The following is a 56,905-nucleotide window of genomic DNA, read 5'->3' as shown; positions in this document are numbered from 1 at the left end:
CGGTCGCCCGGTCGCCGCCATCGTCTTCTACCGTGCGCTGGTCCATGCGGCGAACCTGGCGGCGCTCGACGCCTTGATCGCGGCGCTCGATAAAGACGGTCTGAACGCCCTGCCGATCTTCAGCCAGAGTTTGAAGGAACCCCTGGCCGCCGAAGCGGTCGCGTCCTTCCTCGATGAGGCCGGACCATCGGTCATCCTGAACGGCACCGGATTTGCGCTTTCGAGCCCCGGGGCGGCGCGCACGCCGACGCCGTTCGACGGGGCCGACTGTCCGGTACTGCAGGTCGTTTTCTCTGGCGGCACCGAGGCGGCTTGGCGCGACGGCATGCGTGGGCTTGCGCCGCGCGACATCGCCATGAACGTCGCGCTGCCGGAGGTCGACGGCCGGCTGATGACCCGCGCGGTGTCGTTCAAGGAAGCCGCGCGCTTCGACGAGAGGACCCAGACCAATATCGTCGCCTACCAGCCGCTGCCCGACCGCGCGCGCTGGGTCGCGCGGCTGGCGGCAAGCTGGGCGCGGCTGCGCGCCGCCGCCGCCGGCGAACGTAAGGTCGCCTTGGTGCTCGCCAACTATCCAAACCGTGACGCGCGGATCGGTAACGGCGTCGGGCTCGACACACCCGCCAGCGCGGCCGCCGTGCTGACGGCCCTGCGCGGTGCTGGTTACGACGCGACCGGCGCGCCCGACGACGGCGCCGACCTGATCGAACAGCTTCTGGCCGGGCCGACCAACGACCTGACGGCGCGCGCCTGGAAGCGATCCGATGTCGTGCTTCCGCTCGAGGCTTATCGCGATGTCTTCGACGGTCTGCCACGGGACGTCCGCGACCAGGTCACCAAACGGTGGGGCGCGCCGGAGACGGATCCCTTTGTCGCTGAGGGCGGCTTTCACCTGAGCGTCCTGATGTTCGGCAACATCGCCGTCGGCGTGCAGCCGGCGCGCGGCTACAACATCGACCCGAAAGCGACCTATCACGATCCCGATCTGGTCCCGCCGCACGGCTATCTCGCCTTCTATGCCTGGATCGCCGTGACGTTCGGGGCGCATGCGGTCGTCCACATGGGCAAGCACGGCAATCTCGAATGGCTGCCGGGCAAGGCGCTGGCGCTGTCGGAGACGTGTTTCCCCGAGGCTGCCTTCGCGCCCTTGCCGCATCTCTACCCCTTCATCGTCAACGATCCAGGCGAGGGCACCCAGGCCAAGCGGCGCACCGCCGCCGTCATCATTGACCATCTGACGCCACCCCTGGCGCGCGCGGAGTCCTATGGTCCCCTGCGCGAGCTGGAGGCCCTGGTTGATGAGTATTTTGAGGCCAGCCAAACCGATCCGCGCCGTCTTACCGTACTCGCCCGCGACATCCTGGAGCTGTGCGCGACGACGGGCCTGGACGCTGACTGCGGCATCGGCGCCGGCGACACGGAAGCCGACAAGTTGCAAAAGCTCGACGGCTATCTCTGTGAGCTCAAGGAGATGCAGATCCGCGATGGCCTGCATATCTTCGGCAGCGCGCCGGTCGATGGTCTGCGCGATGCACTGCTGGTGGCGCTTGCCCGCGTGCCGCGTCGTGCCGGTGAAGGCGGCGATGCCTCGCTGACCCGCGCCATCGCCACCGACTTGAATCTGGACGTCGATCCCCTAAACGCCGACATGGCGGCGCCATGGTCCGGTTTGCGTCCAGACGTCCTGGTCGGACAGACTGATGATCCCTGGCGCACGACGGGCGACACGGTCGAACGCATCGAACTGTTGGCCCTCGGTCTTGTTGCCGGGGCCAAAGAATGCCCCGCTGGTTGGCCGGCGACGCGTGCTGTTCTCGACGAAATCGAGAGCCGTTTGGCGCCCGCCATCGCGGGGTCGGGCGCTGCCGAAATCGACGGGCTTCTGACCGGGCTCGACGGGCGTTTCGTGGCGCCTGGACCGTCCGGCGCGCCATCGCGCGGACGCCCTGATGTGCTGCCCACCGGCCGCAATTTCTATTCGGTCGATACCCGCGCGGTGCCGACGCCGGCGGCGTGGACGCTGGGCTGGAAGTCGGCGACGCTGTTGCTGGAACGCCATGTTCAGGACCACGGCGATTGGCCACGCGCCGTCGCGTTGAGCTGTTGGGGCACCGCCAATATGCGTACCGGTGGCGACGACATCGCCCAGGCGCTGGCGTTGATGGGCGTGCAGCCGCAATGGGAACCCCGAAGCGGACGGGTCACCGGCTTCGAGGTCATGCCCGCCGGCGTGCTGGGTCGGCCGCGCGTCGATGTCACGCTGCGCGTCTCCGGTTTCTTCCGTGATGCCTTTCCCAATCTGATTGATCTGGTCGACAGCGCCGCGCGCGCCGTCGCCGCACTCGACGAACCTGCCGACGTCAACCCGCTGGCGGCCAGCGCCGCGCAAGAGGTGTCGCGACTTGTGTCGGATGGTGTCGATCCCGAAAGGGCGCGCCAGATGGCGGGGCATCGCGTCTTCGGATCCAAGCCGGGCGCCTATGGCGCCGGTCTGCAGGCGCTGATCGACGAGGGCATCTGGGAGAGCGAAGGCGATCTGGCCGATGCCTATCTCGCCTGGTCCGGCTATGCCTATGGTGACGGCGCCGAGGGTGAGGCCCAGCACAACCTGTTCCGCGACCGGCTCAAACAGGTCGAAGCGGTGTTGCACAACCAGGACAACCGCGAGCACGACCTGCTCGACAGCGATGACTACTACCAGTTCGAGGGCGGTATCACCGCCGCCGTAAGGCAGCTTTCCGGCCGTCAGCCCGTCGTCTACCACAACGACACCAGCCGTCCGGAAAACCCCGCGATCCGGCGCCTGGAAGAGGAAATCGCCCGCGTCGTCCGGGCGCGTGTGGTCAACCCCAAGTGGATCGCCGGCGTCATGCGCCACGGCTACAAGGGCGCGTTCGAAATGGCGGCGACGGTCGACTATCTGTTCGGCTTCGCCGCGTCGGCGCGCTGCGTCGCCCATCACCACTTTGATGCCGTTTTCGAGGCCTATCTTCTGGATCCCGATGTCCGAAGTTTCCTCGAGCGCGCCAATCCGGCCGCGCTGGGTGACATCGCACGCCGGTTGGCGGAGGCCGAGGCGCGTGGCCTGTGGCGACCGCGCCGCAATTCCACCATGCCGCTGTTGAACACGCTGGCAGGCAATGCCGAGGAGGATGTCGCATGAGCGAAGACACCACCGCCGCAACCGAAGAGGTCAACGAGCGTCATCGCGAAAAGATGAAGAAGCGCAAGGCTGCGCGCGACAAGATGATGGCGTCGAAGACCGAGGAGCGGGGCCTGATCATCGTCCACACTGGCAAGGGCAAGGGCAAATCGTCGGCCGCCTGGGGCATGGCGCTTCGATGCCTGGGCCACGGCTACAAGATCGGTGTTGTCCAGTACATCAAGGGCAGACGCGAGACCGGCGAACACATGCTGTTCGCGCAGTTTCCCGACCTCGTGAGCCACAAGATCATGGGCGAGGGCTTCACCTGGGAAACCCAGGACCGCGAGCGCGATATAGCCGCGGCGACCGCCGCCTGGGAGGCATCGAAGGTGATGATGGCCGATCCGGAGATCCGCATGGTGATCCTGGACGAGCTGAATGTCGCGCTGCGCTACGAATACGTCGATCTGGACGAGATCCTGGACACGCTTGCCACAAAGCGGCCCGATCTGCATGTCGTGATCACCGGGCGCAATGCTAAACCCGAGCTCATTGACATGGCGGACCTGGTGACCGAAATGACGCTTGTCAAACACCCCTTCCGCGACGGTGTTCGCGGCCAGCCCGGGGTGGAGTTCTAAGCGAAGAAACCAATAGGACCATGAGGCGCACCGAACTCCTTCCACCCGTTCAGGAATGCCTGGAAAGGAACTTGCAGCCATGAAACATCTGATCGCAGCCGTATTCGTGTTCGCTCTGGCGATCCCGGCGGCATCGCCGAAAGCCGCGGACTCACCGCAAAACATCGTCGATTCCGCGCTCGTCACCTTCAACAACATGAGCGCCGATCCCAACTTCAGGAACCTCAACACCCTGGTCGACCGCGCCAAGGCGATCATCATCGTGCCCGACATGTTCAAGGCCGGCTTCATCATCGGCGGCCAGTTCGGTAACGCGGTCATGCTGGTGCGCGGCGAGGACGGCACCTGGAGCCCGGTCGGGTTCTTGCAGATGGGTGCCGGCAGCGTCGGCCTGCAGATTGGCGCCCAGGTTTCCAAGGTCGTGCTGATGGTCATGACCGATGGCGGTCTGGAGGCAATCCTCTCCAACAAGGTCACCCTGGGTGGCGATGCGTCCGTCGCCGCCGGCCCGGTTGGCGCGGGTGTTGCCGCGCAGACCACGACGGATATTGGCGCCGATGTCTATTCCTACACCAAGGCGCAAGGCCTCTTTGTCGGCGCCTCGCTGGAAGGCGCGGTCATCGAGCCGGACAGCAAGCGCAATGCCGAGTATTACGGCCGTTCGGTCTCGCTGCGCGACATCATGATCAACCGCGTTGTCGACAATGCCGGCGCGAACCCCCTGCGGGCGCGCCTCTCCGGCTTCTGATCGGGGTTGATCGACGATGTCGATTCTGCGGCAATGGTTCATGGGTTGGGTTGTGGCGGCGGCATTGTTCGCCGCCACGCCGGCCCATGCGGACTCGCCGCAGGATCTGGTCGGCGACGCCCAGGCCACGGTCGAACAGCTGATCACCGATCCGGACTTCGAGAATCTGCGCGGCCTCTTGACCCGCGCCCGCGGCGTGGTCGTCGTGCCGGCGCTGTACAAGGCCGGCCTGATCATCGGGGGCGAGGTGGGCGAGGCGGTTCTGCTGGCCCACGATCTGAACACCGGCGCGTGGAGCTACCCGGCGTTCATGACCATGGCGTCGGGCAGCGTCGGCCTGCAGATCGGCGCCTCGGTGAACCAGGTCGTCCTGGTCATCATGACCGATGACGGCATGGAGGCGATGCTGGCCGACAAGATTGAGATCGGCGGCGATGCGTCCGTCGCCGCTGGGCCGGTCGGCGTCAACGCCAAGGCGGCGACCACCAGTACCGAGTTCGATCAAGACATCTATGCTTACGGCACCGGACAGGGCCTGTTCGCCGGCGTTGCCGTCGAAGGCGCGATCCTGATCCCCGACGAGGACACCAACCAGCTCTACTATGGTGAGGCCGCGACGACCCGCGAGATCGTGCAGGCTGGCACCGTGTCGAACGATGATGCCGATGGCCTGCGCGCCGCGCTGACCGGCATTGACCCGGAGTAGGGCGGTTGTGACGCGCCCACCCGCCCTCATGCTGCAGGGCACCGGATCGGATGTCGGCAAGTCGCTGCTGGTCGCCGGTCTGGCGCGCGCCTATACCCGCCGCGGCCTCAAGGTGCGGCCGTTCAAGCCGCAGAACATGTCGAACAATGCGGGCGTGACCCCCGATGGCGGTGAAATCGGCCGCGCCCAGATGTTGCAGGCTCGTGCCGCTGGCATCGCGCCCTCGGTCGACATGAACCCGGTCTTGCTGAAGCCGCAGTCGGAGCGAGGCGCCCAGGTTGTCGTGCAGGGCCGCGTGTTCGGCGAGGCGCAGGCGCGCGACTATCACACGCTCAAACCGCAGCTGTTGCCGCGGGTCATCGAGAGTTTCGATCGGCTGGGCGCGGATGCCGATCTGGTGCTGATCGAAGGCGCTGGCAGTCCGGCGGAGGTCAACCTGCGCCAGGGTGACATCGCGAACATGGGATTTGCCGAGGCCGCCGATGTACCGGTGGTGCTGGTCGGCGATATCGACCGGGGCGGTGTCATCGCGAGCCTTGTCGGCACCATGGCACTCTTGGAGCCGGACGAGAAGGCGCGCATCCGGGCCTACATCATCAACAAGTTTCGCGGCGATCCCGCGCTGTTTGACGATGCGCTCGCCATCATCGCCGCGCGCACCGGGTGGGAATGTCTGGGGATCGTGCCGCACTTGGCCGAAGCCAAACGACTGCCGGCCGAGGATGCGGTCGCGCTCGACAGTTTCGCCTCGGAAGATGGGACCGGCGGTACCATCCGCATCGCGGTGCCCCGGCTTGCACGCATCGCCAATTTCGATGACCTCGACCCATTGCTCGCCGAGCCCGATGTCGCGGTCACCGTGGTCGAACCAGGACAGCCGCTGCCGGGCGATGCGGATCTCATTATCCTGCCGGGCTCCAAGGCGACCGTCGGGGACCTGCGTGATCTGAAGAACCAGGGTTGGGATATCGACCTTGCCGCCCATATCCGACGTGGCGGCTGGGTGCTCGGCATCTGCGCGGGTTACCAGATGCTGGGTCAGCGGGTCTCAGACCCCGACGGCATCGAAGGTGCCGCCGGCATGGAGCCGGGCCTCGGTCTGCTCGACGTTGAGACGGTGCTGGCCGGTGACAAACAGCTCACCGAGGTCGCCGCGCGCGACGTTGAGACCGGCGCGGTCTTCACCGGCTACGAGATGCATATCGGCGAGACGACGGGCGCCGGGATCGCGCGGCCGATGATCGAGATCGACGGCCGGCCCGATGGTGCGGTCGCGCCGTCAGGCCGCGTCATGGGCTGCTACGTGCACGGACTGTTCGCCGCCGACGATTTTCGCCACCAGTTCCTGGCGCGCATCAGGAACCGCGCGGTCTCAGGGCTCTCCTTCGAGGCCGCGGTCGACGAGGCGCTTGACCGTGTCGCCGACGGTATGGAGCAGGCGCTCGACCTGGATCGCCTGCTGGCGATCGCCAGCGGCGATCAGAGCCAGGTCAGCAAGGTGACGGCGATCAGCCCATGAATGATGCACGCATTGACATAGAGCTTCAGCGAGCGGTCGATATCCTCCGCGGTAACGTCCGTGCGGCCGTCGCCCATCCAGGCGCCGTCGACGGTTTCGTGCCCGTATTGGCGCGGTCCTGCGATGGCGATGCCGAGCGCGCCGGCGAACGCGGCTTCCGGCCAGCCGGCGTTGGGCGAGTTGTGTTGCGGCGCGTCACGGAAGACCGCCTTCAGACCTTCGCCGGGGCGGCTGCCGGTCATGAAGCAGGCGCCCAAGACGACGATGAAGGCCGAGAGGCGCGCCGGGATCCAGTTAACCACGTCGTCGAAGTGGGCCGAGGCCGCGCCGAATGCGCGGTGGGATTCGCTCTTGTGGCCCAGCATGCTGTCCAGCGTGTTGACGGCCTTGTAGGCCGCCATGCCGGGCAGGCCGAACAGCAAAAACCAGAACACCGGCGCGACCACGCCGTCGGCGAAATTCTCCGCGCAGGACTCGATCGTGGCGCGTCCGACGCCGTGGTCATCCAGCCTCTTGGGGTCGCGTCCGACGATGTGTGCGACGGCGGCGCGTCCGCCGTCCAGGCCCTCGTCGCGCAGTCCCTGGGCGACGCGACGGACGTGCACATAGAGATCGCGCTGGGCGATCAGGACGGAGGCGCAGAATGCCTCGATCAGCCAGCCGAACGGGATGAGATCGGTGATCGCGACGATCACCCAGCCGGTGAAAGCGGCCAGCGTTGTCACCAGGACAAGCACCACAATGCCGCGCAGATGGCGGGTCGCCGCATCGCGGCGGTTCAGGCGCCTGTCGAGCCAGTCGATCAGACCGCCCAGAAGCGCGATCGGGTGGGGCACGCGGCCCCACAGCCAGCGGGGGTCGCCGATCAGCGCATCCAGAAGCAGGGCCGCCGCCAGGACCGACGGCGCGGCGAGATCCAACAACATGGCGCGTACATGGGACGAAGGGTCCCGGGCGTCAATCGAAACAACCGGCGTCCCATGGGTGAAAGGACACGATCATGAGCGAGACGGCTATCATGCTGTGCGGCCACGGCAGCCGCGACGAGGGCGCCATCACGGAGTTCGGCGCCATCGCCGAGCGCCTGCGCGAACGAGTCGACGTACCCTTGGAGCACGGCTTCCTGGAGTTCGCGACGCCGATCATCCGCGACGGGCTCGATAAGCTGCGCGCCGGCGGCGCCAGCAACATCCTGGCCGTGCCCGGCATGCTGTTCGCCGCCGGCCACGTCAAGAACGACGTGCCGTCGGTCTTGAACACCTATATGGCGCAGCATGACGGGTTGACGATCAAGTTCGGCCGGGATCTGGGCATCGACACGCGCATGGTGCGTGCCGCCGGCGACCGGGTCATGGCTGCCGTCGAGGCCGCCAACAAGGCGAATGGCGAGGTGGCGCTGCACGACACCCTGCTGGTCACGGTCGGACGCGGCGCGTCGGATCCGGACGCCAACTCCAACATTGCCAAGGTCGGGCGCATGTTGTGGGAGGGTCTGGGTTTCGGCTGGGGCGAGGTCGCCTACTCCGGCGTCACCTTCCCGCTGGTCCAGCCCGGACTGCGCCACGCGGTGCGGCTCGGCTACAAACGCATCGTCGTCTTTCCGTACTTCCTCTTCACCGGCATCCTGGTGCGTCGCATCTACGATCACACCGACATCGTCGCGGCCGAGTTTCCCGACGTGGAGTTCGTCAAGGCGGGTTATCTGAACGACCATCCCCTGGTGGTCGATACCTTCCTAGACCGCATCCAGGAGATCGAAGGCGGCACCGGCAACATGAATTGTCAGACCTGCAAGTACCGCATGCAGGTCTTGGGTTTCGAGGACGAAGTCGGTCTCGCCCAGGAAAGCCATCACCACCATGTCGAGGGTATTGGCACCGGTCCGGCGGATAACGACGGTCATAGCCACGATCACAGCCATCATCACCATCACCACCATGGTGACGGTCATGACCACGGGCATGGCCACAGCCACGATCACGGGCACAGCCATGATCATGGGCACGGGCACAGTCATGATCACGGCCATCATCCCTATCCCCATGCCGACCACCCGCTGGGCCCGCGTACCCTGAAGGGCTGAGACAACGATGGCGCTGTTCGACGCCTACATGATGGTCGACTGGAGCGCGGCGGCGGTGCCGCGCACGGGCAAGGATTCGGTCTGGGTCTGCCTGGCCGCGCGTTCTGCCGGTGGCCTGCGATTGGTGGCTCTGGAGAACCCGCCAACACGAGCGGCAGCGCGTGACAGCATCGCCGGACTCTTTATCGGCTGCCGCGACGCCGGCCAAAAGGTCATCGCCGGTTTCGACTTCCCCTTCGGCTACCCCAAGGGTTTCGCCCGGACACTCGGTCTTGAGGGGCCGGCCTGGCGCGCCGCATGGGACGAGGTCGACCGGCTGATCGAGGACGCCGACGACAACACCAACAACCGTTTTGATGTTGGCGCCGGGCTTAACCGAAGGCTGGGCCGGCCCGGTCCGTTCTGGGGCTGTCCGGCCGGTCAGGCCCGCGCGACGCTCACGACGCGGCGGCCCGAGGCCTATGGTCGCGGACGGCTTGCGGAGCGGCGCATCGGCGAACGTTACATCACCGGTCCACAGCCGGTCTGGAAGCTCGCCTATACCGGCTCGGTCGGAAGCCAGGTTCTCATGGGTCTGCCGGTGGTCAAGGCGCTGCGCCGCGATCGCCGGTTCAAGGCGCGCATCTGGCCGTTCGAGACGGGTCTTAAGTCTCTGACCACGGGTGACTTGCGCGACTTGGACGTCGTGCTGGCGGAGATCTACCCGTCACTTGTCGCGCCCCGTTCAAACAGCGATGCGGTTAAGGACGCACTGCAGGTTCAGGCCATGGTGGGCTATCTGAAAGCGCTCGACGATGCCGGAGAGCTCGGCGCTCTCTTCGCCGGCGCGGACGATTTGAGCGCCGCCGAACGCCGGGCGATCGAGACCGAGGAGGCCTGGATCCTGGGCGTGAGCGAGCCGGGCACGAAGGCCGGCCGCATCGCCGTCGATGTCGATGCCCTGTTCCGTGGGGGCGGCCATGTCGCTGCCTGAAACCGGGGACTATCTGCGCGACCCCGACGCGATCTATCGGGAGTCACGGCGTATCATAGAAAGCGAAGCCAACCTCGCACGGCTCGACGACGACACCCGTCCGCTCGCGGTGCGGTTGATCCACGCCTGCGGCATGACTGATCTGGTCGGCGATCTCGCGTTGTCGCCTGGCGCCGTCGCCCGTGGCCGCCAAGCGCTCGAAGCCGGCGCGGCCATCCTTTGCGACGTCGAGATGGTCGCGCGCGGCGTCATCGCCAGTCGTCTGCCGGCAGGTAACGCGGTGGTTTGCCGTTTGAACGATCCGGCCGTGCCAGATCTGGCAAAGACGCGGGCGACGACCCGTTCCGCGGCGGCCGTCGACTTGTGGGACGGGCATCTCGACAACGCGGTTGTCGCCATCGGCAACGCGCCGACCGCGTTGTTCCGACTGTTGGAGAAGATCGAGGACGGTGATGCCCGACCGGCGCTGGTCATCGGCATGCCCGTCGGGTTCGTCGGCGCGGCGGAATCGAAGCTGGCGCTTGCCGAAAGCGGTCTGCCCTTCATCACTGTGCATGGCCGGCGCGGCGGCAGCGCCCTTGCCGCCGCCGCCGTCAACGCGCTGATGGGTGGAATCCCATGAAGCCCTGGCTGCGCATTGTCGGTATCGGCGAGGACGGTTTAGCGGGACTCGCGGCACCGGCGCGTGCCCTCGTCGACGACGCGGAAGTACTGGTCGGCGGTGAACGGCATCTCGCCATGGTCGCCGACCACGACGCCGAAAAGCTCACCTGGGACAGCCCTTTGAAGGCGACCGTGGCGCGGTTGGAGAGCCTGCGCGGCAAGCGGGTGACGGTGCTCGCCAGCGGCGATCCCATGGCCTATGGCATCGGCGTCACCCTGATGCGCCGGTTCGCCCATGACGAAATCGTCTGCCTGCCCGGTGTCGGCGCGTTCAGCCTGGCCTGCGCCCGGCTCGGCTGGCCGCTTGCAGAATGCCGGCTTTTGACCGTGCATGGCCGACCGCTCGATCTCGTGCGCGGCCATCTCACCACTGGCAATCGGCTCTTGATCCTGTCGGAGGACGCCACGACACCGGCGGCGCTCGCCAACCTGCTGGCAGACGCGGGGTTCGGACCGAGCCGCATGACCGTCCTGTCGCATATGGGCGGTGAAAAGGAGACATCCCTTGTGACAACGGCCGCGGATGGTGTGGCCATAGAGGTGCCCGACCTTAACACCGCCGCCGTCGAGGTCGTTGCTGACGCGGGGCAAGCCATCCTGCCGCGCGTGCCGGGTCTGCCGGACGATGCCTTTCGTCATGACGGCCAGATGACCAAGCGTGAGGTCCGTGCGGTGACGCTCGCCGCGCTCGGGCCGGTGCCCGGCGGGCTCTTGTGGGATATCGGCGCCGGTTGCGGCTCTGTCGCCATCGAATGGATGCGCGCCGCCGATGGCTCACGGGCTATCGCCGTCGAACGTGACGGCGAGCGGCGTGCCATGATGGCCGAGAACGCCGCCCAGCTCGGCACGCCGTTGCTCCATGTCATCGCCGGCACGGCGCCGGAAGCCCTGGCCGATCTTGATGAACCGGACGCGGTCTTTGTGGGTGGCGGTCTGACGACGGACGGGCTGATGGAGCGCGCCTGGCAGGCGCTCAAGCCCGGCGGGCGGCTCGTCGCCAACGCGGTGACATTGGAAGGCGAGACCGTCTTGATGGCTTGGCATCGCGACCACGGCGGGTCGATGACGCGCCTTGCGATCAGCCGCGCAGATCCGGTCGGACCGTTCGAGGGCTGGCGTCCGCTGATGCCGGTCACCCAGCTTGCCCTGGTGAAGTCATGAGTCCGGGAACGCTGTGGGGTCTCGGTGTCGGTCCGGGCGATCCCGACCTCATCACCTTGAAGGCACATCGCTTGCTGCGCGCCGCGCCGGTCGTCGCCTATCCGGCGCCGGAGGAGGGGCCAAGCCTGGCGCGCGCGATCGTCGAAAGCCACCTGCCGGGCGGCCAGACGGAAATCGCCATTCGCATGCCGCTCGACCTCAACCGGTTTCCGGTCGAGGCGGTCTATGATCAGGCGGCCGCGGATATTGCCGGACATCTCACCGCCGGGCGCGACGTCGCGGCGATCTGCGAGGGCGACCCGTTCTTCTATGGTTCCTTCATGTATCTGTTCGGTCGGCTCGCCCATCGTCACCGGGTCGAGGTCGTGCCCGGCGTTTCGTCGCTCGTCGCCTGTCCGGCCGTCGCCGGCGCGCCGCTTGCCGCGCGCGACGATGTACTGACCGTCCTGCCGGGGATCCTTGCCGAGGATGAGCTGGAGCGCCGGCTTAAGGACGTCGAGGCGGCCGCCATCATCAAGGTCGGCCGCCACATGCCGAAGATCAAAGCGGTTATCGAACGGCTCGGCATGGTCGCCCGCGCGCGCTACGTCGAGCACGCCACCATGGCCGATCAGAAATCGCTGCCACTGGCCGAACTCGGTGAAGCCAAGGCGCCCTATTTCTCGATGGTGCTGGTGCACAGCCGGGGCGAGGCATGGCGCTGAAAACGCCCGAAGGTACGGCGCTTATCTGTTTGAGCGCCGGCGGTCTTGAGACCGCGCGCCGCTTGCAAACTGTGCTGCCGCGATCAAACGTGCACGGTCTGGGCGGCCGGGCTGATTCGGCTGACGTAACATTCAATGACACTGTGGCGCATATCGGCGACCTGTTTGTCGCCGGTGTACCGGTGGTCGGCCTGTGCGCCTCCGGCATTCTGATCCGCGCGGTCGCACCGTTTCTCGCCGACAAGCACAGCGAGCCGCCGGTGCTGGCCATTGCCGAGGATGGCAGTGCCGTTGTGCCGCTGCTGGGCGGTCACCATGGCGCCAACAGGTTGGCGGAGATCTGTGCGGAGACACTGGGGGCCGCCGCCGCCGTGACAACGGCGGGCGATCTCAAGCTGGGTTTAGCGCTGGATGAGCCACCGGACGGTTGGAGCATCATGAATCCCGAGGCGGTCAAGCCGGTCACCGCGGCCCTGCTCGCCGGCGACCCCGTCGCGCTTCATGTCGAAGCGGGCGATGCCGCGTGGCTGCTGAAGAGCGATGCGGCCTTCGCCAACAAGGACGCCCGTCATGCGATACGCCTGACCCACCGCCGGGTTCGCCCTGCCCCGAACGAGCTCGTTTTTCATCCCCGCCTGTTGACCATCGGTGTCGGCACGGAGCGCGGCGCGGAACCGGCCGAACTGATGGGTCTGGTGCACGACGTGCTCGCGCGCCACGGTCTGGCGGAAGAAGCGGTGGCCGCTGTCGCGTCCATCGACCTGAAGGTCGATGAGCCGGCGGTGCTGGCCGCCGCTGACAGTTTCGGCTTGCCGCTGACGGTCTTTGATGCCGCGACACTGGAAGCGGAGTCGCCGCGCCTGGCGACCCCGTCGGACGTCGTCTTCAACGAGGTAGGCTGTCACGGCGTCGCCGAAGGCGCGGCGCTCGCGGCGGCAGGTCCGGACAGCGAGCTGATCGTCGCTAAGACGAAATCGAAACGCGCAACATGTGCCGTCGCACGCGCGCCGAGGGTCTTGGATGCCGCTCCCCATCAGCCGGGAAGCCTGGTCCTGGTCGGCTTGGGCCCGGGTGGCAGCGCCATGCGCAGCCCGGAGGCCAGCCGCGCCATCGCGGCGGCGACGGATCTGGTCGGTTATGGCTATTACCTCGATCTCGCGGGTTCTCTCGGTGCCGGCAAGGCGCGCCACGACTTCGCGCTGGGCGAGGAGGAGGCGCGCTGCCGCGCCGCCCTCGACCTGGCTGGCGAAGGCAAGCGGGTAGTGCTGCTGTGTTCGGGCGACCCCGGCATCTACGCCATGGCAAGTCTGACCTGGGAACTGGCCGAGGAGGAAGCGACCCCGGCGTGGCGCGCGGTCGACATCGCGGTGGTGCCGGGCATCTCGGCGCTGCAGGGTGCGGCGGCGCGGGCCGGCGCGCCGCTTGGCCATGACTTCTGTGCGATCTCGCTTTCCGATCTGCTGACGCCGTGGGAGGTCATCGCGCGGCGGGTCATGGCGGCCGCGGACGGTGACTTTGTCGTCGCGTTCTATAACCCGGTCTCCAAGAAACGCCGCCAGCATCTGGCGGATGCCCGGGATATCCTGCTTAAGGAACGGCCCGGCGACACGCCGGTCGTCATCGCGCGTCATGTCGGGCGTGATGGCGAGGCCATGCGCGTGACAACCCTGGCAGCGTTGACACCCGACGATGCCGACATGATGAGCCTGGTGATGGTCGGCAGCAGTCAGACGCGATGTTTCGAGTGGGCCGGGAAGTCGGTCGTCTACACGCCGCGCGGCTACGCGGCGAAGCGGGGGGAAGGCGCGTGACCGTCCATTTCATCGGCGCCGGACCCGGCGCGCCTGATCTGATTACCGTGCGCGGCCTCAACCTGATCCGCGCGGCGCCCGTGGTTCTTTATGCGGGTTCCCTGGTGCCGCCGGAGATCGTCGCCGAAGCCCAAGACGGCGCTGAGATCGTCGACACGGCGCCGCTGCATCTCGACGAGATCATCGCGCTGATCGAAAAAGCCCATGGCGCGGGACAGGATGTCGCGCGGGTTCATTCCGGCGATCCCTCGATCTATGGCGCCATCGCAGAACAGATGCGCCGGCTGGATGTGCTCGGCATTGATTATGACGTGACGCCCGGCGTGCCGGCCTTTGCTGCCACCGCGGCGGCGCTTAAGACCGAACTGACGCTGCCCGACATCAGCCAGACCGTGATCGCGACCCGAACCGCCGTGCGCGCGACGGCGATGCCGGAGGGCGAAGACTTGACGACACTGGGCCGATCCGGCGCGACCCTCGCCATTCACCTCTCGGTGACCAACATGGCGCGGGTCGTGCGGGAACTCACGCCGCTCTATGGCGAGGACTGTCCCTGCGTCGTCGCATACAGGGTAACGTGGCCGGATCAGCAGATTATCCGCGGCACGCTCGCCGACATTCGCGCCAAGGTGAAGGCGGCGGGCTTCACGCGCACGGCGCTGATCCTGGTCGGGCGCGTCCTCGCCGACACCGATTTCCGCGACAGTCGTCTCTACGACGCCACGCACCACCATGTCTTGCGCCCGCGCCAAGATTGACTCAGGTCACTAGTCCGGCCTTGCGGTAACCTTCGAGCCAGTGGTCGCGGTCTTCCTGGCGTTTGCACATGTTCATGTGCGTTCCCAAGGTGTCATTGAAATTGTAGCCGTCGGGCTGATTGCTCAACCAGATGTCGAGCGCATCGGCGGCGTCCTCGAGTCTGCCTAGCTGCGCGTAACACACGGCCAGCACGTCGTACATGTACAGCGGTGCGCTTTGCCAGCGCTTGAAGGTCTTGATCGCATCAAGATAGGCGTGGCGCATGTAGTGGCATTCGACGACAACCTCCAGGTCCTGGTGCGCGGCATGGGGATCAAGGCGCATCGCCTTCTCCAGCCACATCAGGCCGGCATTCATGTGACCGGCATAGGTCAGCGTCGTGCCACGCGAATAGACGGCGAGATAGTCATTGGGATTGAGCACGACAGCGGCGCTGGAATGGGTCTCGGCAAGATCGAAATCGCCGAGGACGGAGAATGTCAGGGCGGCAACCGCCTGGACAAAAGTGTCTTTGGCGTCAGCCTCCAGAGCCTTTAGGGCATAGTGACGGGCCAATTCCGCATGGCGATCAAGCGACACGTTCGCAGAAAAGATGTTGGTCGCGTAAACGTCGGCCAGCAACGCGAAGGCTTCGGCATAGGCGGGCTCCAGCGCGAGAGCCTTCTCGAGCAGTTCGATGATGGGTGCGACAGTCTCCTGATCGCGATACCACAGCCAGCGGGCCTGAAGGACGAGCTCAAAGGCGTCGACGTTCGGCCTGTTTGCAAGGGCCTTAGGCGGTGAGTCCGAGGGTACCGACAATGTCGTGGCGATAGCCTCGACCAACTCGCTCTCGATCGCGATGATGTCGCCCAAGGCGCCATCGCGCCTCGTGTTCCAAACTTGATTGCCCGTGCGTGTGTCGATCATCTGAGCACTAACGGCAATCGCGTCACCGTCGCGTTTGATGCTGCCCTCAACAACATAGGCAACGCCGAGTTCACGGCCGACATCCCAGATCTTCGGGCTCTTGCCCTGGTAGGCAAAGGACGAACTGCGGGCGATGACGAAGAGGCCTCGGCGCCGGCTGAGACCGGTAATGAGGTCCTCGGCAATGCCATCGGCGAGGAAGGCTTGCTGGTGATCGCCCGAGCGGTCGGCGAAGGGCAGAACGGCAATCGACGGCTTGTCGGGCAACGCCAAGGGCAGGGCCTTGTCGGTCGGCGTCGCGATTTCATCGGACCAGTGCCAAAGCTGAACCGGTTCGGGCATGGCGGCGTCGGATCGTTCGCCACCCTCGACGAAGCGGTGGTTGAGCTTGCCGGCGATTTGCGCGTGCACCGTACCGGAAATGCAGATACTGCCGGGCTCGGCCAACGCCTCCAGACGTTTGGCGACCTTGATGATGTCTCCACCCAAGGTGTCGTCGCTGGCGGAAATGTCGGCCAGATCGATGCCGATCCTGAGGTCCATGCGTGCGCTCTTCGGCACGCCCGCGTTGCGCCTGACCATGCCCCGCTGCACCGTCACGGCCGTTGAGACGGCATCAACGACATTGGCAAACGCAATCACGACGCCGGCGCCCGTCTGTTTCATGATGCGCCCGCCATGGTGCAAGACCATCGGCTCTATAAGCTCCGAACGGTGCGCCGCCAATGTCGCCTCCGTACCCGCCTCATCGGCTTCGACCAAATGGGCAAAGCCGACAACGTCGGCGGCCAGAACGGCGGCAAGTCTGCGCTCCACACTGTCCTCCTATTGCGAACGCACATGCGACGGCTGCTCTTATCCTAGAGCGGTCCTGGGCGCTAGGTCATATGATCTGTCAGCCAGTTGAGCGCTTCGTGAATGCTCTCAACTGTTGGGCCATCAGGCATCTGCGGCCTGGTGATCATGACAACGGGCAGACCAAGCGCACGGGCGGCAAGGATCTTGCCCTCAGTCGCTTTGCCGCCGCTGGCCTTGGTGACAATCGCGTCAATTCCCTCACGCACCATCAGCGCCTGCTCGGCGTCCGCCGGGAACGGACCGCGACCGATGACAACGGTGGCGGCGATGGGCAGGGGCTCTGCCGGGCGCTCGATCAGTCGCACCACGAACCGGACGTCCTCAAGTCCGGCGAACCGGTCGAGGTCGCGGATGCCGAGTGTCAAAAAGACCGACCCGGCGCCTTGTCGCGACAAGGCTTCGGCAGCCTCATCGGCATCGGCCACCGCGACCCAGTTGTCGCCCGGCATGCGCCGCCACATCGGCCGCACGAGCTTGAGGCGAGGCACGCAGAGATCCCTGCAGGCGCGCGCCGCGTGGTCGGCGATCTGACTGGCGAACGGGTGGGTGGCATCGACGACGCAATCTATATGCATGTCCGATAGATATTGTTTTAGGCCCATTGTGCCGCCAAATCCGCCGCTACGCACTTCACCCGGAACGGCTCTCGGAGAGCGTGTGACACCGGCGAGCGATGTGATGAGATGTAGCTCTGGATGGGCCCTGGAGAGTGCTTCGGCGAGCGCGATGGCCTCCCCGGTGCCGCCTAGGATCAGCAGCCGCTCAACCACCGGCTTCGCCGATCACCGCGCCTTGCCGGTCGACCACAAGCACGTCGACGGCAATGCCGCCGGAAAGTGTCGCCAAGGCTGTCTGCCGCGCCCGCCCGGCGATGACATCGGCGATCGGCAGATCGTTCTCCGCCGCGATCTGCAGCACCTCGCCGGCCATATGGGCGCTTTTTGCGCGCTCGACGATTTGGGCGGAAGCGCCCACCGTCGCCAGACTGTCGGCGAGACCGGCGATATCGACTTGGCTGCGGCTGGAGTGCAGGTCCAGATGGCCGTCGGCGAGCTTGGTCAGCTTGGCGAAACCGCCGGCGATGGTGACCCGGGGCACCGGGTGGTTGCGCAGATACTTCAGCATGCCGCCGGCAAAGTCGCCCATGTCGATCAGCGCGCTGTCGTCCAGGCCATAGCGCGCCTGAACCGTGGCCTCGGAGACTTTGCCGGTCGCGCCCGCCACATGGTCGATACCGGTGGCGCGCGCCACGTCGATGCCGCGGTGGATCGAGTGGATCCAAGCCGAGCATGAATAGGGAATGACGATACCGGTCGTCCCAAGGATCGAGATGCCGCCGACGATGCCGAGCCTGGGGTTCCACGTCTCAGCGGCGAGCGTCTCGCCGCCGGGCACCGCGACCTCGATCGCGACGTCCTCAGGTCCGCCCAGTTGTTCGGCGAGATCCGCGATGGTCTGGCGCATCATCTCGCGTGGTTTCGGGTTGATCGCCGGTTCGCCGGGCGGCAACGGCAAACCCGGCTTGGTGATGGTCCCGACGCCCGGACCGGCGACAAAGGTGACCCCCGCGCCGGGATTGCCTGGAGAGACGGTCACCACGACCTCGGCGCCATGGGTGACATCGGGATCGTCGCCGGCGTCCTTGACGACGGAGGCGGTGGCGCTCTTGTCGTCGCGCTCCTGTCGTTTAAGTGAGAATTGCGGCTGCTCGCCCTTCGGCAGCGTGATGACGACGGGATCGCTGAAGCGCCCGGTGACCAGCGCGCCATAGGCCGCCGCCGTGGCCGCCGTCGCGCAGGCGCCGGTGGTCCAGCCGCGCTTTAGGGGACGATCCGGTTTGTCGCGCATGGGACAATTTTAGGGTCAGCTTGTGCTGAGCGAAAGCAACAGGATATCTAGGCTTCGATCAGCGCCCGTAGTAGGTTGCCCGGTATGACAGACGTGTCCGAAACCCGTCGTGAGCTTGACCTGCCGGCCTTTGAGCCCGGCTGGGTTTGGCTTGTTGGCGCCGGTCCGGGTGATCCCGGTCTGATCACGCTGCTTGCCCATCATGGCCTAATGACGGCCGATGTGGTGGTCTATGACGCGCTGGTCGATGACCGCATCCTGGCGATGGCGCGGACCGGGGCCGAGTTGGTTTATGCTGGCAAGCGTGGCGGCAGGCCGTCGCCCAGGCAGCCGGACATCTCCAACCGGCTGATTCAATTGGCGCGCCAGGGCAAGCGTGTCCTGCGGCTGAAGGGCGGCGATCCTCTGGTCTTCGGGCGTGGCGGCGAGGAGGCACTGGCACTTGTCGCTGCCGAGGTGCCGTTCAGGATCGTGCCGGGCATCACCGCCGGCATCGGTGGCTTGGCCTATGCCGGCGTTCCGACCACCCACCGCGACACTAACCACACGGTCACCTTCGTCACCGGTCACGCCGCCGGCGGTGACGTGCCGGACACCATCGACTGGGCGGCGCTGGCCAGGGGTTCGGGCGCGATCGTGCTCTATATGGCGCTCAAGCATCTCGATCACATCGCGGGCGAACTCATGATCGGCGGGTTGGCGGCGGATACCCCGGTCGCGGTCGTGTCGAATGCTTCGACCGCCGACCAGCGCGTCCTCGAGACCCGGTTGTCTGATGCCGCCGATGACGTGGTGGCGCATGACATTAGGGCGCCGGCGATTGTCGCGATCGGTGAGATCGTGCGGTTGCGCGACGGTCTCGATTGGCTTGGCGCCCTCGACGGCCGCGTGCTGAAGCCCGATCCGCTGGGACTGAAGGCCGACCGCCGCGTCGGCTAAGGGCCCCTCTTGACCGCACCGGGCCTGATCATCGCCGCCCCGGCGTCGGGCTCCGGCAAAACGGTCATGACGCTTGCTGTCCTGCGCGCGCTTAAACGGCGTGGTCTCGACGTGCGTTCCTTCAAGGCCGGGCCCGACTACATCGATCCGGCCTTTCATACGGCCGCGACCGGCAGGCCGGCGCCGAACCTCGATCCCTGGGCGATGCGCGATGTGACGCTTCAGGCCGAGGCGCGGCGTGTGTCCGACGATGCCGACATCATCGTCGGCGAAGGGGTGATGGGCCTGTTCGACGGCGCGCTCGACGGTACCGGCTCGACCGCCGATCTGGCGGCCAGGTTGGCCTGGCCCGTCGTCCTGGTGATCGACGTGCGCGGGCAGGCCACCTCTGCCGCCGCGACCCTTACAGGGTTCGTCAACTTCCGCTCCGACGTCCGGATCGCCGGCGTCATCTTCAACCGCGTTGGCGGCGACAGCCATGCGGAACTGCTGCGCGATGCGGTCGCGGACCGGGTGCCGGTTATCGGCGCGGTGCCGCGCGATCAGCGCCTCGAGCTCCCCGAGCGGCATCTCGGTTTGGTGCAGGCGGGCGAGCACGGCGACCTCGAGCGGTTCCTCGAGACGGCCGCCGACATCATCACCGAGGCGGTCGATCTGGATGCACTCGTCGACGTTGCGGCGCGGCCGGCATTGGAGACCGGGGCTGGCGACAACACGGCCTTGCCACCACTTGGGCAGCGCATCGCGGTTGCCCGGGACGAGGCGTTCGCGTTTGCCTATCCAGGCGTATTGGAGGGATGGCGGCGTGCTGGCGCGGATCTCACCTTCTTTTCGCCGCTGGCTGACCAGGCCCCCGATAGAAGCGCCGATGCCGTCTATCTGCCCGGCGGCTATCCCGAGCTGCATGGCGCTCGCCTTGCCGCCAACGGCGTCTTCATGCATGGACTGCGAGAGGCGGGCGAGCGCCAGGCCTTTGTGTTCGGCGAGTGCGGCGGCTTCATGGTGCTGGGCGAGACGCTGAGAGATGGCGACGGCAGGGACCATAAGATGGCGGGCCTTCTTCCGGTGGCGACATCGTTCGCCGCGCCCAGGCTTCACTTGGGCTATCGCCGACTCAGCCTCCTCTCAGCATGTCCACTGGGTGCAATGGGCGGCGGGTTGCGTGGCCATGAGTTTCACTACGCCGCGGAGATCAGACGTGGCGGTGATCCGTTCTTTGCGACCAAAGATGCGCGATGCATCGATCGGGGCGAAGCCGGCTCACGCGTTGGCAGTGTCGCTGGATCGTTCTTGCATCTAATTGACCGCGACAGCGGCTGATCAACGGTCGCGGCCGCCCTGCCGATCCGGGTTCGCGGCGCCGCCGCCGGCGAGTTCGTCGAACAGACCCTGCATGACATCGTTGAAACCGGATCCTTCCGATGCCTCCTCACCGACCTCGAAGATGTCGAGGCCATCGGATACGGCATCGCTCGTCGACGCGTCGACCAAGGGCCGCGACGGCATACCGGTCAGGCTTCGATTCATGAAACCGGCCCAGATCTGGGCCGGCAGGCCGCCGCCGGTGACATCGTTAGTGGGCGAGCCGTCGTCGTTGCCGACCCACACGCCCGCCACCATGTCGCGGGTCAGACCGATGAACCAGGCGTCGCGGAAATCACTTGAGGTGCCGGTCTTGCCGGCGACCGGCCGGTCCAGTTGGGCGGCGCGGCCGGTGCCGCTCTGCACGACCGCCGTCAGCATGTCGGTCATCGCCGCGACAGTCTGCGGCTCCAGCACCTGTTTGCCGGAAAGACTGTAGCGGCTGTAAAGCACCTGGCCCGATCGGGTGCGGATCTCCAGGATTGCGTAGGGCCAGACTTCCCGGCCCTGATTGGCGAGCGTCGCGTAGGCCGCCGTCAGTTCCAAGGCGGTCACCTCGGCGGTGCCCAAGGCCAGGCTGGGCAGAGGCTGCAGGTCGGCCTTGATGCCCAGCCGCTGCGCCATGGCGACCACGTTGGTCATGCCGGTCGACCACGCCGTCTGCGCGGCCACCGTGTTGACCGATTGGGCGATGGCCTCACGCAGTGTCATCGGCCCGGCGTACTCGCCGCCAAAATTGCCAGGACTCCAGCCCTCGATCTCGACCGGACCGTCGAACACCTGATCGTTGGGCTGCCGGCCGGCCTCAAGCGCCGCCAGATAAACGAAGAGCTTGAACGCGGAACCGGGTTGGCGCAGCGCCTGAGTGGTGCGGTTGAACTGGCTGGTGCCATAGTCGAGGCCGCCGACCATGGCGCGCACCGCACCGTCAGGTGCCATGGCGACGAGCGCGGCCTGGCTGACACCGCGCTCTTCACCGGAAGCCGCCAGCGCTTCGACGATCGTCGCTTCGGCCGCGCTTTGTGCCGCGGGCTCCAGTGTCGTCACGATGATCAGGTCTTCGCGCGCCGGACCGACATAGTCGGCGGCGCGCGCCATCACCCAGTCTGTCGCATAGCGCACGTCGTCGCCATGGCTGACGAGAGCCGCGGGCTCGGCTGGTTCGGCAAGCGCGAAGGCGGCGCTTTCTTCGTCCAGGTAGCCGGTTGCCACCATACGGTTCAGCACAATGGCGGCGCGCGCCTGGGCTGCTTCCAGGTCGTTGATCGGCGCCAGACGTGACGGCGCTTTCAGAAGGCCCGCGATCATGGCCGCCTCGGCCAGCGTGAGTTCGACCGCCGGTTTGTCGAAATAGCGCTGGGCCGCCGCATCGACACCAAAGGCGCCGCCGCCCAGATAAACCCTGTTCAAATAGATGGCGAGGATCTGTTCCTTGGTGAACTGGCGCTCCAGCCAGATCGCCAGCATGGCTTCCTGCACCTTGCGCTTGAACGAACGCTCCGGCGTCAGGAAGAGGTTCTTGGCGACTTGCTGGCTGATCGTGCTGCCGCCCTGCACGATGCCGCCGGCGCGAATGTTGGCGACCATGGCACGCGCGATGCCGATCGGATCGATGCCAACGTGGTCGAAGAACCGCCGGTCTTCGGTTGCGATGACCGCATCGATCAAATGTTGGGGAAGGTTTTCGTAGTGCAGCGCGTCGCCATGCAGCTCGCCATAATTGGCCAGCACCGTTCCGTCGATGGCGACAACCGTGACGCCCGGCCGGCGATCGGTCGCCAGCGTCGACGGGTTGGGCAGGTCAAGCGCGTACCAACCCAGCAAGAGGCAAAGCGCGATGCCGCCCCAGATACCGGCAACCAGGAAGCCGCGCAGCACGCGGCCGAGCAACGACCGGCGTTTCCTGTTTTTCTTTGGCGGCGTCTTCTTGGCGCCTGACTTTTTCGCTGGCGCCTTTTTTGGTGCAGCCTTTTTGGCGGCGGATTTCTTCGCTGGCGCCTTCTTCTTTGCTGGCGCCTTCGGCCGGGCGCGCGCGGACTTCTTGGTCGGCTTTTTTGCCATCAGTCAGATCATCAAAGGCTGCGTTTGGGACCTAAGACACGGAAACAACGGGCAAAAGAAGGCGTTTCGATGACGCCCTCATGGCGTTCCGCTCGTTGAACGCAGAGAGGATCGCCACCGCGCCGATCAGATATCGAGGTTGGTGACCTTCAGTGCGTTTGTCTGGATGAAGTCGCGGCGCGGCTCGACCACGTCACCCATCAGGGTTTCGAACAGCGAATCCGCGTCGGCCGCATCCTTCACCTGAACCTGCAGCATGGTGCGAGCCTCGGGATCCAGCGTCGTCTCCCAGAGCTGTTCAGGGTTCATTTCGCCAAGCCCCTTGTAGCGCTGCACCGACGCGCCCCTGCGCCCCATCTCCAGCACGGTGTCGAGCAGGCCGGTCGGGCCCTGGATCGTCGTCGGCTTGTCCTTTTTGACGAGCTCGCCTGGATGGGCGTAGGTCGATTGCAGGTCCTCGGCCATTTCGTTCAGACCGCGCGCCTCGCCAGAGGCAATCAGCGGGCCGTCAACGGCGTGGGTCTCCGTCACGCCGCGCACAGTGCGCTGGAAGACGAGGCCACCGGCGCCGTCGGATTCGCCCGACCAGCCGCGTTCGGTTTCCAGCGACAAGTGATCAAGCCGCTTGGCGATGTAGTCGGCGGCCTGGCCCGCGACCTCGGGGTCGCCCAACACATCAGGATTCAGAACGCCCGCTATCGCCGTCTGCTCGGCGACCAGCAACGGCAGGCGGCGGGTCAGTGCGCGCATCAGATGGGCCGCCTGCCGCGCCCGGTCGACCATCTCGCGCAGTTCGATGCCGGCGACCTGGCTGCCGTCATGGTGCACGAAGACGGCTTCTTCCAGGCCCATGTCGATCAGGTAGTCTTCATAGGCGCGCTCATCCTTCAGGTAGACCTCGCTGGAGCCGCGCTTGACTTTGAACAGCGGCGGCTGAGCAATGTAGAGATAGCCCCGCTTGATGATCTCCGGCATTTGCCGGAAGAAGAATGTCAAAAGCAGCGTGCGGATGTGGGCGCCGTCGACATCGGCGTCGGTCATGATGACGATCTTGTGGTAGCGCAGCTTCTCGATATCGAAGTCGTCGGTACCGATGCCGGTTCCCATGGCGGTGATCAGCATGCCGATCTGGTCCGACGACAGCATCTTGTCGATGCGCGCGCGCTCGACATTCAAGATCTTGCCGCGCAGAGGCAACACCGCTTGGTTCTTGCGGTCGCGCGCCTGCTTGGCCGAACCGCCGGCCGAATCACCCTCGACGATGAAGAGTTCGGCCTTCGACGGGTCGCGTTCCTGGCAGTCCGCCAGCTTGCCCGGCAGGTTGGCGATATCGAGCGCGCCCTTGCGCCGGGTGAGGTCACGTGCCTTGCGCGCGGCATCGCGTGCCGCCGCCGCCTCGACGCATTTGGAGACGATGATCTTGGCCTCGGCCGGGTGTTCCTCGAACCACTGGCCGAGCTTGTCGCCGACGATCTGCTCGACCACCGGCCGGACCTCCGAGGAAACCAGCTTGTCCTTGGTCTGCGACGCGAACTTGGGATCCGGTACCTTGCAGGAGAGGATGCAGGTCAGACCCTCGCGCATGTCCTCGCCGGTCAGGTTGACCTTCTCGCGCTTCAAAAGACCCGTCTCCGCCGCATAGTTCTGGATCGTGCGGGTCAACGCGCCACGATAGCCGGAGAGATGGGTGCCGCCGTCGCGCTGGGGAATGTTGTTGGTAAAGCACAGCACGTTCTCGTGGTAGCTGTCGGTCCATTGCATGGCGACCTCGACCGAGACGCCGTCCTTGTCGTCCGAAAACCAGATGGGGTCGGCGTGCACGCTCGACTTGTTGCGGTCTAGGTAGCGTACGAAGGCTTCGACACCGCCCTCGTAGTGGAACTCGGTCTCGACCCGTTCGACGGTGCGCTCGTCGATCAGGCGGATCTTGACACCGCTGTTCAGGAACGCCAGTTCGCGCAGGCGATGTTCCAGGACATCATAGTCGAACTGGATGTTGCTAAACGTCTTGGGTGACGGCGTGAACGTGATGCGCGTGCCCGTGCGCCCGCCCTCGGCTTCGCCGGTGACGGCAAGCGGCGCCTCGGCCTCACCAAGGTGAAAACGCATGGTGTGTTCTTGACCGTCGCGCCAGATCGTCATGTCCAGGATGTCGGAGAGCGCGTTGACCACGGAGACGCCGACCCCGTGCAGACCGCCGGAGACCTTGTAGGAGTTGTGGTCGAACTTACCGCCGGCATGCAGGCGGGTCATGATGACCTCGGCGGCCGACACGCCTTCTTCCTCGTGGATGTCGGTCGGGATGCCGCGGCCGTTGTCGGTGACGGAGACGGAGCCGTCGGGGTTCAGCATCACGTCGATGGTATCGCAGTGACCGGCCAGCGCCTCGTCGATGGCGTTGTCGACGACCTCGAACACCATGTGATGCAGACCGGTGCCGTCATCGGTGTCGCCGATATACATGCCCGGTCGTTTTCTGACGGCGTCGAGGCCCTTCAGCACCTTGATCGATTCGGCGCCGTAGTCCTGGGCGGCCTGGTCACTCATACCAATGGTCCTTTCTGGTCGCCCGGGGCGACATCGGCGTCGTTGACGCGGAAAAACTGGGCGCGGCCGGTAAGGCCGCCGAACTGGTCCTCGTCGGTGCCACTCATCCAAACCTGCAGACCGAGCGTCAGGATCTCATCGAACAGCGCATTGCGGTGCTCGTCGTCCAAGTGCGCGGCCACGTCGTCGAGCAGCATGACCGGCGGGCGCCGACGCGCCTCCAGCCGGGCGGAAGCAAGCAGGATGGCGATCACCAGGGCCTTCTGCTGACCGGTCGAACACAGGTCGGCGGCAACGCCCGTATCGCCGTGATGAACGGCCAGATCCGACTTGTGCGGCCCGTCGGCCGCGCCACCGGTCTCCGCATCGCGCGGCCGGCTTTCGGCCAACTGCGTCTGGAAGGCGTGTTCGGCTTCGACCGCGGGCATGGTTGCGAGCCACTTCTCCAGGGTGCCGTCGATATCCAGATGGGCGCCAGGAAACGGTCCGGCGGCATGGTCGAGCTCGCCGGCCAGCCGCGCGGCGACCTCGCGCCTTGCCGCGGCGACGGCGATGCCGTTCTCCGCCATGGTCTCTTCCAGGGCGCCAAGCCAGACGGGATCGCGTCCGCCCTCGCGCAACAGCCTGGCGCGCTCACGCATGGCGCGCTCATAAGCACCTATGCGTCGTGCATGCAACGGATCGTGGCCGTATACGATGCGGTCGAAAAAGCGCCGCCGCCCGGAAGCGGACTCACGGAAAAGCCCATCCATCGCCGGTGTCAGCCATACCAGCCCCATGACTTCGGCCAGGCCCGACTGGCCGCGCTGGGTCTCGCCGTCAATGCGCACCACCCGGCGCTCGCTTTCGCCGTCGGGGTCGGCTCCTGTGCCGACACGGACCGGTCCCGCCGGGGTCGCAACCGTCGCCGCGACCGCCCAGGTGCCGGCGCTGCCAAGACGGGCGAGGTCGCCAAGCTTGGCGCCTCTGAGCCCACGGCCGGGTGAAAGGTAGGAAATGGCTTCCAGAAGGTTGGTCTTGCCGGCGCCGTTGGGTCCGGTCAGCACCACGGGCGCGGTCTCAACGGCCAGCCTGAGCCCGGTGTAACCGCGGTAATCCGTCAGCTTAAGCTCGGTAAGCGCAACCGGCGCGCCGGTTGTTTGGGCCCATGGTGTCGCTGTTGCCATAAGGTCTGCTGAACCGTTGCCTAAACCCGCATCGGCATCAGCACAAACAGCGTCGTCGGGTCGCTGGTGTCGCGCACAATGGTCGGCGACACCGCGTCCGCCATCGAGAACTGGATCCGCTCGCCATCGATATGGCTTGTCATATCAAGCACATAGCGGGAGTTGAAGCCGATCTCCAGACCCGGCCCGGCGAATTCGACGGGCAGTTCTTCCTCGCCTGACGCGCTGTCGGGGCTGTTGGCCGAGAGCATCAGTTTGTCGCTGTCCAGCGCCAGCTTGATCGAGCGCGACTTGTCGGTCGAGATCGCGGCCATGCGGTCGACCGCGTCGATAAAGGGCCGGCTGTCGATCTCCAGCATCTTGTCGTTGTTTTGCGGGATCACCCGTTCGTAATCCGGGAACGTGCCGTCGATCAGCTTGGTGGTCAGAACGACGGTGTCGAAGGTGTAACGGATCTTGGTATCCGACATGTCGATCTGGACCGCGCCGTCCATCTCGTCGATCAGCTTCCGAAGTTCGCCGATCGCCTTGCGCGGCACGATCACGCCGGGCATGCCGTCGGCGCCGTCAGGCAGGTCGGAATCGACGCGCGCCAGCCGATGCCCGTCGGTCGCGACGGCGCGGAGCGCCTGGCCGTCTTCACCGTCGGCGCAATGCAGATAGATACCGTTCAGGTAATAGCGGGTTTCCTCGGTCGAGACGGCGAACCGCGTTTTGTCGATCAGGCGGCGCAGCTCGCTAGCCGGTAGCGCAAAGTGATGGCTGAGCTCACCGCCCGACATGACCGGAAAGTCCTCCGGCGGCAGGCAGGGCAGGCGGAAGTTGATGCGCCCGCAGGTGATTTCCAGCCGGCCGGCGTCGCCGGTCGTATCGAGCGCGACCTCCGCGCCGTCGGGCAGCTTGCGGCAGATGTCGTAGAGCGTGTGGGCGGGCGCCGTTGTCGCGCCGGCCACGGCGAGCTCGGCAGGCACCGCCTCAACGACCTCCAGATCCATGTCGGTGGCGGTCAGGCGGAGGTTGCCGTCCTCGGCCTCCAGCCGCACGTTCGACAGGATCGGGATGGTGTTGCGCCGCTCGACAACACTCTGCACATGGGCCAGCGCCCTCAACAGGACGGCGCGCTCGATGGTCAACTTCATGGGACAAACCTGCGCGTTGCTAATGGTTCGCCGCTGCCCGCAAACCACCCGTTCGCTGCGCCCGGATTTGGACGCGAACGGATGACGTACGGCAGGGCCGGAAACTATGGAATGAGACTAGCAGACAAGGACGCCCGCCGCCAGTTTTACGGCCCTGGCGGCGGTGTCGTAAGTTATTGAAATAACTTAGTTTTCCAGCATGCGCTCGAGAAGGTCCACATCCTCGCGGAAGGCGGGGTCCTGGCTCTTCAATTGTTCGACCTTGCGCACCCCATGCATGACCGTCGTGTGGTCCCGGCCGCCGAACTTTCGGCCTATTTCCGGCAGCGACCGGGAGGTCAGTCGCTTGGCCAGATACATGGCGATCTGGCGCGGCCGGGCGATCGCCCTCTGCTTGCGGGCCGACACCATATCGGCCATCCGGATGTTGAAATGCTCGGCGACCTTTTTCTGGATTTCCTCGATCGTCACCCGGCGATCCTGGGCCCGCAAGAGGTCGCGCAGCAGTTCCTGGCTGGATTCGAGCGATACCGGGCGCCCGACAAGCTGGGCGTGCGCGGTAATGCGGTTAAGCGCCCCTTCCAGCTCACGCACGTTGGACGTGATCTTGTGGGCCAGGAACTCCATGACCCGGCGCGGCACCTCGACATCGCTGATCTGGGCGTTCTTGGCCTCCAGAATGCCGAGCCTGAGCTCATAGTCGGTCGGGTGGATGTCGGCCACCAGGCCCCAGCCCAGCCGCGAGCGCAGGCGCTCCTCCATGTTATCCAGGTCGGACGGCGAGCGGTCGCCGGAGATCACCACCTGGCGGTTCTGGTCGACCAGGGCGTTGAAGGTGTGGAAGAACTCCTCCTGGGTCGATTCCTTGCCGGCGATGAACTGGATGTCGTCGATCATCAGGACGTCGACCGAGCGGAACTGCTCCTTGAAGTCCACCTGGGTCTTGAAGCGCAGCGCCCGGATGAACTTGTACATGAACTTCTCAGCCGACATGTAGAGCACGCGGCGCTCGGGCGTGGTCCGGCGGATATGCCAGGCAATGGCATGCATCAGGTGGGTCTTGCCCAGGCCGACACCGCCATAGAGGAACAGCGGGTTGAAGGTGACCTTCTCGGCCTCCGCGACCCGGCGGGCGGCGGCATGGGCGAACTCGTTGGGCTTGCCGACGACGAAGTCGTCAAACGTAAAGCGCGAATCGAGCGTCGCTTCGAAGGCATTGACGTCATCGATGTGGGTAACGGTCGCGGAGCGATTGCTGCCGGTCATGTCACTGGCCTGCACGGCGGTGGTGGCGGCCTGGGCGCGTGCGCTGGCCATCGATCGGCGCGCGGGCGCCTGGCGCGGTGCGCCGACCTGAATGCTGATCCCGGTGATCCCGTCGTTCTCGCCCAGCCACAGATCGCGCAAACGCTGGCCGCAACGCGACATCACCCACTCGCGCATGTTGCCGCTGGGCACCCGCATGACGACCTCGCCATCGGCGACACCGTCCAGCGATAGCGGGCGCAACCATGTCTTGAATGCTGCCTCGCCAAGTTCGGCCCTTAAACGACCACGTACGCGCTTCCATTGCTCCTCGACATCATGATCAAGAGTTACGGCTTCAACGGCCATCGATGTTTTCCCCATCTGCGTCAACGCCACGTCACGTGGCCATGCAACGAGTCGCTAAGGATTCTCAACGAGTCGGCCGTTTCCTGTGAACGCAACAACCAAACGTGTGCGTTGTTCATGACGGCTTCGTTTGCATCGACACTTCTGCACCGCGCCCAACAACAATCTTGCGGTGTTTGAATTTTTCTTTTGGTATCAATGATTTGCACGACTTCGTATCATCCCCTGCTGCATCCCCTTATGGGCGATGCATCACGACTATTTTAGTCTGCGGCTCCAGATCTCGAGACGACAACCCACGCGCCGGGGATAGTGGACTACCCCACCGTTGAAGGCTTTCGCCGAACAGACCTGCCGTTCTTTGGATTTTTTGTTGGCCGGAACCCTCGACCTTGGGTGCACCTTAAATCAACCGCGGAAGCGCAGACAATGGGGTCATCACGCGAACATGACACCGTCACGAAAGACAACAATCGAAAGTTGTATATCTTTGCGGCGTCATGGCAAAGAAAAACGCGCCGGACGATGTCATCCGGCGCGTTCGGAAACGTGAAGAGTGCGCGCCCGTTGGCGCGCAAGATTACATTTGAGCGACGCGACGCGCGAGGCGTGACACTTTTCGCGACGCGGTGTTTTTGTGCAACACCCCGACCTTCGCACCACGCATCAATTCGGGCTGCGCATCTTTCAACGCGGCCTTCGCTGCTTCCTTGTCGCCGGTGGCAATCGCCGTCTCGACTTTTTTGACATAGGTACGGATGCGGCTGAGGCGCACGCGGTTAACAGTAGTGCGGCGCTGCGTCTGGCGAACGCGCTTACGGGCTTGTGCCGAATTGGCCATGATCGTCTCGTTCATCTTGGTGAAATTGGGAGGCGGGTTATAGCGGCGGGCTGGTGCATCGTCAATCGCAGCATATCCGGCGATTCGCGACGTCCCGCATGACAGGTCTCAAGCTCTCGGCACAGTTAACGCGGCGCGAGCGAGAAACTGACCGTCGCAGTGTTGCCTTCGTCGTCCACGACGATCGTCAACACTTCGCCTTCGCGGGTAAAGACCATGTCCTCACCGCTTGCCTGCCAACCAAGTTGGAGCAGCGTGTCGCCATAAAACGTGCGGACATCTTCGGCGGCGACATTGCCATGGGCGATCGCTTCGACGATACGCCCTTCGGGCTTGTCATAGATAATCGCGGCGTCGGGATCCTCGACCAGACCTTCCATGAGTGGCAGGTCGCCGATACCGGCAACAAATGTGTCGTCGTTGTCGGCGCTTATCGGATGAGACAGCGCGATGACAAGCAGGGTCGCGATAAGGAGTCGAGAAGCCATGACTAACGTTGGCAGAAACCGCAATAGAATGTCGAGCGGTTCGATTGAACGATCCGTTTGACCAAACCATGGCAGCCCGGTGTTGGACATGCCTGGCCTTCGCGGTCATAGACCCGCCAACGGTGCTGAAAGTAGCCGAGCTCGCCATCAGCTTGCACGTAATCGCGCAGTGATGATCCACCGGCCTCGATCGCTTCGGCAATAACGTCGCGCACGGCGTCTGCCAGGCGTTCCGCGCGCTTGCGTTTGACGCTGGCCGCCAGGCGTCGTGGCGAAATGCCGGCGCGATAAAGCGCTTCGGATGCATAGATGTTGCCGACACCACCGATAACGGTCTGATCAAGAAGCGCTGCTTTGATCGGCGTGCGTTTGCCGGCCAGGCGGTCTGCCAGATGGGGACCGGTGAACGCCGGTTCCGTTGGATCGGGCGCCAGATGGCGCAACAGCGGATGCGACGTTTCGCTCTTTCGATCGGTCAATGTCATCAAACCGAATCGCCGGGCATCGTTAAAGACGACACTTTCTCCCTGATCGGTGTGCAAGACGACGTGGTCATGAGCTTCAAGCGGCGCGTTGTTGCCCTTTGGTTTGACAACCATGCGCCCGGACATCCCGAGATGCGCGATGACCACCGTATCGTCGTCGAGATCCAACAAGAGATACTTGGCGCGGCGCCGCAGCGATTCGACACGGTGTCCTTCAAGCCGTGCGACGAAGTCGTCGGGGAATGGAATGCGCAAATCGGGACGCCGCTGTTCAACGCGCGTCAGCACGCGTTGCTCCAAGATTGGCTGCAGACCGCGTCTTACGGTCTCGACTTCGGGAAGTTCCGGCATGGTGCGGCGAAACTAGCGCCGTTTGTGGACGCGCGCTATGGTCGCCGCCATGTTGGGCGACAGCAACAACGACCACGCCACACGCTACGGCGATCGTGTCGTCGGCGAAGACGAAAAGGCCGGTTTGGTTCGCGACGTCTTCGAGAGCGTGGCGCCGCGTTATGATCTGATGAACGATCTTATGAGCGCCGGCGTGCATCGCCTGTGGAAACGTCAGATGGTCGCGGCCGTCAAACCGAAAGCCGGCCACCATGTTGTCGACGTGGCTGGCGGTACCGGTGACATCGCGTTTCGCCTGATTGAACACGGCGCCGGCGTCACGCTGGTCGATATCAATCCGGCCATGTTGGAGGTCGGGCGCGACCGTGCCTTCGACCGCGGCTTGATCGACAACCTCACATGGGTCTGCGGCGATGCCGAAGCGCTGCCCGTGACCGACGGTGCGGCCGATGCCTACACAATTGCGTTCGGCATTCGCAACGTCACCCACATTGAACGCGCGCTTCAAGAAGCGCGCCGTGTGTTGAAGCCGGGCGGTCGCTTTGCTTGTCTTGAGTTCAGTCAGGTTGTTTTGCCGATTCTCGATCGGGCCTATCGTGTCTATTCCGATTCGGTGTTGCCGCGCCTCGGCGGTATCGTCGCGGGCGACCCCGATTCCTATCGTTATCTCGTCGAGAGCATTCGTCGCTTTCCTGATCAACGTGCCTTCGCACACATGATCAGCGAGGCGGGTCTCGGTCATGTTAAGGTTGTCAACCTGACAGGCGGTGTCGCGGCGCTTCATACGGCGTGGCGACTGTAAGCCGACCACGGCAGATATGACCGGTGTGATCGGAAGCGTTCGCCATCTAGCGCGGTTGTTTGCCATCGCGCGAACGCTCGCCCGCCACGATGCGCTATTCCCGCTTGAGATGCTTGGCGTTGCGCCGGCGCTGACATGGGCTGCGCGTCAGGTGTCGCGGCAAGAGGTGCCGGGCCGGCGTGGTGAACGGCTGGGCGCAGCGCTTCAGGAACTCGGCCCCAGTTTCATCAAGGTCGGACAACTGCTGTCGGTGCGGCCCGATCTTGTCGGTGATGAGATCGCGCACGACCTCTCCAACCTTCAGGACAGTCTGCCGGCGTTCTCAGGCGACGCGGCCCGCGCCGCGATCAGGCACGAGTTCGACGAAAGCGTCGAAGGTCTCTTTGAGAGTTTCGACGACGTGGCCGTCGCCGCGGCATCCATTGCGCAGGTGCACTTCGCCACCACCACCGATGGTCGCGATGTGGCGGTCAAGGTGTTGCGTCCGGGTATCGAGGACGTCTTTGCCGCCGATATGTCGCTGGCGCAGTGGTTGGCGGAATGGGTAGAACGCACGCAGCCCAGTCTGCGTCGCCTGAAGCCTGTTGAGGTGGTGCGGACGCTGGCCGAATCCGTCGCGGTTGAGATGGATCTGCGATTGGAAGCCGCGGCTGCATCGGAACTGGCGGAGAACACCGCCGGTGATGCCGGTTTCAGGGTGCCGGCCGTCGACTGGCAGCGCACCGGCCGGCGTGTCATGACGGTCGAGCGGATCAACGGCATTCCTATCGACGAACGCGATGCGCTGATTGCCGCCGGCCATGACCCCGAAAGGATTGTCGAACAGGCCGCCGAGGTGTTCTTCAACCAAGTGTTTCGCGACGGCTTCTTTCACGCCGACATGCACCCCGGCAACCTGTTCGTTGATGACGACGGCATCATTGTCGCCGTCGACTTCGGCATCATGGGCCGACTTGACCGCCAGACCAGGCGCACGCTTGCGGAGATGTTGCTCGGTTTCCTGACGCGCGATTATGGGCGTGTCGCGGATGTGCATTTCGAAGCCGGTTATGTGCCGAAGTCGTCGTCGCGCGATCTCTTCATGCAGGCATGCCGATCGATCGGCGAACCGATCTTCGAACGGCCACTTAATGAGATCTCGCTCGCGCGTCTTCTGGCACAACTGTTTCGTGTCACCGAACAGTTTGGCATGGAGACCCAACCCCAACTTCTGATGTTGCAGAAGACCATGCTGATGACCGAAGGCATCGGGCGCGCGCTGACGCCCGGTCTCAATATCTGGGAGGTCGCGCGGCCACTGATCGAGGAATGGTCCGTCGCGAACCTGGGCCCGCAGGCCAAGATCATGGACGGCGCCAATGATGCGGGTGAGTTTGTACAACGCATGCCGGGTATGGCGCTGAAGGCGGAGAAGCTGGTCAACGACCTGACAAGCGGCGGCCTGAAACTGCATCCCGACACCGTCGATGACATGGCCCGTCAGCAGGCGGCGCGAACGTCCCGGACGCTGCGTTGGTTGTGGCTTCTCGCCGGAATCGCGTTGTTCATGGCGGTGATCGCCCTGATTGATTGACCGGCGTCTTTCACCGGTGCGCCAGCTGGATCCGCGAGGGTTGGACGGCGTCGTATCGGTTGTATCGCCCAGCCGGCCCTGGCGCCCCTGACCGGCACCAGCCATCCCGGTGTTCTCAGATTGTCTGGGCTTGGCAGATTGCTGCGTTGATGCGCGCGAAAGATCCCGCCTAAGGGAGCCGTGCCGCATAGGTATGTGCCAAAACGGGACAGGTGACGTGTATGTTCGGCGCCACGACGACCCCTTGCGCCAACCTCGCCACACGCCTACCTTTTCGCAGGTGCAGCATGGCGATCAGCCGAGGAGGCCCCGATGCTGGACGGCAAACGTCTTCTATTGATCATTTCCGGCGGTATCGCGGCCTATAAGTCGCTGGAGCTGATCAGACGCCTGCGTGAGCGCGGCGCGGTTGTGCGCTGCGTCCTGACGGCCGGCGGCGCGCAGTTCGTGACGCCGCTCTCGGTCGCCGCGCTTTCCGGCGACAAGGTCTATCAGGATCTCTTTTCGCTGACCGACGAGAGCGAGATGGGCCATATCCGCCTGTCGCGCGAGGCCGACCTTATCGTTGTCGCGCCGGCTTCAGCCGATCTGATGGCGCGCATGGCCGCAGGCATGACCGACGATCTGGCCGCAACGGTCTTGCTGGCGACCGACAAACCGGTCCTGGTCGCGCCGACCATGAATACGGCGATGTGGGAGCACCCGGCGACCCAGCGCAACATGGCGCAGCTTAAAGATGACGGCGTCATGTTTGTCGATTCCGGCGAGGGCGATCTGGCTTGCGGTGAGGTCGGCAAGGGCCGCATGGCCGAGCCGGCGATGATTATCGAGGCGATCGACGATTTTTTCGGTGAAGGCCGGCCAGAGGGCGCAACGCGTCCACTCGCCGGCCTGCACGCGCTTGTCACCAGCGGGCCGACCCACGAACCCATCGATCCCGTCCGCTATATCGCGAACCGGTCGTCCGGCAAGCAGGGTCACGCCATCGCCGCGGCCTGCGCCAACCTGGGCGCGAACGTCACGCTTGTCTCAGGACCGACCGTCCTACCCGATCCATGCGGTGTGCATGTAATCCGTGTCGAGACCGCTCGCGACATGCTGGCGGCCTGCGAGGAAGCCTTGCCGGCCGACGTGGCAATCTGTGCCGCCGCCGTCGCCGACTGGCGCGTGGCGATCGAGGCCCAGAACAAGATAAAGAAATCGGGCGCTGGAGCGCCGGTTCTGGAGATGAGCCAGAACCCCGATATCCTGGCGACGCTCGCGGGGCGCAACGACCGCCGGCCGCGCCTGGTCATCGGCTTTGCCGCGGAAACCGGCGATGTCGTTGCCTACGCCCAATCGAAACTGGCCAGCAAGGGCTGCGACTGGATTGTCGCCAACGATGTGTCTGCGGGCACCGGCACCTTCGGCGGCGACGACAACAGCGTCCACCTGGTCTCCGCCGATGGTGTTGAGGACTGGCCGCGCATGACCAAGGCCGACGTCGCCCGGGAACTCGCGCAGCGTATCGCCCAGCGGCTCGCCGCGTGAGCCTCAAGGTCGACGTCCTCCGTCTCGCTCACGGCCGGGATCTCGATCTGCCGGCCTATGCGACGGCGGATGCCGCCGGTCTTGATCTGCGGGCGGCTGTCGACGAACCAGTCCATCTGAAGACACATGATCGCCTCATGGTGCCGACGGGCCTGTCGATTGCCCTGCCCGTGGGCTATGAGGCCCAGGTGCGGCCGCGGTCGGGCCTGGCCGCCAAACATGGCGTGACGGTGTTGAACAGTCCGGGCACGATCGACGCGGACTATCGCGGGGAAGTCATGGTCATCCTGATCAACCATGGCCAAGAGCCGTTCGTGATCGAGCGGGGCATGCGGATTGCTCAGATGGTAATCGCGCCGGTGACGCGGGCCGAGTTCATCGAGGTCGATGTCCTCGACGATACGGCGCGGGGTACCGGTGGCCACGGATCGACGGGGACGGGCTGATGGACATCGCTGATTTCACCGAAGAGCAGCTTCAGCGCTACGCCCGCCATATCGTGATGCCGGAGGTCGGTGGCGCCGGCCAGACCAAGCTGATGCAGGCGAAGGTCCTGGTGATCGGCGCAGGCGGCCTCGGCGCGCCGCTTTTGATGTACCTTGCCGCCGCCGGTGTCGGCACCCTGGGCATTGTCGACAACGATGCCGTCGACTTCTCTAACCTGCAGCGCCAGGTCATCCATACGACCGACCGGGTCGGCGTCGCCAAGACCGAAAGCGCGCGTCAGGCCGTCGAAGCGCTCAATCCCGAGGTCCAGGTCATCCAGCATCACGAGCGGTTCGAGGCGCACAACGCCCTCGACATCGTTGCCGGATACGACCTTGTCTGCGACGGCACCGACAACTTCGCGACCCGCTACCTGATCAACGACGCCTGCTTCCTGGCGAAAAAACCTCTGGTCAGCGCGGCCATGCTGCGCTTCGACGGTCAGTTGACCACGTTCCGCGCGTTTGAGGACGGCGAGCACCCCTGCTACCGCTGTCTGTTTCCCAACCCGCCGCCCGACGGTCTTATCCCGAGTTGCTCGGAGGCCGGGATCCTGGGCGCCATTGCGGGCGTTATGGGCTCGCTCCAGGCGGTCGAGGTCCTGAAGGAGATCCTGGAGCTCGGTGAGCGTTTGGACGGCACCCTGGTGATCTATGACGCCTTGGGCGCCGAGTTCCGGCGTGTAAGCTACGGCGCCGATCCCGACTGCGCCCTCTGCGGGCCGCAGGCGACGATCAAAGACCTCTCCGAGCATGCCAATGGCTGATCTGGGGAAAAACCAGGGCCGCCTTTCGATTGTCGTCCACGCTGGTGCGTTCGACCGCGTTCATTACGCGCTGATGATGGCGGCGGCGGCCGCGGCGGTGGACAGGCCCGTGACGCTCTTCTTCACCATGGGTGCGACCCAGGCGCTGCGCCGACCCGACGGCTGGGTAAACCTGTCGGGCGCCGAATGGGACGATCACTTGAAGGAGCGCAACATCGCCGACTTCGAGACGTTGTTGTTGTCCTGCGCCGCGATGGATGTGGGCTTCATGGTCTGCGAAGCCGGCCTGAAGGCCGAGGACATGTCCGCCGAAGACTTGCGCGACGATATTGCGATTGAGGTCAGCGGCCTCGTGACCTTCTTCGGACAGACGGAGGCCGAAGGCCAGACGCTGTTCGTTTAGGTCCGAAGCCGCCTAGAGCAGAGTGTCGATCACGCGGTCCGGGGGCTTATGGCCGTCGACGAAGGTCTTGATGTTGATGATGACCTTTTCGCCCATGTCGATACGGCCCTCGATGGTGGCCGAACCCATATGCGGCAACAGGACGACGTTATCGAGGGCGAGCAGCTTGGGATTGACCGCCGGTTCATGCTCGAAAACGTCGAGGCCGGCGCCGGCAATCGCCTTGTCGCGCAACAGCCGGGTCAGCGCCTGTTCGTCGATGACTTCGCCGCGCGACGTGTTGACGACGACGGCGGTGTCTTTCAACAGTTTCAGGCGGCGCGCGGAGAGCAGGTGAAAAGTCGCCGGCGTGTGCGGGCAATTGACAGAGATGATGTCCATGCGCGCCAGCATCTGGTCGAGGCTTTCCCAATAGGTCGCCTCCAGCGCGTTCTCCGCGGCTTCCGGCAACTGGCGCCGGTTGTGATAGTGGATCGAGAGGCCGAAGCCCCGGGCGCGCCTGGCCACGGCCGAGCCGATGCGGCCCATGCCAATGATGCCCAGCCGCTTGCCCCAGAGCCGGTGGCCGAGCATGAAGTTGGGGCCCCAGCCCGTCCACTCGCCGTCGCGGATCAGCCGTTCGCCCTCGCTGACCCGGCGGATCACGGCCAGGATCAGCGCCATGGTCATGTCGGCGGTGTCTTCGGTCAGTACGCCCGGCGTGTTGGTGACGGTAATGCCCCGTTCACGCGCGGCCGCCAAATCGATATGATCCACGCCGGTGGCGAAATTGGCGATCAGGCGCAGGTTTTCGCCAGCCTGGGCCAGGATGCCCTTGTCGATCCGGTCGGTCAGAGTCGGCACCAGGATATCCGCCGTTTTGACCGCCTCGACCAGTTCGTCGCGGCTCATAGGATGATCGTCATCGTTGAGCCGCGTATCAAACAGTTCCATCATCCGCGTCTCGATGACGTCGGGCAATTTGCGGGTCACGATTACAAGGGGACGTTTACGGGACATGTCACTCCCAGGTACCAGAATGCGCGTCAATTATTGGTCGGCCGGCGTGCGCGCGTTCTTTAGCAAATACGTTTATGCCGGACAACGCAACCTGAGCACTGCCGTAGCGGTTTTTCTCGTCAGCAGCACGGTCGGCTTGACTGGCGCGGTCGCGCAAGACCTGCCGCTGCCCCGTTTTGCCTCGCTGAAGGCCGATGAGGTCAATATGCGCGCCGGTCCCGGCCAGTCTTATCCGGTCGAGTGGGTCTATACCCGCAAGGGCCTGCCGGTCGAGATCATCGCCGAGTACGACCAGTGGCGTAAGATCCAGGATATCGAGGGCACGGTGGGCTGGATCCATCGCGTGATGCTGTCCGGCCAACGCACGGTCATGGTGGACGGAGTCGATGTGGTCATCGCCCGCGATGATCCGTCGGAGAGCGCCTATCCTGTCTTTCGCGCTGAACCGGGCGTCCAGGGCATCCTTCTGTCCTGCGAAGACGATTGGTGCCGTGTCGACGTGAATGGCGCCAAAGGCTGGCTGCCCATGGTGTCGCTGTGGGGCGTCTACGATTCCGATAACGCTGAATAAAGATCTGCTTTAGGGACGCGTCCGCCTGCGAATCGACCGGACCCGCTGGTGCAGGTCGTCCAGACCCCGGTCCCGTATGCCCAGGTCGTTCAGGTGGCTCACGGTGTGCTCCAGATACTCCCAGCCGGGGCCTGAGTTGCCGACACCGTGGGCGATCAGCTTGGCCGCCCGCGCCGGCTCCAGCTTGCCGGCGTATTGCGGGTGGGTGCGAAAGCGCGGCACATAGGTCAGTGCCCTGACCGCGCCCTGTTCGGTTTTCGCCGTCACCCAAGCCTGGTGATAGACGTCTGTCACACGTTCGCGCGCGTCCAGGTAATCGATGACGTCGGACGCGTTCTGGGCGGCAACCCGATAGACCACGCCACGGCAAGACCCGCCGCGGTCCAGGCCCAGCACCAGGCCGGGCTTTTCCGGCGTCCCCCGGTGATAGTGAGAAAAGATGCAGAACGAGCGGTGGTAGCCGTGGATCAGCGCCTGGCGGCGCAAGATGAAATCGAACCCCGGCCGCCAGATCAGCGAACCGTAGCCGAACACCCATATGTCGCCGTTCGGCTCAGTCCAACGTTCGCTCATGTTCCCTAGTTCCAGGCGTGTGTCACGCCACATAAGGCCGATGAAGGTCGCGGGCAAGGGGGCGGCGGGATATAAGGGGCCATGCGCGTGTTGAAATGGCCCATCGCCGTTCTGGTCCTGTTGGCCGTCGCCTATACTGTCTTCTGGTTCGTCCTGGCCGGCCGGTCCCAGGATTGGATCGCCGCCTGGGCCGCGATCGAGCCGGACAAGGACTGGCATGCGACCTATGGGGAGACCGAGGTATCCGGCTTCCCGTTCGGCATGAACATTCGGATCACGACTCCGGAGATCGTTTGGCATGGCGAGGGTCAGGCGGCGACTTGGTCCGGCGCCTGGCTGGTCGCGCGTTATCTGCCCTGGGAATTCGACCGCATCCAGCTCGATTTGCCGGAGGAGCAGCGAATCTACATCAATGCCGGCGACCAGCCGCGCATGGTGGTCGTGCAGTCGTCGAAGGCGCTTGGGCAGGTGGAGATCGCCAACGGTCGGGCGAGCAAGATAACGACCGAGACGCTGGACGCCGTCATCACCGTCGAACAGAACCAGGCGCCTATCACCGCCGGCCGGATCCTGGTCGAGGCCGAACAGATCGGCGGCGGCCAGGCGCACGACCTCTTCGTCCAGATCGACGATCTGGGATTTGCGGCGCGGGTGCCCGAACCGTTCGCTGGCGAGGTCCCGTTTCTGGCGGCCGCCTTTCGTTTGAATGGTCAGGTGCCGTCGGGGGGACCGGTCCGCGATCGCCTGGCGGTCTGGCGCGATGCCGGCGGCGTGCTCGACATCCTCTCGTTCAAGCTCGATTGGCCGCCGCTCGACATTGAGGCCGATGGCAGCGTGGCGGTTGACCAGGGCTTTCGTCCGGTCGGCGCCTTTACCGCCGATGTCGTCGGCTACAATGATCTGATCGACGCGCTCGTCGATGTTGGGTCAGTCTCGCGCAACCAGGCCTCTATCGCCTCGACCGTGCTGGACGTCATGGCCGAACAGGACGCGGAGACCGGCGAACGCCGCTTGACCGTGCCGGTGACGGTGCAGAACGGCACGCTCTTCGTCGGCCCGGTACCGCTGATGCCGGTCCCGCCGGTGCTGCCGCCGGATATGTTGCTGTAGGGCGCGCCGCGGGCTGGTGCCGTATCGATAGAAAGACCCCTAAGCCTGGCCGGCGTCGATGATGCCGCGGCGCACGTCACGGCTGCGGCGGAACAGGTCTTCCAGCATGTCGGCCTCACCCCAACGGATGGCGCGCTGCAGGCGCGACAGGTCCTCGCTGAACCGCTGCAGCATGTCCAGCACGGCCTCGCGGTTGTTCAGGTAGACGTCGCGCCACATGACGGGGTCCTGGGCGGCGATGCGGGTGAAGTCTCGGAAGCCGGTGGCCGAGTACTTGATGACCTCATCCTTGGTGTCGTCCTCCAGGTCCGCCACCGTGCCGACGATGTTGAAGGCGATCAGGGTCGGCAGATGGGAGGTAAGCGCGAGGATCGAATCGTGGCGTTCGGCGTCCAGCATGTCGACTTTCGATCCGGCGCGGTGCCACAGCTCGGCGACCCGATCGATCGCGGCGGGATCGGTCTTTTCGTCAGGTGTCAGCACGCACCAGCGACCTTCGAACAACTCGGCAAAGCCGGCCTCGGGCCCTGAATTCTCGGTGCCGGCCAGCGGATGGCCGGGTACGAAATGAACGCCTTCGGGAATGTGCGGTTCGATCGCGGCCATGACCGCCTGCTTGACCGAGCCGACATCGGTGACGATCGCGCCTTGCTTCAGGTGCGGGCTGATCGTCTCGGCAATGGCGCCGTTGGTGCCAATGGGGGTCGAGATGACGACAAGGTCGGCGTTCTCGACCGCCTTGCCGAGATCCTTGGAGGTCTCGTCAGCGAGGCCGAGCTCATCGACCTTGGCCAGTGTCGCATCGGTGCGCGCGCAGGCGATGATATGGCGGGCCAGACCTTCGCGGCGCATGACGCGCGCCAGGGAGGAGCCGATCAGGCCGATTCCGATCAGGCAGACGGTGTCGAACAAGGGTTCGTCGCTCATGCGTTCTCCATGAAGTCGCCGAGCGCATCGATCAGGGCGGCCATTTCGTGATCCAGGCCAAGGTTGATGCGCAGGCAATCGGGCAGGCCGTAGGCGACGAGGTTGCGGACATAGATGCGTCGCGCCGCCAGGAACTCCTCTGCGGCCTTCGCCTGTTCGTCGCCGCCGGGAAATTGGACGAGCAGGAAGTTGACGACGCTGGGATGGACGGCAAGCCCCAGACCACGCAGGGACTGGGTCAGGCGCGGCAGCCACAGCCGGTTGTGTTCACGCGCCATGGCGACATGCTCGTGATCGTCGATGGCCGCTGTCGCGGCGGCAATGGCGACGGCGGAGACGTTGAACGGCGAACGGATCCGGTTCAACACGTCGACGATACCGGGCGGCCCGTAGAGCCAGCCGATGCGCAACCCGGCGAGCGCGTAGATCTTCGAGAACGTCCGCGTCATCACCGTGTTGTCGCCGGCATCGACCAGTTCGCGCCCGGCGCTGTAGTCGTCATGGTCGACGAACTCGGCATAGGCGGAGTCGAGCACCAGCAGCACGTCGTCCGGCAGACCCTCGCGCAAGCGGTGGACCTCGTCGCGGCTGATGTAGCTGCCGGTCGGGTTGTTCGGGTTGGCCAGGAAGACGATCTTTGTCTTCTCGCTGACACGCTCCAGCATGGCGTCGACATCGGTGTGGTAATTGGTCTCCGGCGCCGTCACCGGCGTCGCGCCGACCGCGTGGGTGGCGATTGGATACATGGCAAAGCCATACTGGCTGAACAGCACCTCGTCGCCCGGACCGGCATAGGCGCGCGGAATCATCTCCAGAAGCTCGTCGGAGCCCGCGCCACAGATGATCCGCGCGGGATCGAGGCCATGGTGGGCGCCGATTGCCTCGCGCAACACCGTCGCACCGCCGTCGGGATAGCGCACGATGGTCTCCGCCGCCGCCTGGGCGGCCGCGACCGCCTTGGGGCTGGGGCCAAGCGCGGACTCGTTCGAGGAGAGTTTGATGACCGGGCGATCGTCACCGTCGGCCGGGCCACTCTTGCCGGGGACGTAGGGATTGATCTCCATGATGCCGGGACGCGGCGTCGGCGCGGTCATGGCGTGTCTCCGGCAAACGGTGTCAGGGGCACGGGATAGGCGCCCAGAATGGTCGCGTCGGCGCACCTCTGTTGCAGGGCTCGCACGCGGTCGTCATCGGTGGTCAGGAAACCCGCCACCTCGGCCACGGCGAGCCCGGGCCAGGAACGAAGCACATGCGGCTCCAGGTCGAGACCGCGCAGCGCTGGGCCAAGATCGTCTGCGGCGCGCGAGGCGATCACGGTGAAGTCGTCGTCGCTCGGCTCCGACGGCACTAGGCCGGCGACATAGGCGGTGGTCGACGGCGTGTCCCGCCGCTCCAGCGCGATGAAGGGCAGCTTCATCAAAATCAATGGCCCGGCCGCATCGAGAAGGTGCGGCCACCACGCGGCATCGCCAGTAGGCTCGGGCAACACGGCGAGCGTCGCGCTACCGTTGGCGACGGCATCCAGGGCAGCCTCGCTGGTGTCGAAGCCGGTCATCGCGGTGTTCGAGCCGAAGTGGTCCCGGGCGGTATCCCACAGACCGATATCGCCGGTGGTGGCGACCGCGATCTCAAACGGGCCCTGGACGGGGATTTGGGCGCACAGCATCTCGCGCCAGATACGCACCAGCGCGCCGAGCGGATAGTTGCCGCTGTGGCGCGCCGCCAGCCGGCGCAGGATCTGGGCCTCGCGTCCCAGTCGCAGATAGACGTGGTTGTTCGCGCGCGCCTTTGCCGCCTTGACGCCGAGGGTCAGCTCGGCGCGACGTATGATCAGGTCATGCATCTGGTCGTCGACCGCGTCGATCTCACGACGCAGGTCCGCCAGCGACTTTTCAGCGGCGCACATGGGCGTCAGTTGTCCGGCTGCCCTGGGAAGCCGATACTGATAGCGTAGGCTTCTCTGGAAAATCAAAGAAAACATTGACATAGATGGGGGCGGTGCCTAGCTAGCGGCTGCTCCGCCGCCAGCGAGACTGACGCGCCGATCGGCAGAAACCATAGCGGGGCCCTTAGCCCATGAAACAGACGGTCGCCGCCGTCCATACGCTGCAGGAAAGCCTGCCCGGGCCGCGCGCCGTATTGAATGATGGCGAGCCGATCCGCCTGGAATCGGGCGCCATGCTGGGGCCGGTGACCGTCGCCTACCAGACCTGGGGCGAGCTGAACGCCGACAAGTCGAACGTCGTCTTGATCTGTCACGCGTTGACCGGCGATCAGTATGTCATCGGCGACCATCCGGTGACCGGCAAGTCCGGCTGGTGGGAGCTGATGGTCGGGCCAGGCAAACCGATCGATACCGACCGCTATTTCGTCATCTGTCCGAATTGTCTGGGCGGCTGCATGGGCACGACGGGACCCGCTGCCGTCGATCCGGAGACGGGCGAGCTCTACGGCCTCAGTTTCCCCGTCATCACCATCCGCGACATGGTCGAAGTCCAGCGCATGCTGCTGGACGAACTCGGCATCGGACGCATCATGTGCGTTATCGGCGGCTCGATGGGCGCGATGCAGGTGCTGGCCTGGGCCGCCTTCCACGGCGACCGCATCGACAGCGCCGTCTCGATTGCCGGCGCCGCGCGCCATTCGGCGCAGAACATTGCGTTTCACGAAGTCGGCCGTCAGGCGATCATGGCCGATCCCGACTGGTGCCGAGGGTTCTATTACAAGGAAGGCAAACGGCCGGAGGCCGGCCTTTCGGTCGCCCGCATGGCCGCCCACATCACCTATCTCTCCGAACCCGCGCTGTGGAGCAAATTCGGCCGCAGCCTTCAGGACCGCGCGTCGAAGTCTTATGGCTTTGACGCCGATTTCCAGGTCGAGAGTTACTTGCGCTACCAGGGCGCCAGCTTTGTCGACAGGTTCGACGCCAACGCCTATCTCTACATCACCCGCGCGATGGACTATTTCGACCTGGAGGTGGAGTTCGACCGCGATCTCGCCCGCGCCTATCACGAGACCGATGTGCGCTTCCTTCTGGTCAGCTTCACCAGCGACTGGCTTTTCCCGACCAGCGAAAGCAAGGAGGTCGTGCGCGCCCTGAACCGCGCGGCGGCCAACGTCAGTTTCGTCGAAATTGAATCCGAGCGCGGTCACGACGCCTTCCTTCTGGACGAGCCCGAGCTGTTCGAGATCGTCGACGGTTTCCTGGGCAGCGTCGCGCGTCACCGTCCGCGGGACGGTGAGGCATGAGTCTTCTGTCCGGCGCCAGGTCCCGGTTTACCCTGGGCGATAACGAATTTGGTCTCAGACCCGACCTGGCGCTGGTCGCCAGCATGATCGAGCCGGAGACGCGGTTGCTGGACGTCGGCTGCGGTGATGGCGCCTTGCTCGATTGTCTGGTCAACCATAAAGCCTGTGACGGGCGCGGCATGGAGCTGTCGCAGAAGGGCGTCAATGCCTGCGTGGCGCGCGGCCTGTCCGCCGTGCAGGGTGACGCGGACCGGCACCTCGTCGACTATCCCGACGACAGTTTCGACTACGTTATCTTGAGCCAGACCCTGCAGGCGGTCCGCAAGCCGCGCGAGGTGCTGCTGCAGATGCTCAGGATCGCCGACACGGCGATCGTTTCGTTCCTGAACTATGGTCAGTGGCAGGCCAGGATGTCGGTGCTTTCGCGCGGGCGCATGCCCCATACGCGCGCGCTCGCCACGCCCTGGTTCGAGACCGAGAACATTCATCCCTGCACCATCCGAGACTTCGCCGATCTCGCCAAGATCCTCGGCATCACGATCGAGCTGGGCTATGGACTCTCCAAGGACCGCGACGTCACGTTGATTCGCGGCGATCAGGTTGGCCAGGCCAATCTTTTCGCCGAACAGGCGGTTTTCAAGCTGCTACGGCCCGTGCAGCCGAAGAAGAAGGGCCGTCGCCGGACCTGACGCGTTCTACACACTGCAACACATCACGGTGAGACGGGGTGGACCGGCATGGCCGACATGCCATCTTCTGCCCTGGGATCGCGTACTCGCAGATAGAGCGCGGATTCACATGGTTGGGAGGAACCATCTGACGGTTCCACCTAGCCATGATCCGCTCTAAGGAGTTGCCGTATGACAAGACCGGCCCGTTTGCTGTGCGGTCTCATTCTTGGATGTTTTCTTGTCGGCACCGGACAGGTCAAGGCCGCGCCCGACGGTCAGAGCCTCGATCGCGTCAGTCATGATCTGATCTTCGGACCGGCACCGGTCCGCATGCTGGCGGTCCAGCAGATCGTCGAGCATGGTGAGCCGGACGCGGCGGCGGTATTGATTCTGGCCATGCGCTTTTGGCGCGACGATCCGACGCTGCCCGCCGCGTTCGAGGCGCTGACCGGCGCCAAGGTCGACGGCTGGTTCGACGCCATGTTGTGGCAACAGGCCCATCCGGAAGTCATGCCCCATCCCAGTTTCCGCGACATCAAGTTGCAGGTTTTCGAAGCGATCGATCCCGCTTTCTTGCGCTTTCTCGGCGGTGAACGTTCGCTGCCCGAGAACCTGGCGATCCGGTTCGAGGAGATTACCTGGGGTGGCGTGCAGGTCGACGGCATTCCCTCGCTCGACAACCCCGACCTGATCGCGGCCGATGCGGCGGACTACCTGAAGGACGATGACCTCGTCTTCGGCGTCGAGATTAACGGCGACGCGCGCGCCTATCCGCTGCGCATCATGGGCTGGCACGAGATGTTCAACGACGTCATCGGCGGCGTGCCCGTCGCGCTCGCCTATTGCACGCTGTGCGGTGCCGGCATCCTGTTCGAGACCGATGTCGAGGGCTATGACGAGACCTTCGTGTTCGGTTCGTCCGGTTTTCTTTATCGCTCCAACAAGCTGATGTTCGATCGCCAGACCGACAGCCTGTGGAACCAGTTCACCGGCAAGCCGGTCAGCGGTCCGCTGCTGGACAGCGGCATCGAACTCAAGATCAGGCCCGTCACCATCACGTCGTGGCAGGACTGGCGCGAGAGCAACCCCGACACCCACGTCTTGTCGCGCAAGACGGGCCACCTGCGTGACTATGGTTCCGGCGTCGTCTACCGCGACTACTTCGCCAGCCCGGATTTGATGTTCCCCGCGCTCGTCGACGAAGAAAACCTGCGCCAGAAAGACTACGTCTTCGGTATTCGCGATGTCGCGGCGTCCAAAGCCTGGCCGATCACCGCCTTTGAGGGCGGCGCGGTCATCAACGATGCGGTCGGCATCCGTGACGTCGTCCTGATCGGCGATGCCGCCACGCGCACCGTGCGTGCCTATGACCGAGACGGCAGGACGTTCACGGCCACGGATAGCGCAGACACCCTGTCGGCGACCGACGGTGAGTGGCGGATCGGTGAAGACGCGCTGACCGGGCCGGACGGCACGCGCCTGGCGCGGGTGCCCGGCCATATCGCTTACTGGTTCGCTTGGGACGGCTATCTAGGCGTCGAAAGCGACCTCTACGCGGAGACCACGCAGTAGTCAGGCCTTTGGCACATCCGCGATATCGGTGAAAACCTGGCCGCCCTTCGCGCGGATGACCTCGACCTCCTTGTCGGCGCCGCCAGACGGCCCGCCGATCCTCAGAATGGCGTCGCAGCGCTCGGCCAGCGCCAGCGAGACCGGCGTCATGACGTCGTCGTAGCAGTCATCGTCTGCCGCATCGATCATCGGCAGCGCCATGTTGACGCCGATCACCGGCGTATGGCCGAGACGCCAGACCTCGAGCGCCGTTCGGTTCAAGACGGCAAGATTGGCGGCGCGTGTGGCGCCATCCTTTGCGCCTGACCGGTAGGGGCCGGCGATCATGATCCACAAGGCGGCGCTCTCCCGTTGCTTCTGTCGCGTCAAAGGCGGTCGTGCGGATCACACAAGTCTTCGCCCAACAGTCCCTCGTGATCGCGGACCCATTGATCCGCGAGCTCCGTGGCTTCAGCTAGGGTTGCGGCGTCCAGGTCCGAGGGCGGGCCGGGTCTATCTTGCTGACGAGCTTCCTGATCTTCGCGCTCGTAGCTTACGCCGAGGACTGCCTCGCCGTCGCCGTCAAACGTGGTTGAACATCGTTCGGACAAGAGCCGCCACTTGTAGGCCTCGGCGAGGTTGTTCTGCGGATAGTCCGCTCGCCGATTGAGGACATAGAGGCCTTTCTGGGCGACGGAGTTGCCCATGTCTGCAGGCTCGGCCAGAATTTCAAAGGCGACGTCGAGATGTTCCGTGGGCCCGGCCTCGGCGAGGCGAAGGCCATCCAGTGGTGACGTGACAATGCCCAGATCGTGTCCATGGACGATCCTTTCAAACTCATCACGCTCGCGCAGCGCATCCTCAGTGGACGACTGCAAGTTATCCATGTCCCGGCCCAGACTGTACAAGGCGGGCCCCGCGATCACTGCGATCAAGAGTAACGAAGCCAGGACGGCGAGAACGATCCACTTCGCTTTTGTTCGCCGGCCCATTCGTGTCGTGATGCTTCAGCCTCTCACGCGCATTTCGAATAGCCGCAGGAGGTGCAGAGGTTGCAGCCTTCCTGGTGAATCAGGCTGGGCTGACCGCACCGTGGGCACAGTTCCGGCGCGCGGCCGCCGTGCTCGCCGGCGGCGCGGGCCAGGATCTCGATGTTCGAATCATCGGTTTCAACATGCAAGAAGCCGATGTTGATCATGTGCTTCTCGATGACTTCGCCGATTGCGGCCAACAGCGAGGGCACGTAGTGGCCGTCGACCCATTGGCCGCCGCGCGGGTCGAACACGGCCTTCAACTCCTCGACCACGAAGCTGACATCGCCGCCGCGCCGGAAGACCGCGCTGATCATACGCGTCAGGCCGAGTGTCCAGGCGTAGTGGTCCATGTTCTTCGAGTTGATGAAGATCTCGAACGGACGGCGCCGGCCGTCGCGCACCACGTCATTGACGGTGAGATAGATGGCGTGGTCGGACTCCGGCCAGCGCAGCTTATAGGTCTGACCGGGCAGCACTTCCGGCCGGTCGAGCGGGCGCGTCATATAGACGACGCCGCCGGCCTCATAGGCATCGGCGGGTTTGTCGCTTGACGGTTCCTCGAACGGCAGGCGCGGCTCGTCCGGTGTCTCTTCTTTCAGCTCGAGCACGGCGCCGGTCACCTCGTTCGGGCGATAGGTCGTGCAGCCCTTGCAACCGGTTTCGTAGGCCTGGATATAGACGTCCTTGAAGTCGTCGAACGACATGTCTTCGGGACAGTTGATGGTCTTCGAGATCGAACTGTCGACATACTTCTGAACCGCCGCCTGCATGCGCACGTGGTCGCCGGGCGTCAGCGTCTGGGCGTCGACGAAGTAGTCGGGCAGCGGCCCGCCATTGCCCTTCAGGCGCCGGTAAAGGCGGACGGCATAGTCGGAGACTTCTTCCGTCTTGCGGCTGCCATCGGGCATCAACACGTTGCGCTGATAGCTGAAGGCAAAGACCGGCTCCAGGCCCGACGACACGTTGTCGGCGAAGAGCGAGATGGTGCCGGTCGGCGCGATCGACGTGACGAGCGCATTGCGGATGCCGTGTTCGGCGATCGCCGCGCGCACGTCCTCGTCAAGCTCCTGGATCGTCTCGCTCGCCAGATAGGAATCGCGGTCGTAAAGCGGGAAGGGGCCACGCTCCTTGGCGAGATTGACCGAAGCGAGATAGGCCGCGCGCCTCAGCCGCGCCATCCAGGCCTCGGTCAGTTCAAGCGCCCGGCCGCTGCCATAGCGCGCCTGCATCATGATCAGCGCGTCGGCGAGCCCTGTGACGCCAAGGCCGATACGTCGTTTGGCCTCGGCTTCCTGGCGTTGCGCCTCCAATGGAAAACGCGAGACCTCGACCACATTATCCATCATGCGCACGGCGGTCGTCACCGTGCGGTCTAGCGCGTCTTCGTCGAGCGTGGCGTCGTCTTCGAACGGGTTCTGGATCAGCCGCGCCAGGTTGACCGAACCCAGCAGGCACGCGCCATAGGGCGGCAGCGGCTGTTCACCGCAGTTGTGCACGACCAGACCGTTGGCGTCGAACGCGTTGATGCCGGGAACCTGGGCGTCGAAGACGGTCTCTTCACCAAGCTCATCCAGGGAAGCGACGCTTGCGACAAATCGCTCGCGGTTCGGCATGCGGCGATAGTTGGCGGCCAGTGAAGCGAGACGCCCGGCCTTGTCGCCGTCGGCAAATCCGATGGTCTCGGCGAAACGCGTTATGTTCTCGGCGGAGATCACCAGTTCATGCTGGGCGGCGACGTCGTAGATCTTAGTGCCGCCGCGCCCGTCCGGGAGCGGACGCGGGCCCTCGGGCCGCCGTTCGCGATAGATGGTCGAGACAATGCCCAACCGCAGCAGCATGCGTTGTACCGCGGTGAGAACATCCAAGTTGCTCTGGGACAGTCTGATGCTGACGCCCTTCGACTGTGTGCCCTGAACGCTGCCATCGGCATCGAACAAACCGCGTAGAAATCCCGTGGCAAACCGGGATGAGGCTTGTTCCATCGCAGGCGTAATACCTTTGTTGCCAGGCGCCATGCCAAGCTCCAGCGCGAGCGTCCTCAGCGCGCCCAGGGCAAGCCGCACTTCGCCGCGGCCGGGAATATCGATCCAACCCTGGAAATCCGCGCGATGGGGTAAGGTGCGGGCGGCTTCCTCGGCAGCGGCCATGACCGCGACGACGCCCGGACGCTCCATGCCGCCATTGGCGACCATGGCGCCGGGCCATGCCGATAGCACGGCCTTGTCCTCCTTCAAGGTACCGTCGCCCAGAAGCAGACCGATCAGATATCCTTCGTGCCTGGAATAGCCGGTGCCTTCCCAGTCCGCCGCCAGGCGATGATCGTTAAGCACGATCTCGTCGCCGACCTCCAACGCCGACGCCTGCGTCCATGCCCACTCGGTCCGATAGCGTGTTCGTTCCGTCACCCGTGCGACCGGATGGTCCGCCGTCAGGTCGAGCGCCATGCCCTCCTTCGTGCGTAGACGATAGGTAGCTTTGCATCCGGTGGTGAAGAACCCGGCATCGGTGGACGGCCACGCCTTGCCGTCGACCACGGCCCTAAACGGTTGGCCGACGAGGTCTTTCACCTGACGCGGGCCGTCCGCCGTCTGCACCCAGGTATCCGCCGTGACGCACGGATTGGTCGCGCTGATGGTCTCGGCGTAGTGCAGGTTGTTGCGGCGGTTGATGCGGTCGATGAAGATCACGCCCGGCTCCGCGTACGCGTAGGTCGCGTGCATGATCTTGTCCCACAGCTCGCGCGCCGAGAGCGTCTTGAAGACGACGCCGTCGAATGTCAGCTCCCAGGCATCATCGGCTTTGACCGCCGCCATGAAGTCGTCGGTGACCAGCACCGAAAGATTGAACATGCGCAACCGACCGGGGTCGCGCTTGGCGTCGATGAAGGCCTCGATATCCGGATGGTCGCAGCGCATGGTCGCCATCATGGCGCCGCGCCGATGGCCGGCGCTCATGATGGTGCGGCACATGGCGTCCCACACGTCCATGAAAGTCAGCGGACCGGAGGCATCCGCGCCGACGCCCTTCACCGGCGCGCCCTTGGGGCGCAGCGTCGAGAAGTCATAGCCGATGCCGCCACCGGCCTGCATGGTCAGCGCGGCCTCTTTCAAGTTATCGAAGATGCCGCCCATGTCGTCGGGGACGGTGCCCATGACAAAACAATTGAAGAGCGTGACGTTCCGGTCCGTGCCGGCGCCGGCCAGAATGCGTCCGGCGGGCAGGTATTTGAAGCCGGACATGGCGTCATAGAACTCGTCCGCGCGACGGTAACGCTCGCCCTCCGGTTCGACCTCGGCGAGGGCTGCGGCGACACGGCGCCAGCTGTCTTCAACGCTGCCGTCGACCGCGGTCCCGTCGGCCGCCTTCAGGCGGTACTTCATGTCCCAGATCTGCAGAGCGATCGGCGTAGGCGAGAGGCTCATGAACGTCTCGTTTCTATCGGTTGGTTGCTGCCGGTTGGTTCTTGCGGGGACCACATAGCATACGCCAAGCCGGAAAAGCATGCCAGTGTTCTATATTTGTTTCCACCACTTCTTCCCCTATGACGGGAAGGTTAATGCAATGAAATATCTGGATAAATTGTATGTATGCCCAAAATTACAAGGTGGTTCCGGGGAGTTGTTCGCTGGCGCCATGGATCCGATGCTGCAGGGTCTCCATGAACTCCCGCCTGGCGAGTCCCGGTGGGATCGGCGGCAGAAACACGATGCGGGCAACGCCCGGCCGTTTCTGAAACGAGCGTCGACCCCAGAAGTAGCCGGTGTTGAGCGCGATCGGCACCACCGGCAGATCGAGGTCGCCGTAGAGTGCGGCGACACCTGGATGAAAGGCTTGGCGCGTTTTCGGTGCGGTGCGCGTGCCTTCGGGAAAAATCAGTAGCGACCGGCCGCCTTCGACCGCCGCGCGGGCCCGCGTCAACATGGTGCGCAAGGCGCGCGCGCCGGCGCCGCGGTCGACCGGTACCGTGCCGATCGAGGTCATGAACCAGCCGACGACTGGGATCATCAGGAGCTCGCGCTTTAGAACGATGTCGGCCTGGGGCAGCAGCAGGGGCAGCTTGAACGTTTCAAGCGCCGACTGGTGTTTGGCGGCGTAGATCGCCGGACCGTCAACGAGATGCTCGGTGCCCGAGACCTCGACCGTCAGGCCGACGACATGATGAAGCAGCCAGAACATGCAGCGGCACCAGGTCAGCGTAATCCAGCGCGCCGCCCTGCGGCTGATGACAAGCACCGGTAGGCATAGGATGCCGGCGATGATTATCGAGCCGATCATCAGGCTGTTGAACACGACCGATCTGATGGTGGTCATAGAATTGGCCAGGCCTGGCTCACCAGGTACTTGCTGTACTCGCCCGCCAGCAGGCTGAACGTATCGGTGTCGTACCACCAGGCATCCAGGTCAACACGCTCCGGGAAAACCGGGTGCGGCACGATGGTGATGTCCGGCATCGCGCGATGGAACAGCACGAGGCTGCGCGGCATGTGGTAGGCGGCGGTCACCAGCCTGAGCGACGCATGGCCGCCCTCTGCCATCCAGGCCGCGGTCTCCTCAGCGTTGCCGATGGTGTGCTGGGCGCTATGGCCCAGTTCGATACAGCACGCCAGTTTGGCCGGCGCCTGGTCGTCCAGAGCCAGGATCGTTTCCACGTCGACGCCGGTATAGACGCCGGAAATGAAGAGCGTCTCCGCCAGTTCCTGATCCAGGAGTCCAAGGCCGGTCGTCAGCCGGTCGGCGCCGCCGGTCAACACCACGATGGCGTCGGTCGGCGTCGTCTCATCGGTGGTTCTGTCGGGTAAGTTATTGACAAACCATACAAAACCCACCGCCCAGGCGAGCGCCAAAAGGAAGGCCAGCACAACCAGCCGGCGCAGCCATCTGCCGCGACGCCGGGTCATGGCAGGCGTTGCAAGGTCGCCATCACGGTCAAGCGCGCCGTCACGACCGCGATAACGGCGGCGATCAAAGGTACCGCGACCAGTGCGATCCAGCCATGCAGGCCAAGGCTGAGCTGCGGCAGAAGCGGCGCCTCAAGCTGACCGGCCAGACGTCCGACCAGCGCGATACACAACCCTGCGACCACAAGGCCCGGTAGGCCGCCAAAGAGCGCCAGTTTCAGCGCCTGTGTCTGAAACTGCCGGGCGACATAGGCATCCTTGGCGCCAACCAGGTGCAGAATGGCAATGGTGTCGTGATGCACCGCGAGCCCCGTCCTGGTCATGAAGACAATGGTCGCCACGGCCCCGCCGGCGATCAGCAACAGGACGACACCGGCGACCAGTTGCAAGGTGCGCGCGGTCGCGCGAACCGGCTGCAGCCAGCGGCGGCCGTCGTCGACGCGAATGCCGGGAATCTCCTGATCCAACAGCGCCTGCAGTGCCTCCGCATCAATAGCGCCGGGACGGTCCAGCCGGACATCGATCAGCACCGGAAGCGGCAGCTCGCTGACATCGAGATCACTACCGATCCATGGCGACAGAAGCTCGCTTACCTTGTCGCCGCTCAGACGTCTGGCCTCGGTCACGCCTGGCGTCGCGGCCAGCACCTCTATGACGCTTTCCACAGCCCCGCCGGTTGCGGCACTGGGCGGCACTTCGACGGTGATCTGGACACTGTGGCTCAGGCGCCACTGCTCGATCGCGTTGCCCAACACCAGCGCCGAGGCGAGCACGAGCACCGACAGAAACACCATGATGCCGATAATGCCGGGAACGAAACGGCTGGCCGGATCACCGGCCAGCGGCACGTCATGACGCCGTCGAAACAGCATGGCGACCGCCCCCCTGGTTCGCCACGGGGTGCAGCTCGCCGTCCTCAAGGCGCAGGACGGGATGGGGAAAACGGACGGGCAGGTTGTTGTTGTGGGTCGCGACAACCAGGGTCGTGCCCAACCGGTTGAGTTCTTCGAACAGGCGCATCAGCCGTTCGCCGATGGTGTCGTCCAGATTGCCGGTCGGCTCGTCCGCCAATAACAGCTTGGGGCGCGCGATCACCGCCCTGGCGACCGCGACACGCTGTTTCTCGCCGCCGGAAAGCGCGGGCGGGCGCATGTCCAGCTTGTCGCCCAGGCCGACCCACTCCAAGAGCTCGATCACGTGGTCGCGGATCTTGCCGCGATCGTTGCCGGCGACGCGCAGGGGCAGGGCGACGTTCTCCAACGTCGAAAGATGGTCCAGCAGGTGATAATCCTGGAAAACGACGCCGATCTTGCGCCTGAGCGCCGGCATCTGGTCACGCGGCACCGCGGCGATATCGTGGTCGAACATCTGAATCAGGCCGCGCGTGGGGCGGCGCGCCAGGTAAAGCAGGCTCAGCAGTGACGATTTGCCGGCGCCGCTGGCGCCGACCAGAAAATGGTAGGAGCCCGGCGCCAGTGAAAGGCTGACATCGTGCAGCACTTCCGGCCCGTTGCCATAGCGCAGGCCGACATTTTCGAAACGCACCAACGGTTTTAGTCCCTGAGCCCGTGTCCTCGTGTCCACTTTCGCACGTTCGGCGAATCTTGCCAGCCACCGCGCCCACGCCTATAGAGCATAGTAGCTATTTTGATAGTCAGTATGTGAACGGACATGATCCTAACCTGTCCATCTTGCGGATCCCGCTTCCAGATTCCCGACGGTGCCCTGGGCACGACGGGCCGTAAAGTTAAGTGTTCGGCCTGTAAACACGTCTGGTTTCAGGCTGCCGATGTGGCTGAATCCGAGGTTTCGGCGCCGTTGTCCGCCAATGACGCGCCGCCGGCCATCCCGCCGCGCCCCGAATCCGATGCTGAGCGCACTGTAGACGCAAAAACCGGCCCTGACGTGGCGTCCGTGCCGCCACCAGATGAGCCGGCGCCAGATGAACCGTCGCCTGAGATTGCGTCGCCGGCCGAGAGACCATCCTTGGTCGTTGCCGCGGCCGCCACCGAAATCGAGACATCGACGTCTGATGCTGACGTGGCCGTCACCGATCGATCAGAGATCGAGCAGCCGACGGCGGAAACACCGGTCGAGGAGACCAGCGACAGCGTACCAGTCGACCATACGCCCGACTTTGACGTTAGCCGCGTTGTCGGCCCAGACGATGCCGATAGTCGGTCGTCCGGAGGTCGCGGGCGCGTTCTCGTGTTGGTCGTGCTGCTGCTGGTCGCGGCCGGAGCCGCGCTTTACCAGTGGCGTGCCGATGTCCTTCAGGCGTTTCCTCAAACCCTGCCGGCCTATGCCGCGCTCGACTTGGTCGGTCCGCCGAGCTCGCACAATCTGAAACTCGAAGATGTCGCGTTCGAGGTGATCGACGAAAACGGCGACAAGGTACTGATCGTCTCAGGACGCGTGGTCAACGCCGGACCGGACTTGAGCCTGTTGCCCATGCTCCGTGCCGAGCTGCTGGATCAGGCGGGTCAGGTCACGACGTTCTGGACATTTGTCGCGACGGCCGAGGTTCTGGCACCGGGCGGTGACACCGGGTTTCGCGATATCTATCCCGACCCACCGGTAACCGGCGACGAGACCGACATTCTGGTCACTTTCGACGATCTTCGATAGCGCGCAACGGCAGCTGTTACCGCTCTCCTTCATCATCGTGTAGCGAGAACTGCATCAAAACGGTGTCGAGCCAGCGCCCGTGCTTGCGACCGACGTCGCGCAGCACACCGGCGTCGCGGAAACCGAGTGCGCGGTGCAAGGCGATCGAGCCGGTGTTGGCTGAATCGCCGATGACGGCGATCATTTCGCGCTTTCCGGCCTGACGGCACCGTTCGATCAACGCCGCGAGCAGGGCGCGCCCGACACCCCTGCCGCGCGCTTCGGTGACGACATAAACGGAGTTCTCGACCGTCGCACCATAGGCTGGGCGAGATCTGTACGACCCGGCATAGGCATATCCCAGAATCTGGCCGCTTCTGTCCTCGGCCACCAGATAGGGGAGGCCGGCGTCCCGGATCGTTTCGAACCGATACGTCATTTCCGCTTCGTCGGGCGCGGTGAGTTCAAACGAGGCGCTGCCCTCGCGGACCTCGATCGCATAGATGCGGGTGGTCGCGGCGATGTCGTCCGGGCAACCGTCGCGCACGATGAAGTCCGGCTTGGTCGACGGAACCTCGCTCACGTCGTCATCCCTGTTAGTGCTTGCTTACGCGGAACCGGTGCCAACCCACTCCCCCGCCCTCCGGGGCAAAACGCCGAGAGGCGTTTTCGCCGAGGCCACCCCGAGGATGCTGCCATGGGTGGCAGGGCGGGGGAGCGGGCTGGTGATGCCAACAACAAAATGTAGGCACACTAGAAGCGGCGCAGCAGGCGCTCCAGGTACTGCTGTTCGTCGACCGGGCGGTGCTGCTCGCTGGCGCGCTTGTAAAGTTCGTCCAGGATCTCGCGGGCGCGCACAATGGCGCCGCGATCCGGCAGCTGGAAGTCGCCGGTATCCTCGCCGCCGTCGCCGCCGAGATGACGACCCATGGGATCGCGCGGCGCGCCGAAGAAGTTCTGGCCTTCGCCAGCCATCTCTTCGCCGGCCTGCTCCATCAGGCTTTCCATCAGTGCGTCGGCGCCGGCACGTAGTTGCTCGATCGCTTCGGTCTGGTGGTCGACGGCTTGACCGGGACGGTCGTTTTCCAGTTGGCGCGCGGAACGGCCCATGGAGCGGTCGGCGCGATCGAACTCCCGCGGCGCGCCGAAACCGAACTCCTCCATACGTTCCATCAGTTCTTGCAGCGATTGTTGCAATTGGGTCTGGCCGGCAAAGGCGCCGGAACTGTCGACGCCTTCGGCATCTTCTTCGCGCAGCATGCGGAAGGTTTCGTCCAGCAGTTCCTGTTGGCCGCTCATGAGCTGGCGCACGGTCTGCAGCACTTCGGCCGCTTGCGCGCTGACCGCGCCGGTCAGGTCGGAGAGGTTGCCGACAGAGATGTTCTCCATGATCTCCTGCATGCGGCTCAGAAGCGTCTGGGCGGCATCGCGGGATCCGGAATTGACGAGGTCGCGCAACTGATCGACCAGATCGGTGAGCTCACGGCTGCCCACGGCCTTCAGCGCGTCCGTCGGGTCGAACAGTTCACCGGGATCGGTGCGCAGGCGGTTGGAAAGCGCGCGCATGTAATCTTCCATGGCTTGGCGCAGTTCATCGATCAGCTGAACGATCTCGTCATCGGTGGCGCCTTCCG

At 64.8% G+C, this 56,905-nt stretch carries 52 protein-coding genes (2 of these 52 running past the window's edge); 26 read left to right on the top strand and 26 right to left on the bottom strand.

Annotated elements, in window-relative coordinates:
* From cobN to AAF563_01095, 5 genes are all read left to right on the top strand, one after another.
* Nucleotides 1-3,163, top strand: the 3' portion of a protein-coding gene (gene cobN, locus AAF563_01115) for a cobaltochelatase subunit CobN (GenBank protein MEM7119841.1). Its footprint begins 590 nt before the window's first position; the window shows 3,163 of its 3,753 coding nt (coding positions 591-3,753); its start codon lies off the left edge, out of view; the stop codon is at nt 3,161-3,163.
* A complete protein-coding gene (gene cobO, locus AAF563_01110) occupies nt 3,160-3,786 on the top strand; it encodes a cob(I)yrinic acid a,c-diamide adenosyltransferase (protein ID MEM7119840.1) in 627 nt (208 codons plus the stop codon). The genes cobN and cobO overlap by 4 nt, the downstream gene beginning before the upstream one ends.
* A 79-nt stretch (nt 3,787-3,865) precedes the next feature.
* Nucleotides 3,866-4,534, top strand: coding sequence for a lipid-binding SYLF domain-containing protein (locus AAF563_01105; protein ID MEM7119839.1), 669 nt, complete (start codon nt 3,866-3,868; stop codon nt 4,532-4,534).
* 40 nt (nt 4,535-4,574) lie between these two features.
* On the top strand, nt 4,575-5,240 hold the full coding sequence (locus AAF563_01100; protein ID MEM7119838.1) for a lipid-binding SYLF domain-containing protein: 666 nt from the start codon (nt 4,575-4,577) through the stop codon (nt 5,238-5,240).
* Between the two features lie 28 nt (nt 5,241-5,268).
* On the top strand, nt 5,269-6,759 hold the full coding sequence (locus AAF563_01095) for a cobyric acid synthase (protein MEM7119837.1): 1,491 nt from the start codon (nt 5,269-5,271) through the stop codon (nt 6,757-6,759).
* On the opposite strand, the gene cbiB is transcribed toward AAF563_01095, so the two are convergent.
* Nucleotides 6,720-7,685, bottom strand: a complete 966-nt coding sequence (gene cbiB, locus AAF563_01090; protein ID MEM7119836.1) for an adenosylcobinamide-phosphate synthase CbiB — start codon at nt 7,683-7,685, stop codon at nt 6,720-6,722. The two genes, AAF563_01095 and cbiB, sit on opposite strands and share 40 nt — an antisense overlap.
* A gap of 74 nt (nt 7,686-7,759) precedes the next feature.
* Between cbiB and AAF563_01085 the strand changes: the two genes are divergently transcribed.
* From AAF563_01085 to cobM, 7 genes are read left to right on the top strand one after another with little or no spacing between them, the layout of a single operon-like run.
* Nucleotides 7,760-8,842: a sirohydrochlorin chelatase gene (locus AAF563_01085; protein ID MEM7119835.1), complete on the top strand. Its 1,083-nt coding sequence runs from the start codon at nt 7,760-7,762 to the stop codon at nt 8,840-8,842.
* 7 nt (nt 8,843-8,849) lie between these two features.
* A complete protein-coding gene (locus AAF563_01080; GenBank protein ID MEM7119834.1) occupies nt 8,850-9,815 on the top strand; it encodes a cobalamin biosynthesis protein CbiG in 966 nt (321 codons plus the stop codon).
* The gene (locus tag AAF563_01075) at nt 9,802-10,437 is read left to right on the top strand and encodes a precorrin-8X methylmutase (protein MEM7119833.1); all 636 of its coding nucleotides are present in this window, start codon (nt 9,802-9,804) and stop codon (nt 10,435-10,437) included. Before AAF563_01080 ends, AAF563_01075 begins: the two co-directional genes overlap by 14 nt.
* Nucleotides 10,434-11,639 (top strand): precorrin-6y C5,15-methyltransferase (decarboxylating) subunit CbiE, encoded by a 1,206-nt coding sequence (cbiE, locus tag AAF563_01070; protein ID MEM7119832.1) that lies wholly within the window; start codon nt 10,434-10,436, stop codon nt 11,637-11,639. Before AAF563_01075 ends, cbiE begins: the two co-directional genes overlap by 4 nt.
* The gene (locus AAF563_01065) at nt 11,636-12,343 is read left to right on the top strand and encodes a precorrin-2 C(20)-methyltransferase (protein ID MEM7119831.1); all 708 of its coding nucleotides are present in this window, start codon (nt 11,636-11,638) and stop codon (nt 12,341-12,343) included. Before cbiE ends, AAF563_01065 begins: the two co-directional genes overlap by 4 nt.
* Nucleotides 12,334-14,154: a precorrin-3B C(17)-methyltransferase gene (gene cobJ, locus AAF563_01060; protein MEM7119830.1), complete on the top strand. Its 1,821-nt coding sequence runs from the start codon at nt 12,334-12,336 to the stop codon at nt 14,152-14,154. Before AAF563_01065 ends, cobJ begins: the two co-directional genes overlap by 10 nt.
* Entirely contained in the window at nt 14,151-14,912 is a 762-nt protein-coding gene (cobM, locus tag AAF563_01055) for a precorrin-4 C(11)-methyltransferase (protein MEM7119829.1), read from the top strand. The genes cobJ and cobM overlap by 4 nt, the downstream gene beginning before the upstream one ends.
* 1 nt (nt 14,913) lies before the next feature.
* On the opposite strand, the gene AAF563_01050 is transcribed toward cobM, so the two are convergent.
* From AAF563_01050 to AAF563_01040, 3 genes are all read right to left on the bottom strand, one after another.
* The gene (locus AAF563_01050) at nt 14,914-16,638 is read right to left on the bottom strand and encodes an adenylate/guanylate cyclase domain-containing protein (GenBank protein ID MEM7119828.1); all 1,725 of its coding nucleotides are present in this window, start codon (nt 16,636-16,638) and stop codon (nt 14,914-14,916) included.
* Nucleotides 16,639-16,700: 62 nt separating this feature from the next.
* Nucleotides 16,701-17,450: a cobalt-precorrin-6A reductase gene (locus AAF563_01045; GenBank protein MEM7119827.1), complete on the bottom strand. Its 750-nt coding sequence runs from the start codon at nt 17,448-17,450 to the stop codon at nt 16,701-16,703.
* Nucleotides 17,443-18,528, bottom strand: a complete 1,086-nt coding sequence (locus AAF563_01040) for a cobalt-precorrin-5B (C(1))-methyltransferase (protein ID MEM7119826.1) — start codon at nt 18,526-18,528, stop codon at nt 17,443-17,445. Before AAF563_01040 ends, AAF563_01045 begins: the two co-directional genes overlap by 8 nt.
* 84 nt (nt 18,529-18,612) lie before the next feature.
* Between AAF563_01040 and cobA the strand changes: the two genes are divergently transcribed.
* Nucleotides 18,613-19,467 carry a uroporphyrinogen-III C-methyltransferase gene (gene cobA, locus AAF563_01035; GenBank protein ID MEM7119825.1) on the top strand — a complete coding sequence of 285 codons (855 nt, stop codon included), beginning with the start codon at nt 18,613-18,615 and terminating at the stop codon, nt 19,465-19,467.
* Between the two features lie 9 nt (nt 19,468-19,476).
* Nucleotides 19,477-20,787, top strand: coding sequence for a cobyrinate a,c-diamide synthase (locus AAF563_01030; protein ID MEM7119824.1), 1,311 nt, complete (start codon nt 19,477-19,479; stop codon nt 20,785-20,787).
* Here the strand turns inward: AAF563_01030 and AAF563_01025 are convergent, their stop codons facing one another.
* The 8 genes from AAF563_01025 to mutM all read right to left on the bottom strand — a co-directional run bounded on the left by AAF563_01025 (nt 20,788) and on the right by mutM (nt 31,521).
* A complete protein-coding gene (locus tag AAF563_01025; protein MEM7119823.1) occupies nt 20,788-22,890 on the bottom strand; it encodes a PBP1A family penicillin-binding protein in 2,103 nt (700 codons plus the stop codon).
* A 126-nt stretch (nt 22,891-23,016) separates the two neighbouring features.
* Complete coding sequence (gene gyrB, locus AAF563_01020; protein ID MEM7119822.1) at nt 23,017-25,437, bottom strand: DNA topoisomerase (ATP-hydrolyzing) subunit B; 2,421 nt, start codon at nt 25,435-25,437, stop codon at nt 23,017-23,019.
* Nucleotides 25,434-26,603, bottom strand: coding sequence for a DNA replication/repair protein RecF (gene recF / locus AAF563_01015; GenBank protein MEM7119821.1), 1,170 nt, complete (start codon nt 26,601-26,603; stop codon nt 25,434-25,436). The genes gyrB and recF overlap by 4 nt, the downstream gene beginning before the upstream one ends.
* A 20-nt stretch (nt 26,604-26,623) precedes the next feature.
* Nucleotides 26,624-27,742 (bottom strand): DNA polymerase III subunit beta, encoded by a 1,119-nt coding sequence (gene dnaN / locus AAF563_01010; protein ID MEM7119820.1) that lies wholly within the window; start codon nt 27,740-27,742, stop codon nt 26,624-26,626.
* Between the two features lie 186 nt (nt 27,743-27,928).
* Entirely contained in the window at nt 27,929-29,356 is a 1,428-nt protein-coding gene (gene dnaA, locus AAF563_01005) for a chromosomal replication initiator protein DnaA (protein ID MEM7119819.1), read from the bottom strand.
* 580 nt (nt 29,357-29,936) lie between these two features.
* Nucleotides 29,937-30,197, bottom strand: coding sequence for a 30S ribosomal protein S20 (gene rpsT / locus AAF563_01000; GenBank protein MEM7119818.1), 261 nt, complete (start codon nt 30,195-30,197; stop codon nt 29,937-29,939).
* A 125-nt stretch (nt 30,198-30,322) separates the two neighbouring features.
* Nucleotides 30,323-30,685: a hypothetical protein gene (locus tag AAF563_00995; GenBank protein ID MEM7119817.1), complete on the bottom strand. Its 363-nt coding sequence runs from the start codon at nt 30,683-30,685 to the stop codon at nt 30,323-30,325.
* Nucleotides 30,686-30,687: 2 nt separating this feature from the next.
* Nucleotides 30,688-31,521: a bifunctional DNA-formamidopyrimidine glycosylase/DNA-(apurinic or apyrimidinic site) lyase gene (mutM, locus tag AAF563_00990; protein ID MEM7119816.1), complete on the bottom strand. Its 834-nt coding sequence runs from the start codon at nt 31,519-31,521 to the stop codon at nt 30,688-30,690.
* A 37-nt stretch (nt 31,522-31,558) separates the two neighbouring features.
* On the opposite strand from mutM, the gene ubiE reads away from it, so the two are divergent.
* From ubiE to AAF563_00960, 6 genes are all read left to right on the top strand, one after another.
* On the top strand, nt 31,559-32,323 hold the full coding sequence (ubiE, locus tag AAF563_00985; GenBank protein MEM7119815.1) for a bifunctional demethylmenaquinone methyltransferase/2-methoxy-6-polyprenyl-1,4-benzoquinol methylase UbiE: 765 nt from the start codon (nt 31,559-31,561) through the stop codon (nt 32,321-32,323).
* A gap of 25 nt (nt 32,324-32,348) precedes the next feature.
* Nucleotides 32,349-33,896 carry a 2-polyprenylphenol 6-hydroxylase gene (gene ubiB, locus AAF563_00980; GenBank protein MEM7119814.1) on the top strand — a complete coding sequence of 516 codons (1,548 nt, stop codon included), beginning with the start codon at nt 32,349-32,351 and terminating at the stop codon, nt 33,894-33,896.
* 312 nt (nt 33,897-34,208) lie between these two features.
* The gene (gene coaBC, locus AAF563_00975; GenBank protein ID MEM7119813.1) at nt 34,209-35,426 is read left to right on the top strand and encodes a bifunctional phosphopantothenoylcysteine decarboxylase/phosphopantothenate--cysteine ligase CoaBC; all 1,218 of its coding nucleotides are present in this window, start codon (nt 34,209-34,211) and stop codon (nt 35,424-35,426) included.
* Nucleotides 35,423-35,872: a dUTP diphosphatase gene (gene dut / locus AAF563_00970; GenBank protein ID MEM7119812.1), complete on the top strand. Its 450-nt coding sequence runs from the start codon at nt 35,423-35,425 to the stop codon at nt 35,870-35,872. The genes coaBC and dut overlap by 4 nt, the downstream gene beginning before the upstream one ends.
* On the top strand, nt 35,872-36,678 hold the full coding sequence (gene moeB / locus AAF563_00965) for a molybdopterin-synthase adenylyltransferase MoeB (GenBank protein ID MEM7119811.1): 807 nt from the start codon (nt 35,872-35,874) through the stop codon (nt 36,676-36,678). The genes dut and moeB overlap by 1 nt, the downstream gene beginning before the upstream one ends.
* Nucleotides 36,671-37,081, top strand: a complete 411-nt coding sequence (locus tag AAF563_00960) for a DsrE family protein (GenBank protein ID MEM7119810.1) — start codon at nt 36,671-36,673, stop codon at nt 37,079-37,081. The genes moeB and AAF563_00960 overlap by 8 nt, the downstream gene beginning before the upstream one ends.
* 12 nt (nt 37,082-37,093) lie before the next feature.
* Here the strand turns inward: AAF563_00960 and AAF563_00955 are convergent, their stop codons facing one another.
* Nucleotides 37,094-38,080, bottom strand: a complete 987-nt coding sequence (locus AAF563_00955) for a D-glycerate dehydrogenase (GenBank protein ID MEM7119809.1) — start codon at nt 38,078-38,080, stop codon at nt 37,094-37,096.
* Nucleotides 38,081-38,099: 19 nt separating this feature from the next.
* Between AAF563_00955 and AAF563_00950 the strand changes: the two genes are divergently transcribed.
* Nucleotides 38,100-38,651: an SH3 domain-containing protein gene (locus AAF563_00950; GenBank protein MEM7119808.1), complete on the top strand. Its 552-nt coding sequence runs from the start codon at nt 38,100-38,102 to the stop codon at nt 38,649-38,651.
* 9 nt (nt 38,652-38,660) lie between these two features.
* Here AAF563_00950 and AAF563_00945 read toward each other — a convergent pair whose 3' ends face one another.
* Nucleotides 38,661-39,224: a gamma-glutamylcyclotransferase gene (locus AAF563_00945; GenBank protein ID MEM7119807.1), complete on the bottom strand. Its 564-nt coding sequence runs from the start codon at nt 39,222-39,224 to the stop codon at nt 38,661-38,663.
* A gap of 81 nt (nt 39,225-39,305) precedes the next feature.
* Here AAF563_00945 and AAF563_00940 point away from each other — a divergent pair, with 81 nt between their 5' ends.
* Entirely contained in the window at nt 39,306-40,334 is a 1,029-nt protein-coding gene (locus AAF563_00940; protein ID MEM7119806.1) for a DUF2125 domain-containing protein, read from the top strand.
* Nucleotides 40,335-40,373: 39 nt separating this feature from the next.
* On the opposite strand, the gene AAF563_00935 is transcribed toward AAF563_00940, so the two are convergent.
* The 3 genes from AAF563_00935 to AAF563_00925 are packed head-to-tail and all read right to left on the bottom strand — an operon-like array spanning nt 40,374 to nt 43,167.
* Nucleotides 40,374-41,261: a prephenate/arogenate dehydrogenase family protein gene (locus tag AAF563_00935; protein ID MEM7119805.1), complete on the bottom strand. Its 888-nt coding sequence runs from the start codon at nt 41,259-41,261 to the stop codon at nt 40,374-40,376.
* Nucleotides 41,258-42,355 carry a histidinol-phosphate transaminase gene (gene hisC / locus AAF563_00930; protein ID MEM7119804.1) on the bottom strand — a complete coding sequence of 366 codons (1,098 nt, stop codon included), beginning with the start codon at nt 42,353-42,355 and terminating at the stop codon, nt 41,258-41,260. Before hisC ends, AAF563_00935 begins: the two co-directional genes overlap by 4 nt.
* Nucleotides 42,352-43,167 (bottom strand): chorismate mutase, encoded by an 816-nt coding sequence (locus AAF563_00925; GenBank protein MEM7119803.1) that lies wholly within the window; start codon nt 43,165-43,167, stop codon nt 42,352-42,354. Before AAF563_00925 ends, hisC begins: the two co-directional genes overlap by 4 nt.
* Before the next feature lie 170 nt (nt 43,168-43,337).
* Between AAF563_00925 and AAF563_00920 the strand changes: the two genes are divergently transcribed.
* From AAF563_00920 to AAF563_00910, 3 genes are all read left to right on the top strand, one after another.
* Nucleotides 43,338-44,510, top strand: coding sequence for a homoserine O-acetyltransferase (locus AAF563_00920; GenBank protein ID MEM7119802.1), 1,173 nt, complete (start codon nt 43,338-43,340; stop codon nt 44,508-44,510).
* Nucleotides 44,507-45,199, top strand: coding sequence for a methionine biosynthesis protein MetW (gene metW, locus AAF563_00915; protein ID MEM7119801.1), 693 nt, complete (start codon nt 44,507-44,509; stop codon nt 45,197-45,199). The genes AAF563_00920 and metW overlap by 4 nt, the downstream gene beginning before the upstream one ends.
* A 171-nt stretch (nt 45,200-45,370) precedes the next feature.
* The gene (locus AAF563_00910) at nt 45,371-46,753 is read left to right on the top strand and encodes a DUF3179 domain-containing protein (GenBank protein ID MEM7119800.1); all 1,383 of its coding nucleotides are present in this window, start codon (nt 45,371-45,373) and stop codon (nt 46,751-46,753) included.
* Here AAF563_00910 and AAF563_00905 read toward each other — a convergent pair whose 3' ends face one another.
* From AAF563_00905 to ftsE, 7 genes are all read right to left on the bottom strand, one after another.
* On the bottom strand, nt 46,754-47,080 hold the full coding sequence (locus AAF563_00905; protein MEM7119799.1) for a DUF4406 domain-containing protein: 327 nt from the start codon (nt 47,078-47,080) through the stop codon (nt 46,754-46,756).
* A gap of 38 nt (nt 47,081-47,118) precedes the next feature.
* Nucleotides 47,119-47,619 carry a hypothetical protein gene (locus tag AAF563_00900; GenBank protein ID MEM7119798.1) on the bottom strand — a complete coding sequence of 167 codons (501 nt, stop codon included), beginning with the start codon at nt 47,617-47,619 and terminating at the stop codon, nt 47,119-47,121.
* Nucleotides 47,620-47,747: 128 nt separating this feature from the next.
* Nucleotides 47,748-51,188 (bottom strand): LAGLIDADG family homing endonuclease, encoded by a 3,441-nt coding sequence (locus tag AAF563_00895; GenBank protein ID MEM7119797.1) that lies wholly within the window; start codon nt 51,186-51,188, stop codon nt 47,748-47,750.
* A gap of 175 nt (nt 51,189-51,363) precedes the next feature.
* Nucleotides 51,364-52,077: a lysophospholipid acyltransferase family protein gene (locus AAF563_00890; GenBank protein MEM7119796.1), complete on the bottom strand. Its 714-nt coding sequence runs from the start codon at nt 52,075-52,077 to the stop codon at nt 51,364-51,366.
* Nucleotides 52,074-52,664 (bottom strand): YdcF family protein, encoded by a 591-nt coding sequence (locus AAF563_00885; protein MEM7119795.1) that lies wholly within the window; start codon nt 52,662-52,664, stop codon nt 52,074-52,076. The genes AAF563_00890 and AAF563_00885 overlap by 4 nt, the downstream gene beginning before the upstream one ends.
* Complete coding sequence (locus tag AAF563_00880) at nt 52,661-53,536, bottom strand: FtsX-like permease family protein (protein MEM7119794.1); 876 nt, start codon at nt 53,534-53,536, stop codon at nt 52,661-52,663. Before AAF563_00880 ends, AAF563_00885 begins: the two co-directional genes overlap by 4 nt.
* Nucleotides 53,514-54,212, bottom strand: coding sequence for a cell division ATP-binding protein FtsE (gene ftsE, locus AAF563_00875; protein ID MEM7119793.1), 699 nt, complete (start codon nt 54,210-54,212; stop codon nt 53,514-53,516). The genes AAF563_00880 and ftsE overlap by 23 nt, the downstream gene beginning before the upstream one ends.
* Before the next feature lie 438 nt (nt 54,213-54,650).
* On the opposite strand from ftsE, the gene AAF563_00870 reads away from it, so the two are divergent.
* The gene (locus AAF563_00870) at nt 54,651-55,292 is read left to right on the top strand and encodes a DUF3426 domain-containing protein (protein ID MEM7119792.1); all 642 of its coding nucleotides are present in this window, start codon (nt 54,651-54,653) and stop codon (nt 55,290-55,292) included.
* A 16-nt stretch (nt 55,293-55,308) separates the two neighbouring features.
* Here AAF563_00870 and AAF563_00865 read toward each other — a convergent pair whose 3' ends face one another.
* Complete coding sequence (locus tag AAF563_00865; protein ID MEM7119791.1) at nt 55,309-55,794, bottom strand: N-acetyltransferase family protein; 486 nt, start codon at nt 55,792-55,794, stop codon at nt 55,309-55,311.
* Between the two features lie 230 nt (nt 55,795-56,024).
* Nucleotides 56,025-56,905: the 3' portion of a TIGR02302 family protein gene (locus AAF563_00860; GenBank protein MEM7119790.1), read on the bottom strand. Its footprint extends 1,534 nt past the window's final position; only the last 881 of its 2,415 coding nucleotides appear in the window; its start codon lies off the right edge, out of view — the gene reads right to left on this strand; its stop codon occupies nt 56,025-56,027.

The sequence above is a fragment of the Pseudomonadota bacterium genome (assembly GCA_039028155.1).
Lineage (GTDB): Bacteria > Pseudomonadota > Alphaproteobacteria > SP197 > SP197 > JANQGO01.
Note: the sequence above shows the minus strand (reverse complement) of the source record. Positions and strands in the feature narration are given on the sequence as shown.

What these genes read in the sequence shown, in the direction of transcription:
- cobO (MEM7119840.1), top strand. Translation starts at nt 3,160, where the DNA reads ATGAGCGAAGACACCACCGCCGCAACCGAAGAGGTCAACGAGCGTCAT.
- AAF563_01105 (MEM7119839.1), top strand. Translation starts at nt 3,866, where the DNA reads ATGAAACATCTGATCGCAGCCGTATTCGTGTTCGCTCTGGCGATCCCG.
- AAF563_01100 (MEM7119838.1), top strand. Translation starts at nt 4,575, where the DNA reads ATGGGTTGGGTTGTGGCGGCGGCATTGTTCGCCGCCACGCCGGCCCAT.
- AAF563_01095 (MEM7119837.1), top strand. Translation starts at nt 5,269, where the DNA reads ATGCTGCAGGGCACCGGATCGGATGTCGGCAAGTCGCTGCTGGTCGCC.
- cbiB (MEM7119836.1), bottom strand. Translation starts at nt 7,685, where the DNA reads ATGTTGTTGGATCTCGCCGCGCCGTCGGTCCTGGCGGCGGCCCTGCTT.
- AAF563_01085 (MEM7119835.1), top strand. Translation starts at nt 7,760, where the DNA reads ATGAGCGAGACGGCTATCATGCTGTGCGGCCACGGCAGCCGCGACGAG.
- AAF563_01080 (MEM7119834.1), top strand. Translation starts at nt 8,850, where the DNA reads ATGGCGCTGTTCGACGCCTACATGATGGTCGACTGGAGCGCGGCGGCG.
- AAF563_01075 (MEM7119833.1), top strand. Translation starts at nt 9,802, where the DNA reads ATGTCGCTGCCTGAAACCGGGGACTATCTGCGCGACCCCGACGCGATC.
- cbiE (MEM7119832.1), top strand. Translation starts at nt 10,434, where the DNA reads ATGAAGCCCTGGCTGCGCATTGTCGGTATCGGCGAGGACGGTTTAGCG.
- AAF563_01065 (MEM7119831.1), top strand. Translation starts at nt 11,636, where the DNA reads ATGAGTCCGGGAACGCTGTGGGGTCTCGGTGTCGGTCCGGGCGATCCC.
- cobJ (MEM7119830.1), top strand. Translation starts at nt 12,334, where the DNA reads ATGGCGCTGAAAACGCCCGAAGGTACGGCGCTTATCTGTTTGAGCGCC.
- AAF563_01040 (MEM7119826.1), bottom strand. Translation starts at nt 18,528, where the DNA reads ATGCGCGACAAACCGGATCGTCCCCTAAAGCGCGGCTGGACCACCGGC.
- cobA (MEM7119825.1), top strand. Translation starts at nt 18,613, where the DNA reads ATGACAGACGTGTCCGAAACCCGTCGTGAGCTTGACCTGCCGGCCTTT.
- AAF563_01025 (MEM7119823.1), bottom strand. Translation starts at nt 22,890, where the DNA reads ATGGCAAAAAAGCCGACCAAGAAGTCCGCGCGCGCCCGGCCGAAGGCG.
- gyrB (MEM7119822.1), bottom strand. Translation starts at nt 25,437, where the DNA reads ATGAGTGACCAGGCCGCCCAGGACTACGGCGCCGAATCGATCAAGGTG.
- recF (MEM7119821.1), bottom strand. Translation starts at nt 26,603, where the DNA reads ATGGCAACAGCGACACCATGGGCCCAAACAACCGGCGCGCCGGTTGCG.
- dnaN (MEM7119820.1), bottom strand. Translation starts at nt 27,742, where the DNA reads ATGAAGTTGACCATCGAGCGCGCCGTCCTGTTGAGGGCGCTGGCCCAT.
- dnaA (MEM7119819.1), bottom strand. Translation starts at nt 29,356, where the DNA reads ATGGCCGTTGAAGCCGTAACTCTTGATCATGATGTCGAGGAGCAATGG.
- rpsT (MEM7119818.1), bottom strand. Translation starts at nt 30,197, where the DNA reads ATGGCCAATTCGGCACAAGCCCGTAAGCGCGTTCGCCAGACGCAGCGC.
- AAF563_00995 (MEM7119817.1), bottom strand. Translation starts at nt 30,685, where the DNA reads ATGGCTTCTCGACTCCTTATCGCGACCCTGCTTGTCATCGCGCTGTCT.
- mutM (MEM7119816.1), bottom strand. Translation starts at nt 31,521, where the DNA reads ATGCCGGAACTTCCCGAAGTCGAGACCGTAAGACGCGGTCTGCAGCCA.
- ubiE (MEM7119815.1), top strand. Translation starts at nt 31,559, where the DNA reads ATGGTCGCCGCCATGTTGGGCGACAGCAACAACGACCACGCCACACGC.
- coaBC (MEM7119813.1), top strand. Translation starts at nt 34,209, where the DNA reads ATGCTGGACGGCAAACGTCTTCTATTGATCATTTCCGGCGGTATCGCG.
- moeB (MEM7119811.1), top strand. Translation starts at nt 35,872, where the DNA reads ATGGACATCGCTGATTTCACCGAAGAGCAGCTTCAGCGCTACGCCCGC.
- AAF563_00960 (MEM7119810.1), top strand. Translation starts at nt 36,671, where the DNA reads ATGGCTGATCTGGGGAAAAACCAGGGCCGCCTTTCGATTGTCGTCCAC.
- AAF563_00955 (MEM7119809.1), bottom strand. Translation starts at nt 38,080, where the DNA reads ATGTCCCGTAAACGTCCCCTTGTAATCGTGACCCGCAAATTGCCCGAC.
- AAF563_00950 (MEM7119808.1), top strand. Translation starts at nt 38,100, where the DNA reads ATGCGCGTCAATTATTGGTCGGCCGGCGTGCGCGCGTTCTTTAGCAAA.
- AAF563_00945 (MEM7119807.1), bottom strand. Translation starts at nt 39,224, where the DNA reads ATGAGCGAACGTTGGACTGAGCCGAACGGCGACATATGGGTGTTCGGC.
- AAF563_00940 (MEM7119806.1), top strand. Translation starts at nt 39,306, where the DNA reads ATGCGCGTGTTGAAATGGCCCATCGCCGTTCTGGTCCTGTTGGCCGTC.
- AAF563_00935 (MEM7119805.1), bottom strand. Translation starts at nt 41,261, where the DNA reads ATGAGCGACGAACCCTTGTTCGACACCGTCTGCCTGATCGGAATCGGC.
- hisC (MEM7119804.1), bottom strand. Translation starts at nt 42,355, where the DNA reads ATGACCGCGCCGACGCCGCGTCCCGGCATCATGGAGATCAATCCCTAC.
- AAF563_00925 (MEM7119803.1), bottom strand. Translation starts at nt 43,167, where the DNA reads ATGTGCGCCGCTGAAAAGTCGCTGGCGGACCTGCGTCGTGAGATCGAC.
- AAF563_00920 (MEM7119802.1), top strand. Translation starts at nt 43,338, where the DNA reads ATGAAACAGACGGTCGCCGCCGTCCATACGCTGCAGGAAAGCCTGCCC.
- metW (MEM7119801.1), top strand. Translation starts at nt 44,507, where the DNA reads ATGAGTCTTCTGTCCGGCGCCAGGTCCCGGTTTACCCTGGGCGATAAC.
- AAF563_00910 (MEM7119800.1), top strand. Translation starts at nt 45,371, where the DNA reads ATGACAAGACCGGCCCGTTTGCTGTGCGGTCTCATTCTTGGATGTTTT.
- AAF563_00905 (MEM7119799.1), bottom strand. Translation starts at nt 47,080, where the DNA reads ATGATCGCCGGCCCCTACCGGTCAGGCGCAAAGGATGGCGCCACACGC.
- AAF563_00900 (MEM7119798.1), bottom strand. Translation starts at nt 47,619, where the DNA reads ATGGATAACTTGCAGTCGTCCACTGAGGATGCGCTGCGCGAGCGTGAT.
- AAF563_00895 (MEM7119797.1), bottom strand. Translation starts at nt 51,188, where the DNA reads ATGAGCCTCTCGCCTACGCCGATCGCTCTGCAGATCTGGGACATGAAG.
- AAF563_00890 (MEM7119796.1), bottom strand. Translation starts at nt 52,077, where the DNA reads ATGACCACCATCAGATCGGTCGTGTTCAACAGCCTGATGATCGGCTCG.
- AAF563_00885 (MEM7119795.1), bottom strand. Translation starts at nt 52,664, where the DNA reads ATGACCCGGCGTCGCGGCAGATGGCTGCGCCGGCTGGTTGTGCTGGCC.
- AAF563_00880 (MEM7119794.1), bottom strand. Translation starts at nt 53,536, where the DNA reads ATGCTGTTTCGACGGCGTCATGACGTGCCGCTGGCCGGTGATCCGGCC.